General features: G+C 64.7%; 52 protein-coding genes, 4 tRNA genes and 1 pseudogene (1 of these 57 running past the window's edge). 21 read left to right on the forward strand and 36 right to left on the reverse strand.

The features are described 5' to 3' along the window. Positions 1-190 (reverse strand): annotated as a pseudogene (locus tag A3CW_RS46955) (IS256 family transposase); the annotation flags it as partial. Positions 191-415: 225 nt separating this feature from the next. Here A3CW_RS46955 and A3CW_RS0120045 point away from each other — a divergent pair. Next, the gene (locus tag A3CW_RS0120045) at positions 416-1,006 is read left to right on the forward strand and encodes a chorismate mutase (protein WP_028205163.1); all 591 of its coding nucleotides are present in this window, start codon (positions 416-418) and stop codon (positions 1,004-1,006) included. 9 nt (positions 1,007-1,015) lie between these two features. Here the strand turns inward: A3CW_RS0120045 and A3CW_RS0120050 are convergent, their stop codons facing one another. Next, complete coding sequence (locus A3CW_RS0120050; protein WP_028205164.1) at positions 1,016-2,182, reverse strand: exonuclease domain-containing protein; 1,167 nt, start codon at positions 2,180-2,182, stop codon at positions 1,016-1,018. A gap of 278 nt (positions 2,183-2,460) precedes the next feature. Then, a complete protein-coding gene (locus A3CW_RS0120055; protein WP_028205165.1) occupies positions 2,461-2,664 on the reverse strand; it encodes a cold-shock protein in 204 nt (67 codons plus the stop codon). Positions 2,665-3,076: 412 nt separating this feature from the next. Here A3CW_RS0120055 and A3CW_RS53890 point away from each other — a divergent pair, with 412 nt between their 5' ends. Then, entirely contained in the window at positions 3,077-3,277 is a 201-nt protein-coding gene (locus A3CW_RS53890) for a hypothetical protein (protein ID WP_081771740.1), read from the forward strand. 564 nt (positions 3,278-3,841) lie between these two features. Continuing rightward, a complete protein-coding gene (locus tag A3CW_RS0120060; protein ID WP_028205166.1) occupies positions 3,842-4,993 on the forward strand; it encodes a porin in 1,152 nt (383 codons plus the stop codon). An 89-nt stretch (positions 4,994-5,082) separates the two neighbouring features. On the opposite strand, the gene greB is transcribed toward A3CW_RS0120060, so the two are convergent. Continuing rightward, the gene (gene greB / locus A3CW_RS0120065; RefSeq protein WP_028205167.1) at positions 5,083-5,643 is read right to left on the reverse strand and encodes a transcription elongation factor GreB; all 561 of its coding nucleotides are present in this window, start codon (positions 5,641-5,643) and stop codon (positions 5,083-5,085) included. Between the two features lie 128 nt (positions 5,644-5,771). On the opposite strand from greB, the gene A3CW_RS0120070 reads away from it, so the two are divergent. Continuing rightward, positions 5,772-5,848, forward strand: a tRNA-Arg gene (locus tag A3CW_RS0120070). A gap of 81 nt (positions 5,849-5,929) precedes the next feature. Next, a tRNA-Arg gene (locus A3CW_RS0120075) sits at positions 5,930-6,006 on the forward strand. Positions 6,007-6,095: 89 nt separating this feature from the next. On the opposite strand, the gene A3CW_RS0120080 is transcribed toward A3CW_RS0120075, so the two are convergent. The 5 genes from A3CW_RS0120080 to A3CW_RS0120100 all read right to left on the reverse strand — a co-directional run bounded on the left by A3CW_RS0120080 (position 6,096) and on the right by A3CW_RS0120100 (position 11,099). Then, positions 6,096-6,578 (reverse strand): phage protein NinX family protein, encoded by a 483-nt coding sequence (locus tag A3CW_RS0120080; protein WP_028205168.1) that lies wholly within the window; start codon positions 6,576-6,578, stop codon positions 6,096-6,098. Positions 6,579-6,729: 151 nt separating this feature from the next. Further along, positions 6,730-9,096, reverse strand: a complete 2,367-nt coding sequence (locus A3CW_RS0120085; RefSeq protein WP_028205169.1) for a RelA/SpoT family protein — start codon at positions 9,094-9,096, stop codon at positions 6,730-6,732. Positions 9,097-9,188: 92 nt separating this feature from the next. Beyond that, on the reverse strand, positions 9,189-9,392 hold the full coding sequence (rpoZ, locus tag A3CW_RS0120090; protein ID WP_006400783.1) for a DNA-directed RNA polymerase subunit omega: 204 nt from the start codon (positions 9,390-9,392) through the stop codon (positions 9,189-9,191). A gap of 40 nt (positions 9,393-9,432) precedes the next feature. After that, the gene (gene gmk / locus A3CW_RS0120095; protein WP_028205170.1) at positions 9,433-10,146 is read right to left on the reverse strand and encodes a guanylate kinase; all 714 of its coding nucleotides are present in this window, start codon (positions 10,144-10,146) and stop codon (positions 9,433-9,435) included. 14 nt (positions 10,147-10,160) lie between these two features. After that, positions 10,161-11,099: a YicC family protein gene (locus A3CW_RS0120100; RefSeq protein WP_028205171.1), complete on the reverse strand. Its 939-nt coding sequence runs from the start codon at positions 11,097-11,099 to the stop codon at positions 10,161-10,163. Positions 11,100-11,402: 303 nt separating this feature from the next. On the opposite strand from A3CW_RS0120100, the gene rph reads away from it, so the two are divergent. From rph to A3CW_RS0120140, 8 genes are all read left to right on the forward strand, one after another. Next, complete coding sequence (gene rph, locus A3CW_RS0120105; RefSeq protein ID WP_028205172.1) at positions 11,403-12,143, forward strand: ribonuclease PH; 741 nt, start codon at positions 11,403-11,405, stop codon at positions 12,141-12,143. Further along, positions 12,136-12,783 carry an RdgB/HAM1 family non-canonical purine NTP pyrophosphatase gene (rdgB, locus tag A3CW_RS0120110; protein WP_028205173.1) on the forward strand — a complete coding sequence of 216 codons (648 nt, stop codon included), beginning with the start codon at positions 12,136-12,138 and terminating at the stop codon, positions 12,781-12,783. The genes rph and rdgB overlap by 8 nt, the downstream gene beginning before the upstream one ends. 44 nt (positions 12,784-12,827) lie before the next feature. Beyond that, positions 12,828-13,997: a radical SAM family heme chaperone HemW gene (gene hemW, locus A3CW_RS0120115; RefSeq protein WP_245623705.1), complete on the forward strand. Its 1,170-nt coding sequence runs from the start codon at positions 12,828-12,830 to the stop codon at positions 13,995-13,997. 65 nt (positions 13,998-14,062) lie between these two features. Then, positions 14,063-14,152, forward strand: a tRNA-Ser gene (locus A3CW_RS0120120). 307 nt (positions 14,153-14,459) lie between these two features. Further along, complete coding sequence (locus tag A3CW_RS0120125; protein WP_028205175.1) at positions 14,460-14,672, forward strand: hypothetical protein; 213 nt, start codon at positions 14,460-14,462, stop codon at positions 14,670-14,672. A gap of 206 nt (positions 14,673-14,878) precedes the next feature. Further along, complete coding sequence (locus A3CW_RS46960; RefSeq protein ID WP_245623706.1) at positions 14,879-15,313, forward strand: TonB family protein; 435 nt, start codon at positions 14,879-14,881, stop codon at positions 15,311-15,313. A gap of 387 nt (positions 15,314-15,700) precedes the next feature. After that, positions 15,701-17,017, forward strand: coding sequence for an MFS transporter (locus A3CW_RS0120135; protein WP_028205176.1), 1,317 nt, complete (start codon positions 15,701-15,703; stop codon positions 17,015-17,017). A gap of 143 nt (positions 17,018-17,160) precedes the next feature. After that, entirely contained in the window at positions 17,161-17,340 is a 180-nt protein-coding gene (locus A3CW_RS0120140) for a hypothetical protein (protein ID WP_028205177.1), read from the forward strand. A 48-nt stretch (positions 17,341-17,388) separates the two neighbouring features. Here A3CW_RS0120140 and A3CW_RS54325 read toward each other — a convergent pair whose 3' ends face one another. From A3CW_RS54325 to map, 8 genes are all read right to left on the reverse strand, one after another. Then, a complete protein-coding gene (locus A3CW_RS54325) occupies positions 17,389-17,514 on the reverse strand; it encodes a hypothetical protein (RefSeq protein WP_256094537.1) in 126 nt (41 codons plus the stop codon). A gap of 260 nt (positions 17,515-17,774) precedes the next feature. Next, positions 17,775-18,782 carry a lipopolysaccharide heptosyltransferase I gene (gene waaC, locus A3CW_RS46965; RefSeq protein ID WP_051481600.1) on the reverse strand — a complete coding sequence of 336 codons (1,008 nt, stop codon included), beginning with the start codon at positions 18,780-18,782 and terminating at the stop codon, positions 17,775-17,777. A gap of 380 nt (positions 18,783-19,162) precedes the next feature. After that, complete coding sequence (locus A3CW_RS0120160) at positions 19,163-19,480, reverse strand: YXWGXW repeat-containing protein (RefSeq protein ID WP_028205179.1); 318 nt, start codon at positions 19,478-19,480, stop codon at positions 19,163-19,165. Positions 19,481-19,711: 231 nt separating this feature from the next. Beyond that, positions 19,712-19,966 (reverse strand): cell division topological specificity factor MinE, encoded by a 255-nt coding sequence (gene minE, locus A3CW_RS0120165; RefSeq protein ID WP_028205180.1) that lies wholly within the window; start codon positions 19,964-19,966, stop codon positions 19,712-19,714. Positions 19,967-19,980: 14 nt separating this feature from the next. Beyond that, positions 19,981-20,796 (reverse strand): septum site-determining protein MinD, encoded by an 816-nt coding sequence (gene minD, locus A3CW_RS0120170; RefSeq protein WP_028205181.1) that lies wholly within the window; start codon positions 20,794-20,796, stop codon positions 19,981-19,983. A gap of 92 nt (positions 20,797-20,888) precedes the next feature. Beyond that, entirely contained in the window at positions 20,889-21,767 is an 879-nt protein-coding gene (gene minC, locus A3CW_RS0120175) for a septum site-determining protein MinC (RefSeq protein ID WP_028205182.1), read from the reverse strand. Between the two features lie 236 nt (positions 21,768-22,003). Continuing rightward, on the reverse strand, positions 22,004-22,540 hold the full coding sequence (locus tag A3CW_RS0120180; protein WP_028205183.1) for a GNAT family N-acetyltransferase: 537 nt from the start codon (positions 22,538-22,540) through the stop codon (positions 22,004-22,006). Positions 22,541-22,682: 142 nt separating this feature from the next. Further along, positions 22,683-23,468, reverse strand: coding sequence for a type I methionyl aminopeptidase (gene map, locus A3CW_RS0120185; RefSeq protein ID WP_028205184.1), 786 nt, complete (start codon positions 23,466-23,468; stop codon positions 22,683-22,685). A 220-nt stretch (positions 23,469-23,688) separates the two neighbouring features. On the opposite strand from map, the gene A3CW_RS0120190 reads away from it, so the two are divergent. Beyond that, a complete protein-coding gene (locus tag A3CW_RS0120190) occupies positions 23,689-24,486 on the forward strand; it encodes a glycosyltransferase family 2 protein (protein WP_028205185.1) in 798 nt (265 codons plus the stop codon). An 85-nt stretch (positions 24,487-24,571) separates the two neighbouring features. Here the strand turns inward: A3CW_RS0120190 and A3CW_RS0120195 are convergent. From A3CW_RS0120195 to A3CW_RS0120205, 3 genes are all read right to left on the reverse strand, one after another. Further along, positions 24,572-24,662 (reverse strand) — tRNA-Ser (locus A3CW_RS0120195). A gap of 146 nt (positions 24,663-24,808) precedes the next feature. After that, positions 24,809-26,101 (reverse strand): serine--tRNA ligase, encoded by a 1,293-nt coding sequence (gene serS / locus A3CW_RS0120200; RefSeq protein WP_028205186.1) that lies wholly within the window; start codon positions 26,099-26,101, stop codon positions 24,809-24,811. A gap of 97 nt (positions 26,102-26,198) precedes the next feature. Continuing rightward, positions 26,199-27,530: a replication-associated recombination protein A gene (locus tag A3CW_RS0120205; protein WP_028205187.1), complete on the reverse strand. Its 1,332-nt coding sequence runs from the start codon at positions 27,528-27,530 to the stop codon at positions 26,199-26,201. Positions 27,531-27,744: 214 nt separating this feature from the next. Here A3CW_RS0120205 and cytX point away from each other — a divergent pair, with 214 nt between their 5' ends. Further along, on the forward strand, positions 27,745-29,061 hold the full coding sequence (gene cytX, locus A3CW_RS0120210; RefSeq protein ID WP_028205188.1) for a putative hydroxymethylpyrimidine transporter CytX: 1,317 nt from the start codon (positions 27,745-27,747) through the stop codon (positions 29,059-29,061). A gap of 79 nt (positions 29,062-29,140) precedes the next feature. On the opposite strand, the gene bioB is transcribed toward cytX, so the two are convergent. The 10 genes from bioB to A3CW_RS0120260 form a co-directional block, all read right to left on the reverse strand. After that, positions 29,141-30,226, reverse strand: a complete 1,086-nt coding sequence (gene bioB / locus A3CW_RS46970) for a biotin synthase BioB (protein ID WP_051481601.1) — start codon at positions 30,224-30,226, stop codon at positions 29,141-29,143. Between the two features lie 52 nt (positions 30,227-30,278). Beyond that, positions 30,279-30,989, reverse strand: a complete 711-nt coding sequence (gene bioD, locus A3CW_RS0120220) for a dethiobiotin synthase (RefSeq protein ID WP_028205189.1) — start codon at positions 30,987-30,989, stop codon at positions 30,279-30,281. Next, complete coding sequence (bioF, locus tag A3CW_RS0120225; RefSeq protein WP_028205190.1) at positions 30,986-32,182, reverse strand: 8-amino-7-oxononanoate synthase; 1,197 nt, start codon at positions 32,180-32,182, stop codon at positions 30,986-30,988. The genes bioD and bioF overlap by 4 nt, the downstream gene beginning before the upstream one ends. A 1-nt stretch (position 32,183) precedes the next feature. After that, positions 32,184-33,542, reverse strand: a complete 1,359-nt coding sequence (gene bioA / locus A3CW_RS0120230; protein ID WP_028205191.1) for an adenosylmethionine--8-amino-7-oxononanoate transaminase — start codon at positions 33,540-33,542, stop codon at positions 32,184-32,186. Positions 33,543-34,032: 490 nt separating this feature from the next. Beyond that, positions 34,033-35,427 carry a dienelactone hydrolase family protein gene (locus A3CW_RS46975; RefSeq protein WP_051481602.1) on the reverse strand — a complete coding sequence of 465 codons (1,395 nt, stop codon included), beginning with the start codon at positions 35,425-35,427 and terminating at the stop codon, positions 34,033-34,035. Positions 35,428-35,991: 564 nt separating this feature from the next. Further along, positions 35,992-36,444 carry a YchJ family protein gene (locus tag A3CW_RS0120240; protein WP_028205192.1) on the reverse strand — a complete coding sequence of 151 codons (453 nt, stop codon included), beginning with the start codon at positions 36,442-36,444 and terminating at the stop codon, positions 35,992-35,994. 52 nt (positions 36,445-36,496) lie between these two features. Next, positions 36,497-37,174: an SDR family oxidoreductase gene (locus A3CW_RS0120245; RefSeq protein ID WP_028205193.1), complete on the reverse strand. Its 678-nt coding sequence runs from the start codon at positions 37,172-37,174 to the stop codon at positions 36,497-36,499. A gap of 88 nt (positions 37,175-37,262) precedes the next feature. Next, entirely contained in the window at positions 37,263-38,459 is a 1,197-nt protein-coding gene (locus tag A3CW_RS0120250; protein WP_028205194.1) for an acetyl-CoA C-acetyltransferase, read from the reverse strand. Between the two features lie 85 nt (positions 38,460-38,544). Continuing rightward, entirely contained in the window at positions 38,545-40,347 is a 1,803-nt protein-coding gene (gene aceK / locus A3CW_RS0120255; protein ID WP_028205195.1) for a bifunctional isocitrate dehydrogenase kinase/phosphatase, read from the reverse strand. Between the two features lie 25 nt (positions 40,348-40,372). Continuing rightward, a complete protein-coding gene (locus A3CW_RS0120260; protein WP_028205196.1) occupies positions 40,373-40,816 on the reverse strand; it encodes a MerR family transcriptional regulator in 444 nt (147 codons plus the stop codon). A gap of 238 nt (positions 40,817-41,054) precedes the next feature. On the opposite strand from A3CW_RS0120260, the gene A3CW_RS0120265 reads away from it, so the two are divergent. After that, complete coding sequence (locus A3CW_RS0120265) at positions 41,055-42,125, forward strand: MBL fold metallo-hydrolase (protein ID WP_028205197.1); 1,071 nt, start codon at positions 41,055-41,057, stop codon at positions 42,123-42,125. A gap of 78 nt (positions 42,126-42,203) precedes the next feature. Here A3CW_RS0120265 and lolA read toward each other — a convergent pair whose 3' ends face one another. Next, positions 42,204-42,911 carry an outer membrane lipoprotein chaperone LolA gene (gene lolA, locus A3CW_RS0120270; RefSeq protein WP_028205198.1) on the reverse strand — a complete coding sequence of 236 codons (708 nt, stop codon included), beginning with the start codon at positions 42,909-42,911 and terminating at the stop codon, positions 42,204-42,206. A gap of 77 nt (positions 42,912-42,988) precedes the next feature. Then, positions 42,989-45,310: a DNA translocase FtsK gene (locus A3CW_RS0120275; protein WP_028205199.1), complete on the reverse strand. Its 2,322-nt coding sequence runs from the start codon at positions 45,308-45,310 to the stop codon at positions 42,989-42,991. Between the two features lie 423 nt (positions 45,311-45,733). Between A3CW_RS0120275 and trxB the strand changes: the two genes are divergently transcribed. Continuing rightward, a complete protein-coding gene (trxB, locus tag A3CW_RS0120280; RefSeq protein ID WP_028205200.1) occupies positions 45,734-46,729 on the forward strand; it encodes a thioredoxin-disulfide reductase in 996 nt (331 codons plus the stop codon). A 35-nt stretch (positions 46,730-46,764) separates the two neighbouring features. Continuing rightward, on the forward strand, positions 46,765-47,541 hold the full coding sequence (locus A3CW_RS46980; RefSeq protein ID WP_051481603.1) for a Smr/MutS family protein: 777 nt from the start codon (positions 46,765-46,767) through the stop codon (positions 47,539-47,541). Positions 47,542-47,644: 103 nt separating this feature from the next. Here A3CW_RS46980 and A3CW_RS0120290 read toward each other — a convergent pair whose 3' ends face one another. From A3CW_RS0120290 to A3CW_RS0120305, 4 genes are all read right to left on the reverse strand, one after another. Beyond that, positions 47,645-48,763, reverse strand: coding sequence for an ABC transporter ATP-binding protein (locus A3CW_RS0120290; protein ID WP_028205201.1), 1,119 nt, complete (start codon positions 48,761-48,763; stop codon positions 47,645-47,647). 32 nt (positions 48,764-48,795) lie between these two features. After that, positions 48,796-49,653, reverse strand: coding sequence for a carbohydrate ABC transporter permease (locus A3CW_RS0120295; protein ID WP_028205202.1), 858 nt, complete (start codon positions 49,651-49,653; stop codon positions 48,796-48,798). Continuing rightward, a complete protein-coding gene (locus A3CW_RS0120300; protein WP_028205203.1) occupies positions 49,643-50,584 on the reverse strand; it encodes a carbohydrate ABC transporter permease in 942 nt (313 codons plus the stop codon). The genes A3CW_RS0120295 and A3CW_RS0120300 overlap by 11 nt, the downstream gene beginning before the upstream one ends. Positions 50,585-50,708: 124 nt before the next feature. Next, entirely contained in the window at positions 50,709-51,956 is a 1,248-nt protein-coding gene (locus A3CW_RS0120305) for an ABC transporter substrate-binding protein (RefSeq protein WP_028205204.1), read from the reverse strand. Between the two features lie 577 nt (positions 51,957-52,533). On the opposite strand from A3CW_RS0120305, the gene zwf reads away from it, so the two are divergent. The 3 genes from zwf to A3CW_RS0120320 form a co-directional block, all read left to right on the forward strand. Continuing rightward, on the forward strand, positions 52,534-54,003 hold the full coding sequence (gene zwf, locus A3CW_RS0120310; protein ID WP_028205205.1) for a glucose-6-phosphate dehydrogenase: 1,470 nt from the start codon (positions 52,534-52,536) through the stop codon (positions 54,001-54,003). Positions 54,004-54,096: 93 nt separating this feature from the next. Continuing rightward, positions 54,097-54,798, forward strand: coding sequence for a 6-phosphogluconolactonase (gene pgl, locus A3CW_RS0120315; protein WP_028205206.1), 702 nt, complete (start codon positions 54,097-54,099; stop codon positions 54,796-54,798). Then, positions 54,779-56,438 carry the 5' portion of a bifunctional transcriptional regulator/glucokinase gene (locus tag A3CW_RS0120320; RefSeq protein WP_028205207.1) on the forward strand. Its footprint extends 257 nt past the window's final position, so the window shows 1,660 of its 1,917 coding nt (coding positions 1-1,660); it begins with the start codon at positions 54,779-54,781; the stop codon falls past the right edge of the window. The genes pgl and A3CW_RS0120320 overlap by 20 nt, the downstream gene beginning before the upstream one ends.

Raw genomic sequence — 56,438 nt, forward strand, 5'->3', positions numbered from 1 at the left:
TGCCATGGCCCAGATGCTCGGACATCTCCGTCTCGAGCGCCCGCTCCACCAGCATCTTGGTCAGTTGCTTGAGCAGGCCATTCTCGCCGATCAGGTCCTCTGGCTTCTGGTAGTTCGTTAGTAGGCTGTCTGCCAGCTTGACGAGTTCAGGATCGGGCTTCTCTCTTTTATTGCGTTTCGCTACGGTCATCTATGCTCCTATTGATGGCAGTCTCCCGCCAAATGACCGTTTACACAAAACTTTTTACACCCTCTGCTGCGCGCGCAGTTTTGCGCCGTAGCGGCTAGCACTCGCGCGCTCGATCGCGGTCGCGCCTCGGTGCGACCATCTCGATTCGACCTCAGCGACATTAGACGCAAGCGCACCATAACCGGCTATGCTTCGGTTTTTATTGCCGGCGTCTTCCTTCCCTCGATGACATTGCTGACCCGCGCGAGCGCGCGTTGCGCTGCTGCACTGCTCTTCGCCCTGCCGATCGCATCCGTCCACGCCGACGGTGACGACACCGCCCTGACCAACCTCGTCGCGCTCGTTTCGCAGCGGCTGGCGCTCGCCAAACCAGTCGCGCACTGGAAATGGCAGCATCACAAGCCGATCACCGACACGCCCCGTGAAGACGCCCTGCTCGCCGACGTGCAGAAGCGCGCCACGACAGCCGGTGTCGATCCCGCGTTTGCGCGTGCGTTCTTCCGCGATCAGATCGATGCCAGCACACAAATGCAGAAGTCGCTATTCGACACGTGGCGTGCCTCCCAGGCGCCCAGCGACCCAGCACCGGATCTCGCCACGGCGACGCGGCCCCAACTCGACAGACTCACCGGACAACTGATCGGCGCGCTCGCACGCGTGCAACCGCTGCGCGGCGCACCGGATTGCCCGGCGCGCGTCGCAAGAACGGTTGCGAACTGGAAGGAACTCACGCGATACGACTCCGCGCGCACGAGTGCGATGAATCAGGCGCTGGAGCACGTGTGCGAATCGGGCGGCGTCGGCGGGGTCGCCTAAGCGCGGTTGTTATGCCGCGCTCGTAAGGCCGTCGGCCTCGGAAGGCTGCAGCACCTGCACGCGCAGGCCGCGCTCGAAGTGCGTCTGCAGAATGCGCCAGGTCGAGAGTTCGAACACGCGCTCGGCGCTGCTGTCCACCAGCACCACGGCCTCGGCCGTGGTGGGAAAGGCGCCCATATAGCACCAGCGATCGATCAGGTGATAAATCTCGGCGCCATTCGTCGAGTCCTGCTCGAGCACGACCACTGCGCCGCCGAACGGCCAGGGCGCCGTTCCAAGGTCGGCGGGGTCGCGCTTCGACACACGCGGCACGCGGTTGAACGAGGGCTTGAGCGTGGCGATCCACTGCGCTTCGACGAGGAGCGCGCCAAGCTCGCCGCCTGTCGCACGCCACTCCACGCGTCGGACCTGCTGCGCCATCCGTTGTTCGCGTGAAGAGCGCCTCTCACCCGAAAGATGCGCGCGCACGCGCTGGCGCACCCGCACGCTGCGCCCCACATAGAGCGGCACGTCGTTCTCGCCATAGAAAGCATAAACGCCGTGGCCTGCCGGCGCCGTGTCGATGAGTTCGTCGGTAATGTCGCCGGCCAGTACGTGACGGCGCGTCGTACGATCGATCTGCGACGCCAGCGCTTCCCCGGGCACCAGCGCCGGCAGGCGCTGCCAGAACTGCCAGAGGAGATCGGCGTCGGCTAGCGCGCGATGGCGATCCGACGGTACGAGCGCGTGGCGCTCGACCAGCGCGTCGAGCCCGTGGCGCTTCTCACCCGGAAAAAGCGCCCGTGACAGGCGCACGGTGCACAGGACGTCGGGATTGAAGGAATAACCGGCTCGCTCGAACTCCGCGCGCAGAAAGCCGCGGTCGAAAGCCGCGTTGTGCGCGACGAAGAGCTTGCCGGCGAGTCGCCCATGGAGTTCCGCGGCAATCTCGGCGAAGCGCGGAGCGCCGCGCACCATCTGGTCCGTAATACCGGTGAGCTGCTGGATAAAGGGCGGGATAGGTTGGCCGGGATCGACGAGGGTGCTCCATCGTGTCACCTGCCCTTGCGCCACCTCCACAACGCCAACTTCGGTAATGCGGTGCTCGCCTACCGAACCGCCGGTCGTCTCGAGGTCCACGAAGACGATGGGAAGGTCGCCGGCAGGCTGCGCGGCGCTCAAGGAGGATTCAAACATGGTGAAACGACGGGGGAAATGGAAAACGGCCCAAGTATGCACTGTTTGGACGCCACGCGCCGACGGTTCCGGCTGTTAAGTGTGACTTTTGGCTTTTAGTGAAAACCCGAATCGGGAAAGTCGCAGATTCCCAGGGTTTCCCCGATTAAATCCGTGAGTTAAAACCGTGGTTATTAATATTGACTAAAAATCAATATGTCAAAAATAAAAAAGCCCCGGGTTCGCCCGGGGCCTGGTGTCGCATGAGCGCTCGCGCAGCGAGCGCCCGCACGCTGTACTTACAGCGGCTGGATGTTCGCGGCCTGCTTGCCCTTCGGACCGACCTTGACGTCGAACGACACACGCTGGTTCTCCTTCAACGACTTGAAGCCGTCGGCGCGGATTTCCGAGAAGTGCGCGAACAGATCGTCGCCGCCGGCGTCAGACGTGATGAAGCCAAAGCCCTTCGCATCATTGAACCATTTGACGATACCGGTTTCCATGTTTCAGTTTCCCTCGAGATTTTAATGACGCGGGTAATAACCCTCACGCCGTATCCAGCCAATTCCCGCCGTCCCGCTTCAACGAATTCCACATTTTGAAATTGCAGCAGAACGAAAATCAGCTTTGCCGTTATACGGGGAACGTCAATCGCCAGTCAAGCGAATTTTTTATAACAGCATTCCCGATTCAACGATAAAAGCGGTACGCATCAAAAGGCGGCAACAAATCGTATGCGAACCGAATCGATATATAGCCCAGCGTCACTTTTACCCGATTATCTCGCTCACGTCATTTCTACCGGGAAGTTTTCCCGAAATGTAACAATTCGTGTCAAACGTAAGTGTTTCTCCCGGTTGTTCGAGTAATACATTCAATTCATGATCCATATTGTTAGCGGCATCGGAGGTCATCATGCTGACAGCTCTGCGGCGATGGATTCATTGGCTCGTACAAACGGACGGGATTGCGCCAACGGCTGAAGAAGCCGAAACCTATGGCGCATGGCACGGGGACCACTGGCACAACCTGCTGTGTTCCCCTATGGACGCAAGGCACTACGTAATGGAAGACTGGAGCCTGCAGCCTGAGCCGCCGCAAGCGGGCACCCAATAGGGGTACGCGTAGCGCGCGTGGCCTGAAGACGGGCAAAAAAAAGCGCGGCTGAAAAGGCCGCGCCGACAAAGGTTTGGAGATCTTTTTCGTCAACGAAAAAGTCTGCTTCGGAAAGCAGCGATTGAAGTATAGCCGGACCCACGTCTGACGATTAAGTAGACGGCGCACAATCATCTGTTACGCTGCGCGCAATAATCAGTTGAGACCGTTTTAAGCCGTTTTTCGCAATCGATTGTTGTAGCGATCGCACAACGCTCGATCGGTTGACAGTTTCATCCCCCTCCCGAGAAATCCGCTCAAAGCCTTTACCAGCAGGGCTTAAGACGAGCGAAATAATCATTTCCGATATCGCAATACTTTATTGCGGAATTCGGAATACCCCCTCTTCGAGCACCCTCTCTACACTCTGCCTGTCTGGAAACCGACACGGACGGATTGTCTCGGACGGATCGTCTCGCACGGATTAATTCGTACCACGCGAACTTGCCTCTCGCTGCGCTTCGCATGGACGGTTTCCCAAACGGGGTTCAACGAAACCCACCTCTGTTCTCGGAGTTTACAAAGATGAAAAAGACTCTCATGGTCGCCGCCCTGACGGGCGTTTTTGCAACGGCTGCACACGCGCAAAGCAGCGTTACGCTGTACGGCCTGATCGACGCAGGCATCACCTACGCAAACAACTCCGGCGGCCACAGCCTCTGGAAGGCATCGAGCGGCACGGTCAACGGCAGCCGTTGGGGCCTGCGCGGCGCTGAAGACCTCGGTGGCGGTCTGAAGGCCATCTTCACGTTGGAAAACGGCTTCAACATCATGAACGGTACGCTTGGCCAGTCGAGCCGCATGTTCGGCCGTCAAGCGTTCGTCGGTCTGGCAAGCGACCAGTACGGCGCGGTCACCCTCGGTCGCCAGTACGACTCCGTGGTCGACTACCTCGCACCGCTGTCGAACACCGGCACGCAATACGGCGGCACGATCGCAGCCCACCCGTATGACAACGACAATCTGAACAACTCGGTCCGTTTCAACAACACGGTCAAGTACTCGAGCGTCAACTACGCTGGCTTCAAGTTCGGCGGCACGTACTCGTTCTCGAACAGCACCCAGTTTGCGAACAACCGTGCGTACAGCTTCGGCGCGACGTATAACTACGCCGGCCTGAACGTTGCAGCTGCTTACCTGCACGCAAACAACGACATCAACAACCAGCAGTTCAACTCGTCTTCGTTCTCGGGCGCACAAGCAGGCGACTACACGTTCGGCGCAGGCCGCCAAAGCACGTTCGGCGGCGGCGTGAACTACACGTTCGGCCCGGCAACGGCTGGCTTCGTCTACACGCAGACGCAACTGGGCAACGCGGTTAACATTTCGCCCACGCAGTCGGGTACGAAGAACGGCATCTCGCTGGGCGGCAACAGCGCACGCTTCCAGAACTTCGAAGGCAACATCCGTTACGCTCTGACCCCGGCTCTGAGCCTGGCTGGCGCGTACACGTACACCCGTGCGAACTTCGGCGGCGGCGTGAACCCGAACTACAACACGGTCGCACTGCAGTCGGACTATGCACTGTCGAAGCGCACCGACGTCTACCTGCAAGGCGACTGGCAGCACGTGTCGTCGAACCAGGACGGTATCGGCGCGTACCTGAACGGTCTGGGTTCGGCATCGACCCGTCAAGACCAGATTGCTGTGACGGTTGGTATGCGTCACCGCTTCTAAGCAGCACGCTGCTGGCCGCCTCGGCCAGCACTGCAGCTGAAAAAGGCACCCTCGGGTGCCTTTTTCTATTTCTGCGACGAGGGATGCATTCAGGCGTGCGGCCGCGGATAGCGCACGTCCAGCACGTCGATCGGCTCCGGCCCTGCCGGCGTGTGCAGCGTGACCTGATCGCCGATCTTCGCCTTCAGGAGCGCCCGCGCGACGGGTGAAACCCAGCTCACGCGGCCGCGGTCGAGATCGACCTCGTCGATGCCGACGATCGTGATCGTATGCGCCTCGCCGTCCTCGGTGCCGTACTCGACGGTCGCACCGAAGAATACCTGGTCCACGCTCTCCTGCCGGCTGCTGTCCACGACTTCGGCCAGATCCAGCCGCTTCGTGAGGAAGCGGATACGCCGGTCGATTTCGCGCAGCCTGCGCTTGCCGTAGATGTAGTCGCCGTTTTCGGAACGGTCGCCATTCGAGGCGGCCCACGAGACGAGCTTGACCACTTCGGGCCGCGCTTCGTCTATCAGGTGCAGCAACTCGCTGCGCATGCGCTCATAGCCGGCGGGCGTGATGTAGTTCTTCGTGCCGGCGGGAATCTCCGGCAGACCGGCTTCGAGATCGTCGTCGTCGTCGGTCGATTCTTTGACAAAGGCCTTGTTCATGATGGGATCACTGCGTTATGTGTACTGATGCACTCACTACTGCCAGCGTACACGAACCTCGCCCCAAGACAAATCACGATAAGGGCCTTCCCTTTTTTCGAAGCCCTGCTATAATCTCTTTTCTGCGTGCGGCTGTAGCTCAGTTGGATAGAGTACTTGGCTACGAACCAAGGGGTCGTGGGTTCGAATCCTGCCAGCCGCACCATTTATTCGAAGCGTTTCCCGTCGGTTTGATCCGGGAAGGGTTTCAAGCAGTATAGCGTTGTAAGTAGTATCGTCTTAGCGTGCGGCTGTAGCTCAGTTGGATAGAGTACTTGGCTACGAACCAAGGGGTCGTGGGTTCGAATCCTGCCAGCCGCGCCACCAAATAAAGGGCCTTTCCGTACGGAAAGGCCCTTTGTCTTTTCAGCTGCAGAATTGGGTGTGCCTGGCGTCTCGCGAGAAGCGAAACCCTAGCGCGGCGGCGTGCCGATGTCGCCGATCTGGGCATCGGGACGCGGCAGGTCCTCCACGTCGCCAATCGCGCTGGGCTCGCCCACAGGCTCCATGCCCATGCCCAGCAACGCCTGCGGCTGCCTAAGCATCTCCCCTACCGTCTTACCGAAGCGGCTCGCGACGAATGCCCGCAGCAGCGCCTCACGCGTAGTTTCTCCGTAGGCCTCCAGGACTGCCCCCGACTCCCCCTCGAACTCGGCCACACAGGAAGCCGGCTCGCCTCCGCGCAGCTCGACGCGTCTCGCGCGGTCGAGCACCACGCCGGCCGCCTCCCACGAATCGGTGGGCATGAAGCGGCCATCCCACGGACGCCCGCGGTCGTTGCCGCGCACGGCAACCGTCTCGCCACTGTCGGTGAAATAGATTTCACGCACGAAGTCCGGCAGGCTGCGCGCCACCCAGTAGTCGAGTGCGAGGCCGGTCAGTTCAGCTACGTTCATTGCGAGTCCCTCGTTTCGGTTCGAAGGAAGATGGGTACATGACCGGCAAGCGCGGTCAGGCTGCCGCAAAGGTGCGGCCGATGAGATAACGATAGATTACCGCGCGAGACGCGCTGTGGGAGCGGTCCGTGGCACGAACCGGTCGCCCAGATCAATAATCCGCGCGCTCGCGCTCGATGCGCATGCCGCCGTCGTGGCGATGGTGCCCGTCGTCGCTCGAACGCTCGCGCGCAATGCGCATCACGTCCGGATTCGTGCGCACGCGGCGCATGACGTTCGCGAGGTGCACGCGATCGCTCACCTGGATCACGAAGCGCAACATGTTCGATTCCTGTGCCAGATCGTCGTCCATCGCGATGTGGACGATGTTGGCGTCCGCCGACGTGATGTCGGCCGCCACGCGCGCGAACACGCCCTTGGTGTTCTTCACCAGCACCTTGACGGCGACGTCGAACAGCCGACCCGGCTGCGGCGCCCACGCCACGTCGATCCAGCGGCCAGGGTCGCGCCGGTGGATGCGCTGCGCCACGCGGCAGTCGGTCGTATGGATCGCCATGCCAAGGCCGATGCCGATATAGCCCATGATGCTGTCGCCGGGAATCGGGCGGCAGCAAGCCGAAAGCTGCACCGACATGCCCTCGGTGCCCGTGATGACGACAGGCGGCGCCGGCGGCGCATTCGGGTCGCGCGGCGGATGATGATGCTCGGCGTCGTCGGCGTCCTGGCCGCTCATCAGCACTTCGATGCGCTTGGCCATGACCGCCGCCACGCGCCGGCCAAGACCAATGTCGGCGAAAATTTCCTGGCGGTTCTTGTTGCCGGTCCACAGGACCAGCTTCTCCCACACTTCCGGCGTGACTTCCGAAAGCTGGTAGCCGTAGCCCTTGAGCGCCTGATCGACGAGCCGCTCGCCCAGTTGCACCGACTCCGTGAGACGCATCGTCTTCAGATAGTGCCGGATCGCCGAGCGCGCCTTGCCGGTACGCACGAAACCGAGCCACGCCGGATTCGGCTTGGAGTACGGCGCGGTGATCACCTCGACGATATCGCCGCTCTTCAATTCCGTACGCAGCGGCAGCAGTTCGTTGTTGATCTTCACGGCCACGCACTGGTTGCCGAGGTCGCTGTGGATCGAATAGGCAAAATCGAGCGCCGTGGCGCTGCGCGGCAGCGCCATGATCTTCGACTTCGGCGTGAAGACGTAGACGGCGTCCGGGAACAGGTCGATCTTGACGTGTTCAAGGAATTCGCTCGAGTCGCCGACTTCGCTCTGAATATCGAGCAGCGACTTGAGCCACTGGTGCGCGCGCTTTTGCACGTCGTTGAGATCCGCGCCGCCGTTCTTGTAGAGCCAGTGCGCCGCCACGCCGGCTTCGGCGATCTCGTGCATCTTGCGCGTGCGCACCTGGAATTCGATCGGCGCGCCGAACGGGCCCACGAGCGTGGTGTGCAGGGACTGATAGCCGTTCACCTTGGGAATGGCGATGTAGTCCTTGAACTTGCCCGGAACCGGCTTGTAGAGCGCATGGAGCGCGCCGATGCAGGTGTAGCACTCGAGCGCCGACTCGACCACGACGCGAAAACCGTACACGTCGAGCACCTGGGAGAACGACAACTGCTTGTCGCGCATCTTCTTGTAAATGCTGAAGATGGTTTTCTCGCGGCCGGTGACTTCGGCGTCGAGCTTCGCGTCGGCAATGCCGCGCTGCACCGCTTCCAGAATCTTGCTCACCACTTCGCGGCGATTGCCGCGGGCGGCCTTCACCGCCTTTTCGAGGGTGGCGTAGCGATTCGGATTGAAGTTCGCGAAGCTCAGGTCCTGCAGCTCGCGATAGGTGTTGTTCAGGCCAAGACGGTGCGCGATGGGCGCGTAGATGTCGATGGTCTCGCGCGCCACGCGGCGGCGCTTTTCGGGCGGCACCGCACCGAGCGTGCGCATGTTGTGCAGCCGGTCGGCGAGCTTCACCAGAATCACGCGCACGTCGCGCGCCATCGCGAGGAGCATCTTGCGGAAGTTCTCAGCCTGCGCTTCCTCGCGGTTGCGAAACTCCATCTTGTCGAGTTTCGACAGGCCATCGACCAGTTCCGCGACCTTCGCGCCGAAGCGCTCGGCGAGTTCCGCCTTGGTCACGCCCTGGTCTTCCATCACGTCGTGCAGGAGCGCAGCCATGATGGACTGCGCGTCGAGCTTCCAGCCGGCGCAGATTTCCGCGACGGCAACGGGATGGGTGATATAGGGTTCGCCGCTCTGGCGATATTGCCCAAGGTGGGCTTCATCGCTGAAGTGGAACGCCGCCTTGACCTCCTTGATTTCCTCGGGAGTGAGGTAACCGGAGAGCGCGGCGGTCAGATTGGCGATAGAGACGACCCCGTGCTTGCGGGGCTGCTCCGGCGTCGCGGTCGGACCGAACAGATGGCGAAACGACTGTTCGAGGACCGCGTCGATGTAATTGCGCGCAGGGCTCGCAGTCTCGGCTTCCTGGTCCACGTCGGTGGCCGGCGAGGGCGTGATGCTCATGTTCCCCTCCGTATCAGGTTTGGCGTTGACGGTTAAAGCGGCTGCGGCGGTACAAAACTACATGGCGATCGACAATGCCTCGGAACGCGCCCTTAGACGGGCACCTTCTTCAGCATTTCGAGGCCGACCTGGCCAGCCGCGATCTCGCGCAGCGCGACAACGGTTGGCTTGTCGCGGCTTTCGATCTTGGGCGTGTGACCTTGTGCGAGCTGGCGGGCGCGATACGTCGCGGCGAGCGCCAGTTCGAAGCGGTTCGGAATCTGTTTCAGACAATCTTCGACGGTGATGCGGGCCATGTCGGGTTCCTTCTCATTCTCAGCAGGTTCTTATTCTACCTTATGTGCCCGACGCGCCGGGCTGCGGGTGGTGGATACCGAGCTGCACGAAGAGCTCGGTATGCCGCGCGTATTGCGAAGCGAAGCGCAGGCGCGTGGCGCTCACGATGTTGCGCAGCTCCTGCAACGCGCGATCGAAGTTCTCGTTGATCACGACATACTCCGATTCGCTCGCATGCGCGATCTCGCTGCCCGCTGCAAGCAGGCGTCGCGTGATGACGTTCGGCTCGTCTTCGCCGCGCTTTTTCAGGCGGTCGGCGAGCGCTTCGAGCGACGGCGGCAGGATGAAGATTTCCACCGAATTGCGGAACTGCTTCTTCACTTGCTGCGCGCCTTGCCAGTCGATTTCGAGCAGGACGTCATGGCCGATTTTCATCTGGTCTTCGATCCACACGCGCGACGTGGCGTAGTAGTTGCCATGCACTTCCGCGCTCTCGAGAAACTCGCCAGCGGCGTGGCGCGTGAGGAAGTCGTCGACGGTCGTGAAGTGATAGTGCTCGCCGTCGCGCTCCTTCGAACGCGGCACGCGCGTCGTGTACGAAACCGACAGGCGGATCGCGCTGTCTTCGGCGAGCAGCGCGTTCACGAGCGTCGACTTGCCCGCCCCCGACGGCGCCACCACCATGAAGAGGTTGCCGGGGTACATGCCCGCGTACGGATTGCGCTTCTTGTCCTGCTTCGCGTCCGCTTTGGGGGCGCTGCTTTGGTCGGTCATGTTCGTTGCTTCCTTCATTCGAGATTCTGGACCTGCTCGCGCATCTGCTCGATGAGCAGCTTGAGCGTCATCGAGGCGTCCGCGAGTTCCTTCGCCGCCGCCTTCGAGCCGAGCGTGTTCGCTTCGCGGTTGAGCTCCTGCATCATGAAGTCGAGACGCTTGCCGACGCGGCCGCCCTTCTCGATCACGTGACGCGTTTCGTTCAGGTGCGCCGTGAGACGCGAGAGCTCTTCGGCGATGTCGATGCGAATGCCATACATCGTCACTTCCTGGCGGATGCGCTCGGCGATTTCTTCGCGCGAGATGTTGCCGATGCTGCCGCCGTTGCCATTGCTGTCCGGCGCGGCGATGCCGAGCGCTTCCTGCAGACGCTCGACGATCTTCTGCTGGTGCTTCGCGATCAGCTCCGGCACGAGCGGCGTGATGCGCGCGACGATCGCCTCCATTTCGGTCACGTTCGCAAGCAGCATGTTGGCGAGCTGCGCGCCTTCGCGAGCGCGCACTTCGATCAGATCGGCGATGGCCTGCTTGCCGCAGCCGAGCACGGCGTCGCGCAGCACCTCGGCCGCCACGCCGCTTTCCGCCAGCACGCCGGGCCAGCGCAGGATCTCGCCCGTGCGCAGACGGCCCGACTCGGGAAACGCTTCGAGCACGGCGCGCTCGAGCCCGGCGAGCTGATCGAGCGCGTCGCGGTTGACCGTGCCCGCGCTGGCGCCCTGCTCGCTCTTCTGGATGTTGATGCGGATGTCGACCTTGCCGCGCGAGAGCTTCGTCATCAGCATTTCGCGCAGCGTGGGCTCGCACACGCGCACGTCTTCGGGCATGCGGAAGTTCAGGTCGAGAAAGCGCGAATTCACCGTGCGCAATTCGACGGAGACACTCGCGCCGCCCGTGCCCGAAGCCGCAGCAAGCTCGCGCGTGGCGCTGGCATAGCCGGTCATGCTGTAAATCATGGTTCGTCTCGCGAAGAAAGCCGTGGCGTCGTGCGCTGCGCGCGCGGGTCACGGCGAGGAAATCGAGGCGCCCGGCGTGTTGTCGCGAATGGACGAAAAGCGCGGGGCGGAGAAACCGCATTATCCCATTTTTGAGGGCGCGCCTTCGCAAGCGCGGGCTGCATGCCGCTTCCGGACGGGGCGGCCCGCTTTCCACCCTCCCGTCGCCGTCCCGCCGCCTTCCGGCCGCGCCCGTCGCGAGGCGCGCGGAGGCGGTAAAATCACAGTTTTCCCTTCCCTCTCGCGCCCTCGCGCCCCTTCACGATGACCCAATCCATCCAGCGCCCCTCCGGCCGCGCCGCCGACCAGCTTCGCGAAGTCCGCATCACCCGCAACTACACGAAGTACGCCGAAGGATCGGTCCTCGTCGAGTTCGGCGACACCAAGGTGCTGTGCACCGCGAGCGTGTCCGAAAGCGTGCCGCCGTTCCTGCGCGACAAGGGCCAGGGCTGGCTCACCGCCGAATACGGCATGCTGCCGCGCGCCACGCACACGCGCAGCGACCGCGAAGCCGCGCGCGGCAAGCAAACGGGCCGCACGCAGGAAATCCAGCGCCTGATCGGCCGCGCGATGCGCGCCGTGTTCGACCTCGAGGCGCTCGGTGCGCGCACCATCAACCTCGATTGCGACGTGCTGCAAGCCGATGGCGGCACGCGCACGGCGAGCATCACGGGCGCGTTCGTGGCGGCTCACGACGCCGTCTCGAAGCTGCTGGCCACGGGCCGCATCGAGCGCTCGCCGATCACCGACTACGTGGCGGCGATTTCGGTTGGCGTGTACGAAGGCGTGCCGGTACTCGACCTCGACTACGACGAAGACTCGCAGTGCGACACCGACATGAACGTCGTCATGACGGGCTCGGGCGGCATGGTCGAAGTGCAGGGCACGGCAGAAGGCGCGCCGTTCTCGCGTGAAGAACTGAATGCGCTGCTCGATCTGGCGCAAAGCGGCATCCGCTCGCTGATCGAGAAGCAGAAGGCCGCGCTGGAGATCTCGCATGGCTGATTTGCAGCCGGATTTAGCGGCTAAAACCGCGGCTCGCGCGCTCTCGCGCGTCGTGCTCGCCTCGAACAACGCGGGCAAGCTGCGCGAGTTCGCGGCGCTGCTCGGCGCGGCCGGCATCGAGCTCGTGCCGCAAGGCGCGCTCAACGTGCCGGAGGCCGAGGAGCCGCATCCCACCTTCGTGGAGAACGCGCTCGCCAAGGCACGCCATGCGGCGAAGCTCACGGGCCTGCCCGCGCTCGCCGACGACTCGGGCCTGTGCGTGCGCGCGCTGCGCGGCGCGCCGGGCGTGTATTCGGCGCGTTACGCGCAGCTCGCGGGCGGCGAGAAGAGCGACGCGGCGAACAACGCGCTGCTCGTCGCGAACCTGAAAGATCACGCGGATCGCCGCGGCTACTACTACTGCGTGCTCGCGCTCGTGCGCCATGCCGACGACCCCGAGCCGCTCATCGCCGAGGGCCGCTGGCACGGCGTGGTGCTCGACGCGCCGCGCGGCGACAACGGCTTCGGCTACGACCCTTACTTCTACGTTCCCGAGCTCGAAGCCACGGCCGCCGAGCTCGATCCGGCGCTCAAGAACGCGTCGAGCCATCGCGCAATTGCCCTGCGCCAACTGCTCGCGCGACTCCAGGAGGAAGCGTGAGCCAGCAGCATCGAATTGGCATCGAGGTCGTCCAGTCGTTCACGATGCCTGGCAGCATTCGCCTCACTTCGCTGCCACCGCTCGCGCTCTACGTGCATTTTCCGTGGTGCGTGCGCAAGTGCCCGTATTGCGATTTCAACTCGCATGAATGGAAGGGCGAGCGCTTCCCCGAAGACGATTACCTCGACGCGCTGCGCGCCGATCTCGAGCAGGCGCTGCCGCTCGTCTGGGGTCGCCAGGTGCATACGGTGTTCATCGGCGGGGGCACGCCCAGCCTGCTTTCCGCAGCGGGTCTCGATCGACTGCTTTCGGACGTGCGCGCCCTGCTGCCGCTCGACGCGGACGCCGAGATCACGCTCGAAGCGAATCCAGGCACCTTCGAAGCCGCGAAGTTCGCGCAGTTTCGCGCGAGCGGCGTGAACCGGCTTTCGGTGGGCATCCAGAGCTTCAACGAGGCGCATCTGAAAGCGCTCGGACGCATTCACGACGCGGCGCAGGCACACCATGCGGTCGAAGTCGCGGCGAAGACTTTCGACAACTTCAACCTCGACCTGATGTTTGCGCTGCCGCAGCAGACGCTCGCCGAATGCGAGGCCGACATCGAGACGGCGCTCTCGTTCAAGCCGCCGCATCTGTCGCTGTATCACCTGACGCTCGAACCGAACACGCTGTTCGCCAAGTTTCCGCCTGCCCTGCCCGACGACGACCAGTCCGCCGACATGCAGGACTGGATTCACGAGCGCACGTCGGGCGCGGGATACGGGCGCTACGAGGTTTCGGCTTACGCACAGCCGGATCGCCAATGCCGGCACAACCTCAACTACTGGCGCTTCGGCGACTATCTCGGGATCGGCGCCGGCGCGCATACGAAGCTCTCGTTTCCGAACCGCATCGTGCGCCAGGCGCGCTACAAGCATCCGGCGACCTTTATCGAGCAGGCGCGGGCGGGCACGCCGGTCCAGGAAGAGCACGAAGTGGGCGCGCGCGATTTGCCGTTCGAGTTCATGCTCAACGCGCTGCGGCTCGTGGAAGGATTTCCGGTGCATCGCTTCATCGAACGCACGGGCCTGCCGATCACGACGATCGAACCGGCGCTGCAGGAAGCCGAGCGGCGCGGGCTCATCACGCGCGATTATGAAAAGATCGCGCCGACCGAATTGGGGCAGCGCTTCCTGAACGACTTGCAGGCGCTGTTCCTCAAGGACCCGCACTGAGGTCGACCTGGATCGACTGGGCGACTGCCGTCGCGTGTGCGTTTCGGGTTACAATGCGCGGCTCCGGAGGTGTGGCAGAGTGGTTGAATGCACCGGTCTTGAAAACCGGCGAAGGGGTAACCCTTCCGTGAGTTCGAATCTCACCGCCTCCGCCAATTCGTGAAACCTGGCGCGTCCCAGCGCCAGCGTGTCGTCAAAGTGCCGGCCGTCAGGCCGAAACGCCGCTACTCAAAAGATGCCGTCCCTGTGCCACGCGAGAATGCGTGGTCAATATCGCGCCACAAATAATCAGGACTGCGAGTTATTTTGCGCTGGCAGATCATGCCCGCGCAGAGCGCGGCGACACGCCGATCACATTTAAAGGGTCGAACCCAAAAATCGCTTCAGCAAATCGCGCTCAATTCACTAGGTGAAAACCCTAATCATGAGGTAAAATCGCACCCACTGATGGGAAAGATCGCCATGCCGCACCAATACCAACTGCTCGAAAAGTTCGCGTTTTCGCTTGTCGTCCTGTTCGCCGTGATGTGCTCCAGCTACATCGCGTGGGAAAGCTCGCCCAATCTGCGTGACAACTTCCAGGTCGGCAAGGAGCTGTTCCTGAAGAGCGGCGAGTATTCGTACGCCTGCGCGACGACCGCTGCCGATCCCTGCGCGCAGTTCCCGGTCGAATAAGCAGCCTCGAGCACCCTCGCCGTTTCGCACGTCCCGTGAACTACGCGGGACAGTTCTGATTGCTTCCCGCTGCGTATCGTCTAAGCTCGATTCAGGTTCCGCTTCCGAGCTTGTTCGACATGCTCATCCGCGTCCAGTGGTCTTGCGGTTCATCCGCACCTCGCGCCTCCCTCGCACGGCGCCTCGGTCTGGTTTTGCTGCTCGCGATGCTCGGCTGCCTCGGCGCCTGCACGATCACGCCGCCGCCCAGGCCGCTCCTCGTCATTCCCCCCGCGGCGATCAACAGCGCCACCCTCGACGACTACCGCACCACGGTCGCGAAACACATCGTCGAGCACAACCCGTCCTACGTTCTGCACGGCGCGCCACAGGCCATGCTGCGCTCGCTCGTGGTCGTGTCGTTCACGGTCAATCGCAATGGCCAGATCGTGAAGTCATCGGTTTACCGGACCAACGGCGACGACGAAGCCGAAGCCACCGCCCTCGCAACTTTGCGCCGCGCCGCGCCGCTGCCGCCGCCGCCCGGCGGCCTGCTCAATTCCGCTGGCCAGCTCGACATGTTCGAGGACTGGCTCTTCAACGACAACGGCAAGTTCCAGCTGCGCACGCTCGCTTCGCCGCAGGCGCAGAACTACCAGTGACCCACGCGCTTCGCGCCGATGCCTGACGCGCGCGGGGCCTGCTTACGCCCGCCTTGCTGCGCGGCGCGCACGGTCGTTATAATTTTTCGCTATCCCCAGCCGGCGCCCGCCGGCCATGCCTCTTGCCACGCGCCATCCGCGCGGCCGCGCGAGGCTTCGACCGCGCTCCCGCTCCTTCGTGCCTATCGGCGCGTGCTATGGCCGGTCAGGAATCAACGCGCACGGCTCGCGCCGTGCGATGCATACTGGCGAAGCGTCGCCGCCTGACGCTGCCGGAGCGTCGAGCGCCGACCACGCGCCACGCTACGCTTCGAGCCCGAACAAAGACGCCCGCGCAAGCCTCGCAAGACTCAGGCTCAAGCGCGTCACAACGACTGGAGACCCTGGATGTCCACCTCACCCATTTCGCCCGCGCGCGCCGATCAGGCAAACGCAGCGAAGCAGCAAAGCACCGCGCGCGTGATCTTTGCGAGCTTTATCGGTACCGCAATCGAGTTCTACGACTTCTATGTGTACGCAACGGCCGCTGCGCTCGTGATCGGCCCCGTGTTCTTCCCGCACGGTTCGGCCACGGCCCAGGCGCTCTCGGCGTTCGTCACCTTCGGCATCGCGTTCGTCGCGCGGCCGATCGGCTCGTTCATCTTCGGCCACTTCGGTGACCGCATCGGCCGTAAATCGACGCTGGTGGCGTCGCTGCTCGTCATGGGCCTCTCCACCACGCTGATCGGCTTCCTGCCCGGCTATGACGCGATTGGCAGCCTCGCGCCGATCCTGCTGTGCATCCTGCGCTTCGGCCAGGGCATCGGCCTGGGCGGCGAATGGGGCGGCGCCGCGCTCCTCGCGACGGAATACGCGCCGCAAGGCAAGCGCGGCTGGTTCGGCATGTTCCCGCAGCTCGGGCCGTCGGTGGGCTTCCTCGCCTCGAACGGCCTCTTCTTCGGCCTCGCCTCCACGCTCTCCGACCAGCAGTTCCGCGACTGGGGCTGGCGCGTGCCGTTCATCGTCTCGGCGGTGCTCGTCGCGCTCGGTCTGTACGTGCGCATGAAGATCGCCGAAACGCCCGCCTTCAAGGCCGCCATCGAGCGCGAGGAGCGCGTCAAGGTGCCGGTCGCTACACTGCTCTCGCAGTACTGGTGGCCGACGCTGCTCGGCGCGCTCGCCATGGTCGTGTGCTACACGCTCTTCTATAACGCCACGGTGTTCTCGCTCTCGCACGGCGTAACGGCGCTGCACATTCCGCGCCCGACCTTCCTCGGCATGCTGTGCATCGCGGTGGTGTTCATGGGCATCGCCACGCCGATCTCGGCCTGGCTGTCCGACCGCTTCGGCCGCAAGCCCGTGCTGATCGTCGGCTGCATTCTGGCGATTCTCTCGGGCTTCACGATGGAGCCGCTGCTCGGTAGCGGTGCGACGCCGCTCGTGCTGCTCTTCCTCGTGATCCAGCTGTTCCTGATGGGCGCCACGTTCGCGCCGATGGGCGCGCTGTTGCCCGAGCTGTTCCCGACCAGCGTGCGCTACACGGGCGCGGGCGTCGCTTACAACCTGGGCGGCATTCTCGGCGCATCGGTTGCACCGTATATCGCGCAGGTGCTGGCCGCGCGCGGCGGTCTCTCGTGGGTCGGCGCGTATGTGTCGATCGCCGCCTGCGTGAGCCTGTTCGGTGTCCTGTGCATGCGCGAGACGCGCCATACGTCGCTCTCGTAGCGCATCGCCGCATCAATTAAAAAGCGGAGGCCGCCAGGCGGTCTCCGCTTTTTTTTATGCCTTTTTTAATCGCTTTGGGTACGCGCGATGCGTGTCTATACTCGAATCAACAAGCGGGGAGCGATCTCCCGGGGGAGCCGACGATGAACCTGCATCTGAGCAACGCCGACATTGTTCTGTTCATCGCCCTCGCCCTGGGCATTTCGCTCCTGCTGGCGTTTCGCCTGCGCACCGCGAGCTGGCGTGCGGTCCTGCTCGAAGCGCTGGCGGCGAACGCCGCGGCAATTGCCGCGGTTATCGCGCTTGAAATGCTGCTTGCCTGAAGGCCGCCGTGCCGCGGGTACCGCCTGGGCGGCACCGTTCGGCAGCGATCAGCGATAGTAATAGCCGTGATGGTAGCCGCCGCCGTAGTAGCCGCCGGCCGGCACCACGACGCAGCCGCCCAGCGAAGCCGCGAGCAAGGCGCCGGCGATGAGGGTAAGCGTCAATCGTTTCACAGTGTTCTCCCTTCAAGTCAGTGTCTGTGTCCGGCCATGCGATGTCGGGCTGGACGGTTACGATTGAACACGACGGCGAAGGCGTGAGGCGTTGCAATTTGTAAGCAGCGGTGTGGCCCGTGTAACAGCATGGGCGCCCAAAGCCTTTTGCATGCGCTGTCAGGCGCGCCCCTGCAATACAAGCGCGACACTTTTAACAAGCTCGTAATGGGAAACGGCGGGGAAAGCACGCCGCAACGCGCGTGCCGACCCGCGAAAACTCAAGCGGCGTGAACGCGCGATGACGGCGTAGACGCGCCGCCGTCGCGCGCCGGGTAGATGCGATCGACGGCATCGATCGCCACCTGCACGGGCGGCACGTGATGGCCGTCGCCGATCGAGATCGAGCGATTGGGCGCACGCACGCCGCTGTGCTCGGCGTCGGTCGAAACGAAGACCATCACGGTCGGCTTGATGAGCGCGTGCGAGAGATGCACGAAGCCCGTGTCGGTGCCGACCACGAGCGCACAATCCTCGATGCGCTGTGCGACCTGGGCAACCGTGAGGCGCGGCAGCACCGTCGCGCCCGGGATCAGCGCCGCGATCTCGCGCGCCGTGGCGTGCTCGCTATCGGAACCCCACGGCAGTTCGATGCGCAGGCCACGCGCGATCAACGCATTGCCAAGCTCCCCCCAATGCGCGACCGGCCACTTCTTCTCGTCTTTCGAAGTCGCGTGAAAGAGCAGCGCCGTGGGCGCGTCAGGCGCGGGCAGCGCGGTGCCGTCGCGCGGAACGCGCATCTGGAATTCGGGCGGCGTATCGACCGTGTAGCCGAGCGCCTCGCCCGCGCTGATGCGCATGCCGTGCCACGCATCGCACTTCGGACGCGGCCCGAAGCGGCCGTTGTACGCGAAGGCCGCGCCGCGCTCGCCGAGGTCCTGCGAGAGATAGCCGAAGCGGCGCCGCCCGCGCGCAAGAAACGCGATGATCGCGCTCTTGTACACGCCGTGAATGTCGACGATGGCGTCATAGCGGTAGGCGCGCAGTTCCGAAATCGACGCCCAGATCGCCTTGAAGTCGCTCCAGCGGCGCGCCTTCTTGAAGCGGCGCAGCGGCGCGCAGAGCACGCGGTCGACGCCGGCGTTCCAGCGCACGATATCGGCAAAGGCCTCGTCCGCGGCCCAATCGACCTTGACGCCCGGGAAGGCGCGCTGCACGTCGGCCACGACCGGAAGCGCCTCGACGATGTCGCCGAGCGAAGTCACTTTGACAATCAAAACTCGTTTCATTGTGCTGCGGACCGCAGGGCCCGATATTCCAGTCTTCAAGGGATTTCCGGAGATTTTAACGGACTAACCTTGCGCCAACCTGCGAATGGGTGATCCAGGATGAGCGAAATCTGTCCCTTTCTCATTGATCCCTCGTGTGGCATCGACAATGGACGCTCTAAAACGCGCCGGGCCCGACACGCCAATGCGCGCCAGGCCCGGAATGGACGATCCGTCGAGGGATCGAAATAAACGGTCAATGGCTAGTAGACGACGACCGGTGCAGGTCTCACGTACATGGGCCGCGCCGGCACGACGATGCAGCCCGCCAGCGTAATCGCGAGCGCGGCCGCCGCGAGCAGTTTTTTACTCATGATAGGGCTCCCCTTGGGCTCGAAAGATCAGGCGGCCCAATGGCCTTCGACCCAGCGCCAGTTCGGCCCATGCGCGATCCAGTGACCCGGCACCCAGTGATAGCCCACACGCTCAGCCTGCCAGTGGCCCCTCACCCATACGTACTGGCCGTGGTCCCAGCGCCAGTGGCCCTTGTCCCATGCATAGCCCACGCGCGGCGCCGGCACGACTTCCACGCGTTCGGCAGGCGGCGGCGCGCTCGGCTCGACCACGACGATTTCAGCAAATGCGGGAGCCGCGACAGCGCAGGTGCCAGCGGCGACGATCGCGGCCTTGGCGATGAAGACGCGAATAGAGTTGTTCATGTTGACCACCCTTGATTGTTTGACGCCTTGATTGGCGTTACCCGATCAATGCGCGAGCACGGCGTTGCGCTGACAGCGGTGGTGTAACGGCGCAGGGTGAAGTGAAACGGAATATTTCGGTAAGGCCGGCGGCCGCGCCAAAGCGCAGCGCGCGAGAAGAAAGGCGCGGAGGGAAAAGCGTGGCGATACGACGAACGACGCGCGCAGCGCAGCGGCTGCGCGCGTTGAAACTCAAGCCTGCGGAATCTCGATCTTGACCTCGAGCACTTCGAGATCGTCCTGACGTTCGAGGCTCACGCGAATGTCTTCATCGGAGATCTTCACGTACTTCGAGATCACCGCGACCAGTTCGCGTTGCAGGGCCGGCAGATAGTCGGCGGGCGGATGGCCGCCTGCGCGCTCGTGAGCAATGATGAGCTGCAGGCGTTCCTTCGCTACCGAGGCGGACTTCTTCTTCTCGCCGAGAAAAAACGTAAGAAACGACATGACGTTCGCCTCCCTTACTTGCTACCGAAGAGGCGCTGCAAGAGGCCCGGCTTCTGGTAATCGGTGAAGCGAAGCGACTTGTCCTCGCCAAGAAAGCGCGACACGACGTCCTTGTACGACTCGGCGACGTCGGTGCCGTCCAGATGCACTGCCGGCAGACCCTGGTTCGACGCGTGCAGCACCGCTTCCGATTCGGGAATCACGCCGATCAGTTCGATGCGCAGAATCTCCTGAATGTCGTTCAGCGAGAGCATCTCGCCTTCGCTCACGCGCTTCGGGTTGTAGCGGGTGATGAGCAGGTGCTCCTTGATCGGGTCCTTGCCGTCGATCGCGCGCTTCGTCTTCGACGACAGCATGCCGAGGATACGGTCCGAGTCGCGCACGGAAGACACTTCCGGGTTCGTCACGATGAGCGCTTCGTCGGCGAAGTGCATCGCGAGCAGTGCGCCCGACTCGATGCCCGCGGGCGAATCGCACACGATGTACTCGAAATCCATCTTGCGCAGGTCCTCGATCACCTTCTCCACGCCCTCTTTCGTGAGCGCGTCTTTATCGCGCGTTTGCGAGGCCGGCAGGATGAAGAGGTTTTCGCACTTCTTGTCCTTGATGAGCGCCTGATTGAGGTTCGCCTCGCCCTGGATCACGTTGATCAGGTCGTACACGACGCGGCGCTCGCAACCCATGATGAGGTCGAGATTGCGCAGGCCCACGTCGAAGTCGATGACCGCGGTCTTGTGGCCGCGCAACGCGAGGCCCGATGCGAAACTCGCGCTCGTGGTCGTTTTACCGACACCACCTTTGCCCGAAGTCACCACAATGATTTTTGCCATTCCCTTACCTTGCGTTCGTCAGTTTCTCAGTTTGGTCTCATCGCGTGCCGCTCATGCCCCTGCTCGCCTGCGCACGACGCTCGAGCTGCGACTCAGGTGAGCCTCAACGGTTCGATCAACAGCTTTTCTTCCTCGAGCCGGATTTGAGCCGGCTTGCCCCGCACGTCGTCGGCGAGTGGAACTTCAGTGGTACGGTAGATGCCCGCAATCGAAATCAGTTCCGCCTCGAGGCTCGTGCAGAAAATGCGTGCGTCGTGGTTGCCGTGCACGCCCGCTAGCGCGCGGCCGCGCAACGGCGCGTAAATGTGGATATTGCCCTCGGCGATCACTTCCGCGCCATTGGACACGAGGCCGAGCACGACCACGTCGCCCTTCGCGTAGATGCGCTGGCCCGAGCGCAACGGCCGGTCGATCACGAGCGTGGGTTCCGCGCGCGCGCCGGATGCGCCGGCGTCGAGCATCGCCGCAGCGTTCACCGTTGCCGCTGCGCTCGCTTCGGCGGCGGCCGGGTCCGTGTCGGTGGTAAAGAGTTCGGGCTGCGCAGCGGTGGCTTGCGGCGCGGCCGAAGCGGTGGCAGATGCGGTGGCCGAAGCATTCGCTGCCTCGCCGTCGCTTGCGCCTTCTTCGGCGGCCGGCTTCCCGCCCGCGCCGCGGCGGTCGCGTGCCTCGAGGAACGGCAGGCCTGCCGCAGCGGCCCAGCCGTGCTGTTCAGGATGCGCAACCACGCCCACCGGGCGCATGCGCACGCTTTCGAGCAGACGCGCGATGTCGCCGAGCGCGACCTGCTCGCCGTCGGCGAGACGCCGCACGTCGATCGCAACGGTGTCGTTTGCGAAGAATTCGGGCGTCGCCTCGAAGCGCCGCGTGAGCTCGGCGCGCATGGCATCGAGCTCGGTCGTCTTGACCACGAACAGAAGCGTATCGACTGAACCGCTCTTCAGTTCAAAATATGGCGATTTCCTGGGCGACATGGCGTTCGGCTAAAAATTTTGCGTATTTTACAGGCGCGGGCGCACACGGCCATTATTTTTAATGGGGTATTCGGCCAAAATCGCTGCCAGATACGCACAAACAAAAATGGCGCAAAAAAAGCGCGCGAAGCGCAAACGCGCCGAGCCGCGCGTGCAGAAACGATTCTGGTTCGGTGTGTCGTACGCAGGGAAGCGAAACGCGGGCGCCGCCGCGCGCAGCGGCGCGAACGCCAGCGTTACGGCGAGGAAGCGGACTTCGTGTGCTCGCCGAGCGCACGCATGAGCAGCGTTTCCCACTGCTCGGGCTGCTGCTGGCTGCGCGCGTGGTCGCCGGTGGCCACGAAGCCGAGGCGCTCGTAGAAGCGCATGGCCGTGGTGTTCGCGTCGGTGATCCAGGCGTACACCTGCGTGGCGCCTTCGCTCACGAGCCAGTCGATGGCGCTGTTCAGCAGCAATTCGCCGCCGCTCAGATGACGCACCGCGGGCGCGACCCACAGCGCCGAGACGAACGCGCGGCGCGCCGGCGCGCTTTCGAAGCTCGCGCCGATCAGACCGGCCGGATGGCCCTCGGTGTAGAGAATGAACGACGTGCCCGTGTGCGAAACCGCATGCCGGGCCGCCGCGGCGTCGAAAACGGCGGCATCGGCGGATAGCGCGTCTTCGAGCGTGTCGCCGAATGCATAAGGCGCGTCGCGCAGCGAAGCTGTTCGAAGCTCGCGGAGCACGGCACCCTGATCGGCGGCGATACGGCGAACGGTCAGTGACGGACTCATGCAGTCGTAAACCCCAATAAAGCGCTAACGCGTAGCTTTAACCGAACTGGCTTGAGAGTCAAATCCTTATTTGACAATTGCCGGCACGCGACGCCCTGCGCGCGAGCCTTGACAGACGGCCCCAGAAGCCGCACAGCCACGCTCACGGGGCCTCGTAGGCGCCCGTGCCGTCCGGCCAGGGCGTGAGGAGTTCGTAGCCGTCGTCGGTGACCGCGACCATGTGTTCCCACTGGGCCGAGAGCGAGCGGTCCTTCGTGACGACCGTCCAGCCGTCGCGCTGCACCGACGTGCCGGCGCGGCCCGCGTTGACCATCGGCTCGATCGTGAAGACCATGCCCGGCTTCAGGCGCATGCCCTGCCCCGGCTGGCCGTAGTGCAGCACCTGCGGTTCCTCGTGGTAGACCTTGCCGATGCCGTGGCCGCAATACTCGCGCACGATCGAGAAGCCGTCCGCCTGGGCGCGCTTCTGGATGGCGTTGCCGACGTCGCCGAGCGTCGCCCCCGGCTTCACCTGGCGCATGCCCGCGAGCATCGCCTCGTAGGTCGTGTCGATCAGCTGGCGGCCCACCGTGCTCGGCGTGCCGACGCAGTACATGCGGCTCGTGTCCCCGAAATAGCCATCCTTGATCACGGCCACGTCGATGTTGATGATGTCGCCGTCCTTGAGCACCTCGCCGCGATTCGGAATGCCGTGGCAGACCACGGAATTGACGGACGTGCAGATCGTCTTCGGAAAGCCGAGGTAGCCGACATTGGCCGGCACGGCCTTGAGCGTATTGACGATGTAGTCGTTGCAGAGGGCGTCGAGGTCGTCGGTGGAGACGCCCGGCTTCACGTGCTCGCCGATCATCGCGAGCACGTCGGCGGCGAGCCGGCCTGAAATGCGCAGGCGGGCGAGATCGTCGGCAGACTTGTAGGTGATAGGCATCGATGGACCGAAGTGGGCGCGGCGGTGGTGGAGAACCCTGCGCCGCAAATTCAAAGGAGCGATTGTACCGGCGCTGCGGCGTCGCTAGCGCAGCAACCCGCAGCAACGCGTGTCATCCCGATGACGCCGGACGCGGAATTTTCAGAGATCTCCGATTGTTCGAGCACAAGCCGCCGTCAAGAATGAGAAATATCTTACATCGCGAGCAGGCAGTCCGATCATGACCCCAAGTAATCCCGCCCCCACCTCCTCCACGCCCAACGCGGCGCCCAACATCCTGATCGCGCTGCCCACATACGACAACTCCGTGCATTTCGACTTCGCCATGGCCCTCGCGCGCCTCATGGAGGCGCTCAAGGAACGCGGCATCCGCTACGAGTACATCCACACGGCCTCGTCGCACATCATCCGCGCGCGCAATTTCTTTGCGAATTATTTTTTGAGCCATCGCGAGTTCAGCCATCTCCTCTTTCTCGATACGGACATGGACTTCTCGCGCGAAGCGGTTCTGCGCCTGATCGCCGGCGACAAGCCCGTGGCCGGCATTGCCTGCCCGTACCGCTTTTTCGACAGGGAAAAGCAGATCACGAGCGCCGACGTGGGGCTCACGCTGCGCGAATGGCAGGAAAAGACCGTGGACTACAACACGGCGATCCTCGCGGATGAAGCGGGCAGCAGTGTCGTGTCCGACGGCTGGGCCGAAGTGAGTCATGTCGGCACCGGCATCTTCCTCGTGCGGCGCGACGCGCTGGAGGCGATCGCCGCGCATACCGCGCTTTACCGGCCGCCCGCGCAGTACGCGGGCTACCTGCCGGACGGCAAGTTCCATGCGTTCTTCGACACGGTCGGCGAGAAAGGCGTGTACCTCTCGGAAGATTTATCGTTTTGCCGGCGGGTGCGCGCGGCGGGCAAGTCGGTATGGGCGCTCGTCGACGAGAAGATCGTGCATCACGGAGGATCGTCGATCTCAGGCACCTATCTGCGGGCGCTGGAAATGCGCGGCCACATGCGCAAGTGAAAGTGCGCTCCGGCATGCACGCCGGAACTCGCGCAGAAAAGCGAAAACCCCTGCAGCGGTTAAGCATGCAGGGGTTTTCTGAATCTGGCGGAGAGGGTGGGATTCGAACCCACGGTACGGGGAAACCGTACGCCTGATTTCGAGTCAGGTACATTCGACCACTCTGCCACCTCTCCGGGGCACTGCTGTTTTACTGCTTCCCCGGCATTGGTCGGCAACCGGAGAAGCGAAGATTATAGAACATGTTTTGAATTTTGCAAGCCTTCACTGAAAAAAGTTTCGAAGGCAAGGAAGTCACATGTTCTGCACGCGAGGCAGTGCCTCAGGCGCCTGCTTCGAGGCGCGCCACGCCGCCCATATACGGCCGCAGCACTTCCGGCACCGTGACCGAGCCGTCGGCTTCCTGATAGTTCTCCAGCACGGCAACCAGCGTGCGGCCCACGGCAAGGCCCGAACCGTTGAGCGTGTGCACGAGTTCCGGCTTGCCCTGCGCGTTGCGGTAGCGCGCCTGCATGCGGCGCGCCTGGAACGCTTCCGTGTTCGAGCAGCTCGAAATCTCGCGATACGTGTTCTGCGCGGGCAGCCACACTTCGAGGTCATAAGTCTTGGTGGCCGAGAAGCCCATGTCGCCCGTGCACAGCGTGATGACGCGATATGGCAGGCCGAGCTTCTGCAGGATGGTCTCCGCGTGGACGACCATCTGCTCGAGCGCGTCGTACGACGTTTCGGGCGCAACGATCTGCACCATTTCAACCTTGTCGAACTGGTGCTGACGGATCATGCCGCGCGTGTCGCGGCCATACGAACCGGCTTCCGAGCGGAAGCACGGCGAGTGCGCGGTGAGCTTGATCGGCAGCGCGCTGCCTTCCACGATGCTCTCGCGCACCGTGTTCGTGAGCGAGATTTCCGAAGTCGAAATGAGGTACTGCGTGACCGTGTTCTCGCCGCCGCCCTTCTCCACGCGGAACATGTCGTCGGCGAACTTGGGCAGTTGACCCGTGCCGTACAGGATTTCCGGGTTGACGATGTAGGGCGTGTACGTTTCCGTGTAGCCGTGGTGGAGCGTGTGCGTGTCGATCATGAACTGCGCGAGCGCGCGGTGCAGGCGCGCGATCTGGCCGCGCAGCATCGTGAAGCGTGCGCCCGAGAGCTTCGCGCCCGTCTCGAAGTCCAGACCCAGCGGCGTGCCGACGTCCACGTGATCCTTCACCTCGAAGTTGAACGCGCGCGGCGTGCCCCAGCGGCGCACTTCCACGTTGTCGGCCTCGTCCTTGCCCGCGGGCACGCTCTCGTGCGGCAGATTCGGCACGCCGAGCAGCAGGTCCGAGAGCTTCGACTGGATCTCGTCGAGCTTGGCGGCCGACGTCTTCATCTCGTCGCCGATCCCGCCCACTTCGGCCATGACCGCCGAGGTGTCCTCGCCGCGGCCTTTCATCGCGCCGATCTGCTTCGACAGGCTATTGCGGCGTGCCTGGAACTCTTCGGTGCGGGTCTGGATGGCGCGGCGTTCCGCTTCGAGCGCGGAGAAGGCCGCGACGTCGAGGGTGTAGCCGCGGTCGGCGAGGCGCTTCGCGACGCCGTCGAGGTCTTTGCGCAGCAGCTGGATGTCGAGCATGGGATTGTGAGACGCAGTTTCGTTGTGTGAAGGGACGATTTTAGCGCACCGGCCGGAGCAGCCCGGCGCGGCGCGCATCGCCGTTGTTCATGGCGATTCAGCCCTTGCGCTTCCTCTCGCGGAGTTCATCGCGGTGTTCTTCGCGCCATTGCGCGTCGAGGTCGGCCAGGCGCGCGAGCTTTTCGCCGATCTTGCCTTCGAGCCCGCGCGGCGTGGGCTGATACCAGCGCGGCTCGCGCATGCCGTCGGGCAGATAGGTCTCGCCGGCCGCGTAGGCGTCGGGTTCGTCGTGCGCGTAGCGGTATTCGTGGCCGTAGCCCAGCTCCTTCATCAGCTTGGTGGGCGCGTTGCGCAGATGGATGGGCACCGCGCGCGACTGGTCCTTGCTCACGAAGCGCCGCGCCTCGTTATAGGCGTTGTAGCCCGCGTTCGACTTCGGCGCGACGGCCAGATAGATCACGGCCTGCGCGAGCGCGAGTTCGCCTTCGGGCGAACCGAGGCGCTCGTAGGTCTCGGCGGCGTCGAGCGTGATGCGCCCGGCGCGCGGATCGGCGAGGCCGATGTCCTCCCACGCCATGCGCACGATGCGCCGCGCGAGATAACGCGGGTCCGCACCGCCGTCGAGCATGCGGCAGAACCAGTAGAGCGCGCCGTCCGGGTTGCTGCCGCGCACCGACTTGTGCAGCGCGCTGATCTGGTCGTAGAACGCGTCGCCGCCCTTGTCGAAGCGGCGCAGGTTTTCCGCCAGCGCGCTGCCGAGCAGTTCGCCGTCGATCCCGGTCTTCTTCTGCTGGGCGGCCGCGCGCGCGACGATTTCGAGGTTGTTCAGGAGCTTGCGCCCGTCGCCGTCGGCGGAACCAATCAACGCCTTTTTCGCTTCGTCCGTGAAGGTCAGGCCGCCCAGTTCCGCGCTCGCGCGCTCGAGCAGTTCGCCCTGCTCTTCCTCGTCGAGGCTCCTGAGCACATACACGGCGGCGCGAGAAAGCAATGCGCTGTTGACCTCGAACGACGGGTTTTCCGTCGTCGCGCCGACGAACACGAAAAGGCCCGACTCCACATGCGGCAGGAAGGCGTCTTGCTGGCTCTTGTTGAAGCGATGGACCTCGTCGACGAACACGAGCGTCTGGTGGCCATGCGCGCGATGCAGCTGCGCCTGCTCCACGGCCTCGCGGATGTCCTTCACACCTGAGAGCACCGCCGAGAGCGCGATGAATTCGGCGTGAAAGGCATCGGCCATGAGGCGCGCGAGCGTGGTCTTGCCCACGCCCGGCGGCCCCCAGAGGATCATCGAATGCGCTTCGCCGGATTCGAACGCGACGCGCAGCGGCTTGTTGGGCCCGAGCAGATGCTTCTGGCCGATGACCTCGTCGATGGAGCGCGGGCGCAGCCGTTCGGCGAGCGGGACGTTGGCACGGGTTTCTTCAAACATGACGTTTTCGCGATAATGACGGCTTTCCGGCTGGCCGCAGGTTGGCGGCAGATTCGGGGACACAACGCCCGACACCGCAAAACGGCCCGCCGCACCGGATGCAGTCGTGCATTATGACAGCGTGCGCCGCGGCGCGAAGCGCGGGCAGAGCCGCTCGAGCTGACGCGCCCGGACAAAACAGACAAAACAGACGATACAGAGGAAAGCGTTCCACATGACTCAAGATTCGCACGCCGGCGACGCCGGCTCCACCTACGCACCGAACGTGCCTGTGCCGGATGCGCGCCGTCAGTTCCGCACCGGCGACGCCTTCGCGCTGTGGTTTTCGCTCGGCATCGGCCTGCTCGTTGCGCAGGCGGGCGCGCTGCTCGTGCCGGGCCTCTCGCTGCCTCATGCGCTTATGGCCATCGTCATCGGCAGCGTGATCGGCGTCTTGCTGCTCGCGCTCGCGGGCGTGATCGGCACGGACACGGGCCTCGCTGCGATGTCGTCGCTGCGCCCGACGCTCGGCGTTCGCGGCGTGTCGGTGCCGGCCGTCATCAACATGGTGCAGCTCGTGGGCTGGGGCTCGTTCGAGATCATCGTGATGCGCGATTCCGCCGATGCGCTCGCCAGGCAAGCCTTCGGCCTGTCGATGCCGCTCGTCTGGACCGTGATCTTCGGCGTGCTCGCCACGCTGCTGGCCGTGAGCGGCCCGCTCTCGTTCGTGCGGCGCTTCCTGCGCACGTGGGGCATCTGGCTGCTGCTCGCCGGCGCGGCCTGGCTCACGTGGAGCCTGCTCGTGAAGCAGGACCTGGGCGCGCTGATGCGCCGCCCCGGCACGGGCGAAATGCCGTTTGGCAGCGCCATCGACCTCGTGGTGGCGATGCCGCTCTCGTGGCTGCCGCTCATCGCCGACTACACGCGTTTTGGCCGCAAAGCGGGCGAAACCTTCCGCGGCACGCTGTTCGGCTATGGCATCGCGAACCTGTGGTTCTATGCGCTCGGCGCCATCTACGGCCTCGCCGCGGGCGGCGGCGACGCGCTCCTCACCACGGCGCTCGCGCAAGCCGGCGGCGGCTTCGCGCTGCTGCTCGTGCTGATCGACGAGATCGACAACGCCTTCGCCGATATCCACTCGGCCGCGGTCTCGACCGGCACGTTCTGGACGCGCGCCACCGTGCCCTGGCTCTCGGCAGCGTTCGGCGCGCTGTGCACGCTGATCGGCCTCGTCGTGCCGATGGCGAAGTACGAGAACTTCCTGCTCTTCATCGGCTCCGTGTTCGCCCCGCTCTTTGGCGTGGTGCTCGCCGATCACTTCATCGTGCGCCGCCGCCGTATCGACACGCAGGCGCTCGCCGATCTGAACGGTGTCTACGGCTATTCGGGTGGCTGGCACGTGAGCGCGTTCGTCGCGTGGTTGGTCGGTTTCGGCGCATATCAGGCGCTCAACCAGTGGCTGCCGAACCTCGGCGCGACGCTGCCTTCGCTCGTGATCGGCGCGCTGTGCTATCTCGTGCTTGCCGGGCGCCGGCGCGCGGCTTACGCGTAACGCGCCGTCCTTCCGTTGGACAATAAAAAACGCCAGGCTTCGCAGCCTGGCGTTTTTGCTTCTGGCGACGTGCGAAACGTCACTCGCAGTGGCCGCAGCCGCCGTGCGAATGACCGTGATGTGCGTGATGCGCGTGGTCGTCGGCGGGCAGATGCTGCGCGGCCTGCGCCGTGATGCCCAGACGCTGCAGCAGCTTGCGGTCGGCTTCCGCCTGCGGGTTGCTCGTGGTGAGCAGCTGGTCGCCGTAGAAAATCGAGTTCGCTCCCGCCATGAAGCACAGTGCCTGGAGCGCGTCGTCCATCTGCTCGCGGCCCGCCGAAAGGCGCACCATCGCCTTGGGCATCGTGATGCGCGCCACGGCGATCGTACGCACGAATTCGAACGGGTCGATCGGTTCGGTGCCTTCGAGCGGCGTGCCCGTGACCTGCACGAGATTGTTGATGGGCACCGACTCCGGATACGGCTCCATGTTCGCGAGCTGGGCGATCAGTCCCGCGCGCTCGCGGCGCGATTCGCCCATGCCGACGATGCCGCCGCAGCACACGTTGATGCCCGCGTCGCGCACGCGTTCGAGCGTCTCGAGGCGATCCTCATAGGTGCGCGTCGAAATGATCTTGCCGTAGAACTCCGGCGACGTATCGAGGTTATGGTTGTAGTAGTCGAGGCCCGCGTCGGCCAGCGCCTTCGCCTGGTGATCTTCGAGCATGCCGAGCGTCACGCAGGTTTCCAGACCCATCGCCTTGACGCCGCGGATCATGTCCTTGATCGGCTCGAGGTGGCGATCCTTCGGACTGCGCCACGCCGCGCCCATGCAAAAGCGCGTCGCGCCGTTGGCCTTGGCCGCGCGCGCCGCGTCCAGCACGGCGTCGACTTCCATCAGCTTGCCGGCTTCCAGTTCCGTGTCGTGATGCGCCGATTGCGGGCAGTACGCGCAGTCTTCCTCGCAGCCGCCGGTCTTGATCGAGAGGAGCGTGGAAAGCTGCACGGCGTTCGCGTCGAAATGCTCGCGATGCACCTGCTGCGCGCGGAACAGCAGGTCGTTGAACGGCAACTCGTAGAGCGCGGCGACGTCGGCGACTTTCCAGCGCGCGGCGGCTTCGGCGGCGGCATGGGCGCTCGGCGCGGTGGCCTTCAGCGAGGTAAGGTCGATATGGGTTTGCGTCATGGTGTCGTGGTCCTTCTTTACGTGACTGTGCTTGACTGTGCTTGAGTGTGCATTAAGCGTCGGCGCGCAGGCGCGCGAGCAACGCGTCGATGTTTAGATGTCCGGCTGCGTCGTCGGCGCTCGCACCGCGCATGTGCGGCACGACGCCGACGAGCGGCGCACCGTACTGGGCGGCGAGGCGCTCGCGCAGCGCGGCGATGTTTTCTTCGGGGAACGTCATGGCCGGGTCGATACGGTTCGCGACCCAGCCCGCGAGCTTCAATCCGCGCGCGGCAATCGCTTCGGCCGTGAGCAGCGCGTGGCTGATGCAGCCGAGGCGCATTCCCACCACGAGCACGACGGGCAGACCGAGCGCGACGGCGAGATCGGCGGTGTCTTCGGTCGCCGTGAGGGGCACGCGAAAACCGCCCACGCCTTCCACGACGATGGCATCCGCGCGCTCGCAGGCCGCCTCGTAGCAATCGACGATGCGCGCCATATCGAGCGTCACGCCTTCGAGCGCGGCGGCAATGTGCGGCGCGGCGGGCTCCTTGAGCAGAAACGGCGTGCGGATCTCGGGCGGCAGCAGCACGCTCGCGGCGGCGTCGAGCTGATCGGCGTCCTCGTTGTGCCAGACGCCGTCGCGCTCGTAAGCGCCCGCCGCGATCGGCTTGAGCGCCGTGGCGCGCAGCCCCGCGTGGGCGAAGCCGCGCAGGAGCGCCGCGCTCACGAAGGTCTTGCCGATCTCGGTGTCGGTGCCGGTGACGAAAAGCGAAACCGTCATTGCGCCAACTCCTGCGCTTCGTGGCTCGCGCGCTGCAGCGATGCGTTCAGCCGGTCGAGGTCGGCGTCCGAATGCGCAGCGGAAAGCGAAATGCGCAGGCGCGACGTGCCCTCGGGCACGGTGGGCGGACGAATGGCGGGCACCCACAGCCCGTCGCGCTCCAACGCCGCCTGCAACGCGAGCGTCGCCTCGTTCGCGCCGATGACGAGCGGCTGCACGGCGGTATGCGAATCGACGGGCTGCCAGCAGGTCTCATTGAGCAGCGCACGCGTGCGCGCGATCAGATGCTTGAGATGTGCGCGGCGCGCATCGCCCTCCTCGCCTTCGATCAAACGCAGGCTCGCGGACACGGCATGCGCAACCGCCGGCGACGAAGCCGTAGTGAAGATGTACGGGCGCGCACGCTGCACGAGCCATTCGATCACGGTGCCATGCGCGCAAATGAACGCGCCCGACACACCCGCCGCCTTCCCGAGCGTGCCGACCATCACGAGATGTTCCGAGCGCAGCGCGGCTTGCGCGAGCGCGCCGCGGCCCTGCGGGCCAAGGACGCCGAAGCCGTGCGCGTCGTCGACCACGAGCCAGGCGCCATGCTGTTCCGCGAGTTCGACGAGACGCGCGAGCGGCGCGACATCGCCGTCCATGCTGAACACCGTGTCGCTCACGATCAGTTTTGCGCTCGCGTCGGAGGCTTCGAGCATCGCGGCGAGCGCCGCCATGTCGGCATGCGGATAGATCTGGATGTCGGCGCGCGAGAGCCGCGCGCCATCGATCAGCGAGGCGTGGTTGAGCGAATCGGAAAAGATCGTCGTGCCGCGCCCCGCGAGCGCCGTCAGCACGGCCAGGTTCGCCATGTAGCCGGTGCTGAAGTACAGCGCGCGCGGCGCATCGACGAAGGTGCCCGCAAATGCCGCGAGATCGTCTTCGAGCTGGGCGTGCGCGCGCGAGTGGCCACCGAGCAGATGTGAGCCGCCGCTGCCCGCGCCGTAACGCTGCGCGCCCTCGGCGATGGCCGCGACCAGTTGCGGGTGCGCGGCGAGACCGAGATAGTCGTTGCTGGCGAAACCGATGGTCGCGCGGCCGTCCACCTGCATATGGGCGCTGCAAGGCGTGTCGGCCGTGCGGCGGCGGCGGCGCAGGCCGCGCGCGTCGATGTCGCGCAAGCCCTGTTCGAGGGTATCGAGCAATGCCATATCAGAGGTCCTCCGCGACCGTGGCGTCGAAAGTCTCGCGCGTGCGGGTGGCGAGGAACGCCTGCATTTCGTTGTCCAGAATATACGGCGGCATGACGTAGACCGTCGTGCCGATCGGGCGCAGCAGCAGTTCGCGCTGCAGTGCGTTTTCGAAGAAGCGGCGCGAAAACGTCGCCGCGCGCTGCGAGTCTTCGAGCGCGACGTCGAACGCGAGAATCGTGCCGCACTGGCGCAGGTTGCGCACGAGCGGATGCGCGGCGAACGGATCGAACCATTCGCGCAGTTGCGCCGATTTGCGCGCGTTCGCAACCAGCACGTCATCGCGCTCGAACAAGTCGAGCGTGGCGAGCGCCGCGCGGCACGCGAGCGGATTGCCCGTGTACGAATGCGAGTGAAGGAAACCGCGCGTCGTGTCGTCGTCGTAGAACGACCCGTAGATCGCGTCGCGCGACAGCACGATCGAAAGCGGCAGATAACCGCCGCTAATGCCCTTCGAAAGCGTGAGCAGATCGGGCCAGATGCCCGCCTGCTCGCACGCGAAGAACGTGCCGGTGCGCCCGCAGCCCACGGCGATTTCATCGGCGATCAGGTGAACGCGATGGCGGTCGCACAGCGCGCGCAGGCCCTTGAGATACGCGGGATCGTGCATCGCCATGCCGGCGGCGCACTGCACGAGCGGCTCGACGATCAGCGCGGCGATGTGCCCTTCGCGCTCGATGAAAAGACGCTCGACATCGGCCAGCGCGCGGGCCGCGACATCCGCCGCCGTTTCGCCGGGTTGCGCCGCGCGCGCGTCGGGCGAAGCGACCACATGCGCGTGATGCAGCAGCGGATCGTAAGCATCCCTGAAGAGCTTCACATCGGTCACGCCGAGCGCGCCGATGGTCTCGCCGTGATAGCTGTTCGCCACGCAGACGAATTCGCGCTTGCCGCTCTCGCCGCGGTTGCGCCACGCATGAAAGCTCATCTTGAGCGCGATTTCGACGGCCGACGCGCCGTCGGAAGCGAAGAACGCGTGGCCGAGCACGCCGCCCGTGCGCGCCGACAGCCGCTCGGCAAGCTCCACGGCGGGCTCGTGCGTACAGCCCGCGAGCATGACGTGCTCGAGCGTGTCGAGCTGCGCCTTGAGCGCGGCATTGATCGAGGCATTGGCGTGGCCGAAGAGGTTCACCCACCACGAACTGATCGCGTCGAGATAGCGGCGGCCCTCGCGGTCGTGTAGCCACGGGCCTTCTCCGCGTGCGACGGCCACGAGCGGCACGCGCTCGTGATGTTTCATCTGGGTGCAGGGGTGCCACACGGCGCGCAGGCTGCGAGCGACCCAGTCGGTCGCGGCGCGATCTTCGCGGGCAAGGTGCACTGGGTGCCCAGGGTGCGATAGCGAATTCAAATACGACTCCCGATACGACAGCGGGACCGAGATTAACGTGTTAGCTGCCGCAATGCACTACCCTGAAAATCGTCCCCAAACGCATGGCTGCGCGGCGTTTCGAGCCGTTCAGTACAACTCCGGACCGATGGAAAAGAAAGACCGGAAATGCGCGGAGATGACGACGGCAAAGTGAACCCGCCTTATGCAAAAAAATCTGCGCGCCGATGCGAAATTGCAGAACGCGAGACGGCGCGGCGGATATTTTTGGCGACGCGTGGTGAGCGCGCCGGCGCGCGAAAGTCAGACGATAGTTGCGGCACAACGGGTTGCGTGCGAGGTAACGGCCGGCGGGACCAGAAAACAAGCGGCCCGCGCAAAAGCAAAGCGGCCCGTGCAAAACGCAAAGCGGCCCGCTTAGGGGCCGCAAGCTTCAGATCAGATGGAGAGTTTGAGCCAGGCAGTCGCCAGGCAACGCGCCTTACCGGCTCGCCAGCGGGTGGTCGCTCTCGTCGGTAGCGTTATCCGCCGTGGCGCGCGTCGTGTCGCTGTCGCCGGTCTGGGCGGTCTGCGTGCCGCCGTTGTTCCAGACCACCGTGTTGTTGACGGCATAGAGGCGGCATCGATCGGCGCTGTGCTTTTCACAGTTCGAGATCGCCACGGCCATCGGATTGTCGCCGCCTTCGGCCCACGACCATGCGCCGGAGTCGGACACCGCGAAGGCGCGGCTCGGATACTGCTTGAGGAAGTTGCGATAACCGTCACGGCCCGCCTGATCGACGAAAGGCACCGCGCCGACCGAGTCGATCTGCGCGAAGCCGGTGCCGTGAGGCGCGACCGACGTGGCCACGCGATACTGCACGGCCGTCGGCAGGCCGCGGTTGGCAAGGAACGCCTCGACCGTGGGCCACCAGATCTTCACGCCGTCGCGATCGCCCACGAGGCGATGCGCGTCGTTCTTGTACGCACCGAAGTCCACGAGTTTCGCCATTGCGGCCGGGCGATCCTCACCCGTTTGCGCTTCGCGGTAAGCGGCGAACATTTTCGTGACGAGATCGGGCGACCAGACCGAGTCGTTGTCGCCGTAGAGCCAGAGCGAGGCCACGCGGGCCTTGCCGCCGTAGTCGCCGAACGCCTGGGTCAGGTTGCTCTGCCAGCCCGTGCAGGCGTCCTGGCGCAGGCCGCCCGAGAAGTTGATGAGCGCGCGCACGCCGTTGGCCGCCTCGGTGCCATAAGCCATCGTGGCCAGGCCGCCATGCGAGGTGCCTGCAACGATGATCTGGGTCGCGTCGACATAGGGTTGCTTCGACATGTACGCGATGGTCGAAGCAACATCGGCCGCCTGGCCGAGGCCGTTGCTCGCGACATCGCAACCGTCCTGCTGATACGAGCCGCCTGAATCCGCGAAGCCCTGGCGGTTCGGCGCGACGACGACATAGCCGCGGCGCACAAATTCGCGCGCGAACGAGAGCGGGTCGCTGCGAGCCTGGAGGTGCGGGTCGCCGGGAATCTTGCCGTGGTTGAAGATCACCATCGGGAACGGGCCGGGGCCGTTCGGACGGTAAACCGTGGTTTCGAGCGTGACGTCGCCGGAGGCATCCACCGGAACGCGGATCACCTGCTCGTTCATGCTCGCGGGCACGACGGGCAGATACGCGTCGTCGAGCGCAATACGCGGGACGTTGGCGCTACCGAGGGGACCGCCTGCGAGGCTGGATTGGGGAGCGTTGGCGGAATGCGTGGCCGTGGCATTGGCGGCGAGTTGCGGGTTCGCGCTCGCACTTGCCGGATCGGAAAGCGACGCTGCGTGAGCAACCGAAAGCACACACGCGGTGCCGGCTACGACCCATCCGGTAAGGAGCTTCCTGAACGCCATGCGCTACACCCACCTGCAAAGACATGCTGCTGTGAACCTGACAACCGTCCGATCATTACCCGTGCTTCAGCCCTTTCAGGGCACAACGAGACACCGCTGCGCCTGGCCGCGAAGGCCGGAGCGAAGGTGTGACCCGTAACGGGGAATGACATCGATCGGAACACCTGCGCGGCGCAGTTCTATCGTCAATCAGACCCGCCGCCAGCACCCATTTGCAGTCGATACATGCACATGCGAAAAAGCTTTTTCACTATGCACTTACGTATCGTGCCGGGCACCGTGATTAAATACTCGCACGACAAATATTTGTTGTGCAATTCAGGGGTAACCCGGCATAAGGCATGCCAACGGCCCGCAGCCCCCATTTGGCGTGGCGCACGCACGGCGTTCGCTTCGCAGCGAACGTGCGAATTTTTAAAGAGGTCCGGGTGGGAAGCGTCGCGCGCGGGCAACAGCCGCGCGATTGTTCAGTAAGCGCTTGTTTGCAAAGGCGTTATTTCCGGCGCCATGACGGACCGGGGCGGGAATCCGCTGTGGCGATTTTCGGCGGTGGTCAGTGATTCATTAACCAGACGAAACGTCGCCGTCAACATAACGCCAGCGGCCGTCGTCGCCGCGCGTGAAGCGGCTCGTTTCGTGTAGCCGGAACGCGCGGCCGCCCGTTTTGTAGCGCGCGACGAATTCGACGATCGCGTGCGCGTCATCGCGTTGTTCGTGGCGCTTCACGGCAAGACCTAGCCAGCGCGGCGCGCCTTCGGCAGCGGGATCGACGTCGAGATCGGCGGGACAGGTTTCGGGCGCCCACGTCACGCGCAGATACGCCTCCTCGCCCAGCACGTAGGCCGTGTAGCGCGAGCGCATCAGTTCGAGCGCCGTGGCGGGCACCGCTGCGCCGTCGATGAAGCGGCCACAGCACTGCGCGTAACGCGGCGCCCTGGCGAGCGCTTTCTGGTTCGGCGCTACACCGCCGCAGGGGCAATCGGCAGGCCGTGCAGTGTGCGCGGTTTCAGCGTTCATGGGTCAGGCTCCGTTGCGAGAGGCCGCAAGCGTAGCGCAGACGGGCGGCGCTTTACCAGTCGAGTTCGGTGCCGTCGTACTGGAAGAAGCGGCCGTTGAAGACTTCACGCGCGGCGGCCGCCTCGGCCACCACCTCGCGCATGCCGGCGACGCTCGCCGCCGGGTCGATTGCCGCGTGTGCGCCGCCCATGTCGGTGCGCACCCAGCCCGGGTGCAGCGCGACGCAGGTGGCGCGGCGCGTTTGCAGCGAGGTGATCTTCAGCACGTCGTTGAGCGCGGCCTTGCTCGCGCGATAGAGCCAGCCCGTCGTGCCCGTGGTCTCCGCAATGCTGCCCATGCGGCTCGACAGCACACCGAGCACGCCGTGGGTGGCGTCGACGAGCGGCAACAGGATGGGGATCAGTTGCATCGGGCCGCGCACGTTGGTGTTCATCACGTATTCGAAGTCTTCGGCCGTGACGGTCTCCACGCCCTCGGTGCGCGGGCCGTAGACGCCGGAGACGACGAGCGCCACGTCGAGCCGCTCGCCGTCGAGCTTCCAGCCGAGCGCAGCAATCTCGTCCGGCCGCGCGATGTCGAGCTGGAAGGTCTGCGCGCCGATTGCGCGCAGCGCTTCGAGCGCTTCGGGCCCGCGCGCCGTGGCCAGCACGCGCCAGCCGGCCTTCGCATACTGCCGCGCGAACTCGAGACCCAGGCCCCGCGACGCGCCCACGATCAACGCTGTTTTCATCTCGTCACCTTGCTTGGCTGTGCATTGAAACCGCTGCAGCGCGCCGCCTCCCCGCCTTGCAAAGCGGCGCGCTTCTTCTGGCACTAGCCTACAGCAGTTCGACGCCCATCGCCGTGGCTTCTCCGCCGCCGATGCACAGCGTCGCCACGCCGCGTTTGCCGCCGCGTGCACGCAACGCGCCAATCAGCGTCACGAGAATGCGCGCGCCCGAAGCACCGATCGGGTGACCGAGCGCACACGCGCCGCCGTTCACGTTGACCTTCTCGTGCGGCAGATCGTGCTCCTTCATCGCGGCCATCGTGACCACGGCAAAGGCCTCGTTGATTTCGTAGAGATCGACATCGCTCGCCGTCCAGCCGGTCTTCTCGAACAGCTTGCGGATCGCGCCCACCGGCGCCGTCGTGAACTTCGCCGGTTGCTGCGCAAAGGTGGAATGGCCCGTCACGCGTGCGAGCGGCTTGAGGCCGAGCTGCTTCGCCGTCGATTCGCGCATCATCACGAGCGCCGCCGCGCCGTCCGAAATCGACGACGAATTCGCTGCCGTCACCGTGCCGGTTTTGCTGAACGCGGGCTTGAGCGTCGGGATCTTGTCGAGATTGGCCTTGAACGGCTGCTCGTCGCGCGCGATGGTCGTTTCGCCCGCGCGCGAGGCCACCTTCACCGGCGCGATCTCCCATGCGAACGAGCCATCCTCGTTGGCGCGCTTCGCACGCTTGAGCGACTCGATCGCGAACGCGTCCTGACGCTCGCGCGAGAAGTCGTACTCGCCCGCGCATTCTTCCGCGAACGTGCCCATCAGGCGGCCCTTGTCATAGGCGTCTTCGAGGCCGTCGAGGAACATGTGGTCGAGCACCTGGCCGTGGCCCATGCGCATGCCGGCGCGCGCCTTCGGCAGCAGATAAGGCGCGTTCGACATGCTCTCCATGCCGCCCGCGACGATCACGTCGGCGGAGCCCGCCAGCAGCATGTCGTGCGCGAACATGGCCGCGCGCATGCCGGAGCCGCACATCTTGTTGACGGTCGTGGCACCCGCTGCGAGCGGCAGCCCCGCGCCGAGCGCCGCCTGGCGCGCGGGCGCCTGGCCCTGCCCCGCGGGCAGCACGCAGCCCATCACGACCTCGTCGACCTGTTCGGGCTTCAACCCCGCGCGCTCGACGGCCGCCGCGATCGCAGCCGCGCCAAGCTGCGGCGCGGTGAGCGCCGCGAAATCACCCTGAAAACCCGCCACTGGCGTGCGCGCCGCCGCAACGATCACGATGGCGTCCTGCTTTTGCGTCTCACTCATGTTTGTGCTCCTTGATGAATCCGTTTGAACCCGTTTGAACCCGTTTGAATCCGCTTGATTCCGTTCCAACCTGTTGGCCGCGCGCTCAGGCAACGCGCACGGCCGGCGCGTCTTCACGCGCGAAACGTTCTGGGTAGCACACGCTAAAACGAATCGATGCGTCGTAGGGAAAGCAGTCCGGCACTTCGCCCGCGATGAGCCTCGCGCGGCTCTCCTGCCAGAGCCCGGGCTCGAAGAAGTCCGCGTGATGAGCGAGAAATGCGCGCTTCACGCGCGGATCGCCGAGCAGGAACGTGCCGTACGTCTCCGGAAAGATGTCGCGCGGGCCGACTGCGTACCATGGCTCGCCCGATAGTTCGTCTTCCTCATGACGCGGCGGCGGCACGGCACGCACGTTGCAGTCGGTGAGATATTCGATCTCGTCGTAGTCGTAGAACACCACGCGGCCGTTGCGCGTCACGCCGAAATTCTTGTAGAGCATGTCGCCCGGAAAGATGTTCGCGCGCAGCAGGTCCTTGATCGCGTTGCCGTATTCGCGGATGCCATGCTCGACTTCGGCGTCGCTGCCGTTCTGCAGATAGAGATTGAGCGGCACCATGCGCCGCTCGATGTAGACGTGACGGATCACGAGGTTATCGCCCTCGTACTCGAGCATCGAGGGCGCAAGCGTTTCCAGCTCGCGCACGAGCGCCTCGTCGAGCCTCGCGACGGGCAGCGCCACGCTCGAATATTCGAGCGTGTCGGCAAGGCGCCCAAGCCGGTCGTGGCGCTTCACGAGCTGATACTTCGCTTCGACCTGCTCGCGCGTGGTCTCTTTCGGCGCGGGGAAGCTGTCCTTGATGACCTTGAACACGTACGGATACGAAGGCAGCGTGAACACGATCATCACCATGCCGCGGATGCCCGGCGCGACGATAAACGGGTCGCTCGAATGCGAGAGGTGGTGCAGCAAGTCGCGATAGAACAGGTTCTTGCCCTGCTTCTGCAAGCCGAGCGACGTGTAGATTTCGCCCTTGGCCTTGCGCGGCATGATGGTACGCAGAAACTCCACATAGGCGGACGGCACTTCCATGTCCACCAGAAAATACGAGTGCGAGAAGCTGAAGAGGATGAGCAGCTGCTCCGTGCGCAGCAGCACCGTGTCCAGTGCCAGCTTGCCCGCCTCCACATGACGGATCGGCACGACGAACGGCGCGAGCAGATCGCCGTTGATGATGCGCCCGACGATATACGCGCCTTTATGCCGGAAAAACAGCGACGACAGCACGTGGATCTGGAAATTCGGCTTGGGCTCGACCACACCGAAGGTGTCGAGCATCGTCTGCATGATGCAGTCGACGTCGCGCCCGAGATCCTCGAACGGCGTCTCCAGCTGGAAGTTCGTGACGATGCGCTCGAGCGTCGCCGCGAGGCCGTCCTTGCCCGGATAGTACGCGCGGTAGGTAGGCTTCGCAGCCGGCTCGTCGTTCTCGATGTATTCGGTCGAGATGGCGGGCCGCACGAAGATGAAATCATTGTTGAAGTACGAGCGATGCAGGATCTTGCAGCACACGGAGTTGAAGAACGTCTCCGCGCATTCGGGCTGCCGGTGCGTCGTGAGCAGGCCGATGTAGTGCAGCTTGATCTGCTGCCAGACTTCGTCGTCGATGCTCTCGGCGCCGTATTCGTCTTCGAGCGCGACCACGCACTCCTTCACGCGATCGTCATAGGAGGCGATGCGCTCGCGCGCGAGCTGCTGCAGGGCGCGCCAGTCGGCTGCCTCGAAGAACGTCCGCGCCCTCGCCGCCGCGTCGCAGAAGTTGTGGTAGTGACGGTTGAAGCCGTCGAGCATGGTCTGCGCGACATCGAAGCCGATCTGCGAAGAGAGCAGTTTCGGGAAGTGTTTCATGGCGGCCATGCCCGTTGCACGAGCGTCAGGGTTTCGCGCGAGCGGCGGCGGGAGCGTCGCTTCCGTGCGCCGCGCTTTCGTGCGCCGCATTCCTGTCGAGCAGCGCGCGCGCCTGGGCTTCGTACTGCGCGAGGTCTTCGAGCGTCGCGTCGAGGTCCGCGCGCTGGCGCTCGAGTATGTCGCGGTGATGCACCACGGTGTCGAGGAACGCCTGAAGCTGCGGGAGCGTGTCGGTCGGCGACTCGTAGAGGTCGAGCAGCGTGCGGATCTCCGAGAGCGTGAAGCCGAGGCGCTTGCCGCGCAGCGTCAGCTTCAGCCGCGTGCGATCGCGCCCCGAAAAGACGCGCTTCAAGCCACCCGCGCCTTCCCGGCTCGGCGCGAGCAGGCCCTGGTCCTCGTAGAAGCGGATCGCGCGCGGCGTTACGTCGAATTCCCGGGCGAGTTCGGTAATCGTGTACTGGGTCGTCATGGTGTGCGAAAAGGCGGCTGGCCCGGCTGTTGTCTGCACGACAGCGCGAGGGACGATAGAATCGACGTTTACGTTATCGTCAAGTACGCGGTTACGCAACCGGCAGGAGCGACGCGCAAGACGCGCTTTGCATGGGGCCGGAGTAAGTGCTGAAGCACTAACTCCGGCCGACCGTTTTACGTGGGACCAGAGTAAGCGCTAAAGCGCTAACTCTGGTCGACAGGAGAAGACACCCCCAATGAACGCCCTCGAACACCAGCTCGACTATCCCTACGCCGACACCCTGCCGGAACCCGGCCTCGCCTTCGATGTCGCGCCCGGCGTGAAATGGCTGCGCATGCCGCTGCCGTTCGCGCTCGACCACATCAACCTCTGGCTGCTGCGCGACGAGATCGACGGCCAGCAAGGCTGGACCGTGGTGGACTGCGGCATCACCAACGACACCATCAAGGCCCGCTGGGAAGCCGTGTTCGAGAACCAGCTGGAAGGCCTGCCGGTGCTGCGCGTGCTCGTCACGCATTGCCACCCCGACCATATCGGCCTTGCACACTGGATTTGCGCGGGCGGGGACAAGGCGCGCTGGGACGTGCGCCTGTGGGCCACGCTCGGCGAATACATGCAGGCTCGCGTGATGGCGGCCGGCGACGGCTCGAACGCGGGCGGCGAAGGCGCCGCGCGCCATTTCGCGCGTCACGGGCTCACGGACGAAGCTTCGCTCGACAAGCTGCGCAACCGCCGCGGCTATTACGGCAGCCTCGTGCCCGCGCTGCCCACGCAGTACCGCCGCCTGCGCGAAGCCGATACGGTGGCGATCGGCGGGCGCGACTGGCGCGTCATCACGGGCTACGGCCACTCGCCCGAGCATTGCGCGCTGTTCTGCGAAGCAACCGGCGTGCTGATCTCCGGCGATATGGTGCTGCCGCGCATCTCGACCAACGTCTCCGTGTTCGACATGGAGCCGGAAGGCAATCCGCTCGGCCTCTACCTGGAATCGCTCGGCCGCTACGAAACGTTGCCCGAGAACACTCTTGTGCTGCCCTCGCACGGCAAGCCGTTTCGTGGCGTGCGCACGCGCATCGCGCAGCTGCGCGCGCACCATGACGCGCGTCTTGCCGAAGTCATCGAAGCGTGCGGGCGAGCGCCGCAAAGCGCCGCCGACATCGTGCCGATGATGTTCAAGCGCGAGCTCGACATCCATCAGATGACCTTCGCGATGGGCGAGGCGCTCGCGCACCTGAACCTGCTGTGGCTCGAAGGCAAGGTCACGCGCGCGACCGGCGCGGACGGCGTGATCCGCTTTACGGCCTGAGACGCCACTGCGCACAAAGAAAAACGGGCGGCCCGCAAGGAGCCGCCCGTTCTTACGCGGAGCGCGAGGTGAACGGCTTTAGTTCGAGCCGCCGGTGATCAGATCGGCGCCCTGCGGCCGCACGAACTTGAAGGTCGAAGCCGGCAGCGACGGGTTCTTCTCGATGTTGGAGAACGTGAGCAGCGTCACGTTGCCGAACACGTCGTGCAGTTCCATGGCTTCGAGGTTGCCGTCACGAAAGCCGATGCCCACGCTCTTGAACTGCGTGTCCTTCGACTTCGGAATCAGCTCCAGCCAGTCGATGCCGTTCTTCACGCCCGCGTCGGAGAGCGTGAAGTTCTTGTCGAGATCGTTGCTGCCGAACAGGATCGCTGCCGGGCTCGCGCCGAGCGCGCCGCCAAGCTTGCGCTCGGTCACCTGGTTCAGGTCCTTGTCGTAGACGTAGAGGTTGTCGCCGTCCGACTGCAGCAGTTGCTGATACGGCTTCTCATACGACCAGATGAACTTGCCGGGCCGCGCGAACACGAACGTGCCGCTCGAGGTCTTGGCGTTCAACGTGGCCGTGGCAATGGCGTCGCTGGCGTTCTTCGCGCCCGAGGGCGCCTTGAGTTCGCGCTGAACGAAGCTGCCGCGCGCGGAGTGCACCTGCGAGACGAACTGCTTCAGTTGATCGGTGCCGCTCGCATACGCCTGCGAGACCATCAGGACCGACGCGCCGAGCGCGACGAAGAGCGCGCGGCGCGCGGTGCGCGCAAAGCGGGTCGGAAGTCCAGCCGGATACTGCATCTATCGTTCTCCAAGAGGTATGTCTTTGGCCGTCGGGTTGCCGGAGCCGTTGCCAAAGCGCGGCGGCCTGGCGTGGCTTATTCGGCGTCGCCGCGATTAGGCACGAGGATCTCGCGGTTGCCGCTCGACGACATCGCCGAAACGAGCCCGGACTGCTCCATCTGTTCGAGCAGCCGCGCCGCGCGGTTGTAGCCGATGCGCAAGTGCCGCTGCACGAGCGAAATCGACGCGCGGCGATTCTTGATGACCACTTCGACGGCCTGGTCGTACAGCGGATCGGACTCGTCGCCGGTGCCACTGGTTCCCGCAGCCGTGCCCTCGTCGCCCTCGCCGCCCACCGCGCCTTCGAGAATACCCTCGATATAGTTCGGCTCGCCTTGCTCCTTGAGCTTTTCGACGACGCGGTGCACCTCGTCGTCGGCGACGAACGCGCCGTGCACGCGCACGGGCAGACCCGAGCCCGGCGGCAGGTAGAGCATGTCGCCCATGCCGAGCAGCGACTCGGCGCCCATCTGGTCGAGAATCGTGCGCGAGTCGATTTTCGAGGAGACCTGGAACGCCATACGCGTCGGCACGTTGGCCTTGATGAGGCCGGTGATGACATCCACCGAAGGCCGCTGCGTCGCGAGAATCAGGTGGATGCCGGCGGCGCGCGCCTTCTGGGCGATACGCGCGATCAGCTCTTCGACCTTCTTGCCGACCACCATCATGAGGTCGGCGAGTTCGTCGATCACGACCACGATATGCGGCAGCTTCTGGCACGGTTCCGGATCGTCCGGCGTGAGGCTGAACGGGTTCGGGATCTTCTCCTCGCGCTTGTTCGCCTCTTCTATCTTGTTGTTGTAGCCCGCGAGATTGCGCACGCCCAGCTTGCTCATGAGCTTGTAGCGGCGCTCCATCTCGGCCACGGTCCAGTTCAGCGCGTTGCCGGCCTGGCGCATGTCGGTCACGACCGGGCAAAGCAGATGCGGAATGCCCTCGTAGACGCTCATTTCGAGCATCTTCGGGTCGATCAGGATCATGCGGACCTGTTCGGCGCTCGCCTTGTAGAGCAGCGACAGGATCATCGCGTTGATCCCCACCGACTTGCCCGAGCCGGTCGTGCCGGCCACGAGCAGGTGGGGCATCTTCGCGAGATCGGCGCACACCGGCTTGCCGCCGATGTCCTTGCCAAGGCCCATGGTGAGCGCCGAAGGCGCATCGGCATAAACCGCCGAGCCGAGGATTTCCGAAAGACGCACGGTCTGGCGGCGCTGGTTCGGCAGCTCCAGCGCCATGAAATTCTTGCCCGGAATCGTTTCCACCACGCGGATCGAGACGAGCGAGAGCGAACGCGCGAGGTCCTTCGCGAGGTTCACGATCTGGCTGCCCTTCACGCCCGTGGCCGGCTCGATCTCGTAGCGCGTGACGACCGGGCCCGGATACGCGGCCACCACGGCCACGTCCACGCCGAAGTCCTTGAGCTTCTTCTCGATCAGGCGCGAGGTGAATTCGAGCGTGTCGTCGGAGATGGTTTCCTGGGTGGCCGACGCCGGGTCGAGCAGCGAGATCGCCGGCAGCGTGGAGTCGCCCGGCAGATCCTTGAAGAGCGGCACCTGGCGCTCTTTTTCCACGCGCTCGGAGCGCTGCGGTGTGACCACCGGCGGCACGATCGTGACCGGCTCGTGTTCCTCGATCTTCACGCGGCCGCGCTCGACCTTGCCTTCGCGCTTGACGGCCGCTGCCTCGCCGAGCTTGCGGTCGCGGCCCGCCTCGCGGCGCAGCCTCGCCATGGTGACGGCGTTGATGATGTATTCGCCGACCCGTTCGGCGACCGAGAGCCACGAGAAGCGGAAATAGAGCGAAAGACCGATCGCGAGCGCGAGCAGGAGCGCAAGCGTGCCGCCCGTGAAGCCGAGCGCGTGCGAAACGCCGCGCGCCACCGCGCCGCCCACCACGCCGCCGGGCGTCTGGGGCAGTTGCACCTTGAGCGACCACATGCGCAGCGCTTCGATGCCGCAGCTCGACAGCATGACGAGCACGAACGACAAGGCTTCGGCGACCCAGCTGATGTCGCGCGGCTTGTCGTCGTCATCGTCGGCGATCGCTTCGTGACGCGTAATGCGCTGATAGTTCGCCGAGATGAGGCGCCCGAGCAGCACGATCCACCAATAGGCGGACAGGCCGAACAGCAGCAGCAGGATGTCCGAGACGCGCGCGCCGACGCGCCCCGCCCAGTTCGAGATGTGGTCGACCTGGGCTGCGTGCGTCCAGCTAGGGTCGTGGCGGCTGTAGCTGATGAGCGCCATCAGCAGGAACACGCCTAGCGCGACCTGCAGGATCCAGCGAATTTCGGTGAAAAGGCGCGACATGCGGTGAGGCAATGCCTGCGCCTGCGCGGAAAAGGGAGCTTTGGCCATTGAATCCTGGGCTGATTCTTGATGCGTTTGCGGTCCGCCAGTCCTTCCGAATGCCCGAAACCCCGGGCAGACGGGCGCGGCCGCCGTCGTCCGATCCGGCCTATTGTAAACGCGTTGTTTCGGCCCCGGCGCCCCCTCGCTGTAAATGACGGTAACTGACAACGCTGCGCAAGCGCCACCGGGCGACATCCGGCCGCGCCGCGCCCGTCGAGCCCGCGCTGCAAGGGCCGCCCGCCAGGCCCAGGCTATCGCGCCGATGAGGAAGCTTCATCGAGCGGCGAGCGCCCCCCGCCTTTATAATTGCGCGCTGATGCCCAACTACATGCGTGAGCCCCGCCGCAACGCCGGGCGGCCCGACCGGGCACCCCCAAGGCGGGCGCCCGAATTTACGCGCCACGCAGCGTCTTTCTACGGAATTCGATCATGTCTGCAACCAAACACGCCAAAGTCCTGATTCTCGGTTCCGGCCCCGCCGGCTACACGGCCGCCGTCTATGCGGCGCGCGCGAACCTTTCGCCGCTGCTCGTCACGGGTCTCGCCCAGGGCGGCCAGCTCATGACGACGACCGACGTCGAAAACTGGCCTGCGGACCCGAACGGCGTGCAAGGCCCCGAACTGATGCAGCGTTTCCTCGAGCACGCCGAGCGCTTCAACACGGAAATCGTGTTCGATCACATCCATACGGCCAGGCTGAACGAAAAGCCCATCCGCCTGATCGGCGACTCGGGCGAGTACACCTGCGACTCGCTCGTCATCGCGACCGGCGCATCGGCGCAATACCTCGGCCTGCCGAGCGAAGAGCTGTACATGGGCCGCGGCGTCTCGGCCTGCGCGACCTGCGACGGCTTTTTCTACCGCAACCAGCACGTCGCCGTGGTCGGCGGCGGCAACACGGCCGTTGAAGAAGCGCTCTACCTCTCGGGCATCGCGAAGAAGGTCACGGTCATTCACCGCCGCGACAAGTTCCGCGCCGAACCGATCCTGATCGACCGCCTGCTGGAAAAGGAAAAGGAAGGCGTGGTCGAGATCAAGTGGGAGCACGTGCTCGACGAAGTGAAGGGCAACGAAGGCGGCGTGAACGGCCTGCGCATCAAGAACGTGAAGACGGGCGAGACCGCCGACCTCGATCTGCAGGGTCTGTTCGTCGCGATCGGCCACAAGCCGAACACGGACATCTTCGAAGGCCAGCTCGAGATGAAGAACGGCTACATCATCACGAACGGCGGCCTGAACGGCAACGCGACCGGCACGAGCGTGCCGGGCGTGTTCGCGGCCGGCGACGTGCAGGATCACGTCTATCGCCAGGCGATCACGAGCGCGGGCACGGGCTGTATGGCCGCACTCGACGCGCAACGCTACCTCGAGACCGTGAACGAGCTCGGCCAGGCGCGCGTGATGAGCGCCGAAGCCGACCGCTAAGCCGGTCGAGCGGGATTCACCCAGCGTCTTTCGTCATGCCCAAGAACGTGCCCCACCCGGGCGAACCCAGGCGCCCCGCCTCCGCTCGCCCGACTCCCGCGCCCACGCCTGCTCCCGCAGCGGACGAAGCCGCGTCCGGCAAGACGGCTGCTGGCTTCGCCGGCCTCGGCAGCCTGCGCGACGCGCTCAAGGTGCAAACCCGCCAGCGCGAGCGCGAACGCGTGGCCGCGCAGGCGACGCGCGTCGAAGCCGCCGCCGACAGCGACCTCTTTCGCCGCGAGATCGGCCAGGTCGCGCCGCTCAAGCAGCCTGCGCGCGCGCAGGCGCGTCGCGCAGCACCGGTGCCGCTGCCACTGCAAACGCAGCTCGACGAGCAGGCCGTGCTGCACGAAGCGATCTCCGACGAATTCGACCCGGAAGCGCTGCTCGACACCGACGACTCGCTCTACTACCACCGCCCCGGCGTGAGCGAGGAAGTCGTCAAGAAGCTGCGGCGCGGCACGTGGATCGTGCAAGCGCAACTCGACCTGCACGGCATGCGCCGCGAGGAAGCGCGCGAGGCGCTGCAGAACTTCGTCCGTGAAGCGGGCAAGCGCGGGCTGCGCTGCGTGCGCGTGATCCACGGCAAGGGCCTGGGTTCCGTCGGCAAGGAGCCGGTGCTCAAGGGCAAGGTGCGAGCATGGCTCGTGCAGAAGGAAGAAGTCATCGCGTTCTGCCAGGCGCGGCCGCACGACGGCGGCGCGGGCGCCGTGCTCGTGCTGTTGCAGCCGCACCCGGCCGGGCACGGGCAGCATCATCCTCACCTGCCCTGACCGAACCCGTTATCGGCGTGTCGTCGATATGAAAAAACCCCGTTCGCTGCTTGCGCAGCGAACGGGGTTTTTCTATCGCGCCGGGCAAACCGGCGCACGACGATCAGGCGAGGCGCTCTTCCGTCTTCGGATCGAACAGCACGGCCTTCGAAACGTCGAACAGCAGTTCCATGTTGTTGAGCGGCTGCGGGTTCGCACCCGGGTGCACGCGGCTCACGATGCGCTTGCCGTTGACCTGCGCGAACACGAGCGTGTCCGGACCGGTCGGCTCGATCACGTCGACCTTCACCGAGTGGCGCTGCAGTTCGTGGCCGTGGCCGTCGTGCGAGCTGCGCGCGTCGGTGATGCGCTCCGGGCGCAGACCCAGCACCACTTCCTGGCCGATCTGGGCGCGCAGCTTGTTCGCTTCGAACGGCAGGTTCAGCACGTTGCGCGCCACACCCGTGTCGAGTTCGATACCGATGCCCGAGCCCTGCTCCACCAGCTTGCCGTTGATGAAGTTCATCGGCGGCGCGCCGATGAAGCCCGCCACGAAGAGGTTCGACGGCGAGTCGTAGATCTCCTGCGGTGCGCCGAACTGCTGCACGATGCCGTCCTTCATGACCGCGATGCGGTCGCCGAGCGTCATCGCCTCGATCTGGTCGTGCGTCACGTACACGATGGTCGTGCCCACGCGCTGATGCAGCAGCTTGATTTCCGAGCGCATCTCGATACGCAGCTTCGCGTCGAGGTTCGAGAGCGGCTCGTCGAACAGGAACATGACCGGATCGCGTGCGAGCGCACGACCCATGGCCACGCGCTGGCGCTGGCCGCCCGACAGCTGGCCCGGCTTGCGGTCGAGCAGGTGTTCGATCTGCAGCAGCTTCGACACGCGGCCGACGATCTCCGTCTGCTGGTTCTTCGGCACCTTGCGGATGTTCAGGCCGAACGAGATGTTCTCGCGCACCGTCATCGACGGGTAAAGCGCGTACGACTGGAACACCATCGCGATGTCGCGATCCTTCGGCGAGAGGTTATTGACCGTCTTGCCGTCGATCTGGATCTCGCCCTTGGTCACGGTTTCGAGACCCGCGATCATGTTGAGCAGCGTCGACTTACCGCAACCCGAGCCGCCGACCAGAATCAGGAACTGGCCGTCTTCGATGTCGATGTTCACGCCCTTGAGGACGGGAACGCCGTTCGGGTAGGTCTTGTAGACGTCGCGAATGGAAAGGCTTGCCATGATGCTATGAATCCTTTTAATCGAATGCGGGTTTAACCCTTCACCGCGCCCGCCGTGAGACCGCGCACGAAGTAGCGGCCGGCGATCACGTAGACGAGCAGCGTGGGCAGCGCGGCGATGATCGCGCCGGCCATGTCGACGTTGTATTCCTTCACGCCCGTGGACGTGTTCACGAGATTGTTCAGCGCCACCGTAATCGGCATCGAATCGACGCCCGAGAACACGATACCGAACAGGAAGTCATTCCAGATCTGCGTGAATTGCCAGATCAGGCACACCATGAAGATGGGCAGCGAGATCGGCAGCATGATGCGCGTGAAGATCATGAAGAAACCGGCGCCGTCGATGCGCGCGGCCTTGACGAGTTCAGCGGGCACGCTCACGTAGAAGTTGCGGAAGAACATCGTGGTGAACGCAATGCCGTACACGACGTGCACCAGCACCAGACCGCCGATCGTGTTCGACAGGCCGAGGAAGCCTTCGAGACGCGCCATCGGCAGCAGGATGGCCTGGAACGGAATGAAGCAGCCCACCAGCAGCATCGTGAAGAGCGCGTCCGCGCCGCGAAAGCGCCAGTGTGTGAGCACGTAACCGTTGAACGCGCCGATGATCGACGAGATCAGCACGGCCGGAATCACCATCTTCACGGAGTTCATGAAGAACGGCTGCATGCCGTCACAGCGCACACCGGTACACGCCTGGCTCCACGCCTTGATCCACGGCGCGAAGGTCGGGCTCGTGGGCAGCGAGAGCATGGTGCCCGTGTGAATCTGGTCGAGCGACTTGAACGACGTCGACAGCATCACGTAGAGCGGGAACAGGAAGTACACCGCGAACAGGATCAGCGCCGCATAGATGACCACGCGGCTCACGTTCATCTTAGGCTGCATTGCGCGTGCTCCTCGATTCCAGATACATGAGCGGCACGAGCACGGCCACCACCGTCGCAAGCATCATCATCGACGAAGCTGCGCCGACGCCGAGTTGCCCGCGGTTGAACGAAAACGTGTACATGAAGATGGCCGGCAGCGACGACGACGTGCCCGGACCACCGGCCGTCAAAGCGACGACGAGGTCGAACGTCTTGATCGTGATGTGGCACAGGATCAGCAGCACGGAGAAGAACACCGGACGCATGCTCGGAATCACGATCTTGCGGTAGATCGTGGGCAGCGTCGCGCCGTCCACCTGGGCCGCCTTGAAGATCTCGCTATCGACACCGCGCAGGCCGGCGAGGAACAGCGCCATGCAAAAACCCGTCGACTGCCACACAGCGGCGACCACGATACAGAAAATGGCCTTGTCCGGGTCGTTGAGCCAGTCGATGTGGAAGCTCGTCCAGCCGATGCTGTGCATCACCTGCTGAATGCCGAGGTCCGGATTGAAAATCCACTGCCATGCGGTGCCCGTCACGATGTACGAGAGCGCCATCGGATAAAGGAACACCGCGCGCAGCGCGCCTTCCTGACGAATCTGCTGGTCGAGCAGGATCGCGAGGAACAGCCCGAGCGCCACGCAAATCGCGATGAACGGGATGCCGAACCATCCGAGGTTCTGCGCCGACGTCCACCAGACGTCGTTGGAGAACAGCTCGCGATAGCGGTCGAGACCCGCGAATTCATAGCGCGGCATCAGTCGCGAATTGGAGAGCGACAGATAACCGGTAACGAGAATGAAGCCGTAGACGAATACGAGGCTGATCAGAATGCTGGGCGAAAGCACCAGCTTCGGGATCCAGCGGTCTGCGAGCGCCGCCATGGGCGACGCGCGGCGGGTAGCAGGCGTGGCCGCCTTGCCGTTGCCGCTAAGAGAAGCAGTCACTGCGCAACTCCTGGTACGGTGCGAAAACAGCTTTCGCACGATGATGGGGTTCAGAGGGTGAACCGTCATGCCCGGGGCGCGCCACGTATGGCGCCCCCCGTCTTACAGCACTAACCTGCTACGCTCACTTCGTCTTCGCAGCCTTCGCGAGCGCTTCCACCGCGCTCTTCGAATCCTGGGTCGAGTTCATGAACTTCGTCACGACGTCGGTGATTGCACCGGCCGTGGCGTCCGGCTGAGCCATGCCGTGAGCGAGCGACGGCACATAGCCGCCGGCCTTGATCGCGGTCTGTTCATCCGCGTACGACTTCTTCGCGCATGCGTCGAACTTGCTCATGTCCACGCCGAGACGAACCGGAATCGAACCCTTGTACAGGCTGAACTGCTCCTGGAATTCCGGGCTCATGATCGTCTTCGCGAGCGCGAGCTGGCCAGGCGTTGCCGCCTTCTGGCCCTTCTGCTGGAAGAACACGAACGAGTCGACGTTAAAAGTGTAGGCCTTCGCCGTGCCCGGCACCGCTGCGCAAACATAGTCCGAATCCGGCTGCTTGTTCGCGTTCGCGAATTCGCCCTTGGCCCAGTCGCCCATGAACTGCATGCCGGCCTTGCCGTTGATGACCATGGCCGTGGCGAGGTTCCAGTCGCGGCCCGTACGGCCGTTATCCATGTACGACTCGATCTTGCGGACCGTGTCGAACACGCCGACCATCTGCTGCGACGTGAGGGTCTTCTGGTCGAGGTCGACGAGCGCCTTCTTGTAGAAGTCCGCGCCCTGCGAGAGGACCACGTCTTCCCACAGCGTCAGGTCCTGCCACGGCTGGCCACCGGCGGCGACCGGCTGGATGCCTGCGGCCTTCATCTTGTCGGCCAGCGCGAAGAATTCCGGCCACGTGGTCGGCGGCTTGCCGCCTACCTTGTCGAGCGCTGCCTTGTTGATCCACACCCAGTTCACGCGGTGCACCGAGAACGGCGCTGCAACGTAGTGTCCTTCGGCGTGCATGATCTTGTCGATCTGCGGCGGCAGGTTGGCCTTCCAGTCGCCGGCGACGGAGTCGACGTTCACCAGCACGCCCTGGTCAGCCCATTCCTGAATCAGCGGACCCTTGATCTGGGCGGCCGTCGGTGCGTTGCCCGAGATCACCTGGGTCTTCAGTGCGGTCATGGCCGCCGCGCCCGCGCCACCGGCGACCGCGAAGTCCTTCCACACATAGCCCTGCTTCGTCATGTCGTCCTTGAGCACGCCAACGGCCTTCGACTCGCCGCCCGAAGTCCACCAGTGCAGCACTTCAAGGGACTCGGCCGCTTGCGCCGTGGCGACGCCACCCAACAGACCTGCTGCGCACAGGGCGCCCATGATCGTGCGGAATTTCATTGCTTATCTCCTCCAGACACCTGAACAAAAAACGATTGGCCCCTGATCGCCAGGGTGCGGTGGTTGGTCAAACAGGCAAAACAGGCAAAACACTGGACGGACGGGCGCCGGAGTGCCGCGCGCGCGTGCTTTTCATTAGATGCGCGCGGGCCGCGGGCCGGTTACCGGCCGCAGGACGCTCAAGAGATGAGTGGTTCGGAATGCAACTTGACTGTCTCCTCTTTTGATTTTCACCGGCCACCTTGGCCGGCCGAGGCGCCGCTTGCGTCACGCGGCCTTGAAGCCTCCGCACGGCGGGGAACCGGGCGCACGGCTCACTGGCAAGCCGGGCTGAGTCCCGCGTTGTTCTCCGTTAACATGAGGGGGCATTCCGTCCGCTCGCGAAACCGCGCAAACCGCCTTGCTGGCTGCGTTTCACGCTTTTTTCATCGAATGAACGTTACCTCTTGATTTGGATTGTAGTTAAACTACAATTCAGTGTCAAAAAAAATTTTATCGGACTACGGCCGCCCGATCGCCCACACAGGCGGGCACCCGTTGTAACCTGCAGCGGCCCCCAGGACTCTGACTGAGACTCATGCAAACCCAGATCGATTCAGGTTTCACGTTCGTGCTCTTCGGCGCCACCGGCGACCTGTCGATGCGCAAGATCCTCCCCGCCCTGTATGAAGCGCACCGTTCAGGCATGCTCGCCCAGGCCGGCAAGATCGTGGGCGTCGCGCGCCACGAAGAAGATCGTGCAGCGTACATCCAGTGGGTCGACGAGCACGTCAAGCCGCATGTGAAGAAGAACGGCGGCTTCGACGACAATGCGTGGGCCAGCTTCCTCGAGCGCATCGTCTACGTGAAGCTCGACCTCTCGCGCGCCGAAGACTTCACGCATCTGCGCGACGGCATCGCGTCGCTGCCCGGCATTCGTGTGTTCTATCTGGCTACGGGCCCGTCGCTGTTCGTGCCGATCTGCCACGCGCTTGCCGCCGTCGGTCTGAACGAGAACTCACGCATCGTGCTGGAAAAGCCGCTCGGCTACGACCTCAAGTCGTCCAACGCCATCAACGACGCCGTGGGCGAGATCTTCGCCGAAGGCCAGATCTACCGGATCGATCACTATCTCGGCAAGGAGCCGGTGCAGAACCTGCTCGCGCTGCGTTTCGGCAATGCGCTCTTCGAGCCGCTGTGGCGCCGCGAATGGGTAGAGAGCATCCAGATCACGATTGCCGAAGAACTGGGCGTCGAAGCGCGCGGCGACTTTTATGACAACACGGGCGCGCTGCGCGACATGGTGCAAAATCACCTGTTGCAGTTGCTCTCGATCGTCGCCATGGAGCCGCCGCATTCGATGGATTCGGATTCGGTGCGCGACGAAAAGCTTCGCGTGCTGCGCGCGCTCAAGCCGATCAACCCGCTCGACATCAGCAAGGTCGCCGTGCGCGGGCAGTATCACGCGGGCGTGATCCGCGGCCAGGCGGTGCCGGGCTATGCGACCGAGCATGGCGTGAAGCCCGAGAGCCACACGGAAACCTTCGTCGCGCTGAAGGTGGAGATCGAGAACTGGCGCTGGGCGGGCGTGCCCTTCTTCCTGCGCACCGGCAAGCGTCTTGCCGACCGCGTGGCCGAGATCGTCGTGAACTTCCGTCCGGTGCCGCATTCGGCGCTCGGCGCGCCGGCGCTGCGCCCCGGCGCGAACCGCCTCGTGATCCGCCTGCAGCCGAACGAGAACATCCGCCTTTACTGCCTCGCGAAGCAGCCCGGCGAAGGCATGAATCTCGCGAGCGTGCATCTGGATCTCGCGTTCGACCAGTTCTTCCGCGAAGGCCAGATGGAGGCTTACCAGCGCCTGCTGCTCGACGTGATCAACGGGCGCCTCGCGCTGTTTGTGCGCCGCGACGAGCAGGAAGCGGCGTGGACGTGGGTCGAGCCGATCCTCAACGAGTGGGCGGCAACGCCGCGCGCGCCCAAGCCGTACGCGGCCGGCACATGGGGACCGGCGGCGGCGAGCGCGATGCTTGCACAGCACGACACCTGCTGGCTCGAAGAAGAGAATTGATGGGATTGCATGGCGGCGCGCACAGCGAGCGCGACGCCGGACCGGACAGATGAACTACCCCGTAGACCTACAAAAAAGCAGCATGGAGGAGAAGTGATCGAGCTTCACGTATTCGACGACCCGCGCGTCCAATCCGACGCGCTGGCGCGAGCCGTGGGCGACGCGCTACATGCGTCGCTCGCCGCTCAGCAAGCGGCGCCCGGTACTGCCGTGCGCCGTGCAACGCTTGCCGTCTCCGGCGGCACGAGCCCGCGCCCCTTCCTCGAGGCCCTTTCGACGCACCGTTTCGACTGGGCGCACATCGACGTCACGCTCGTCGACGACCGCTGGGTGCCGGACACCGACTCCGCGAGCAACGCGCGCCTCGCGCGCGAGACGCTGCTCACGCATGAAGCGGCCAGCGCGCACTTCCTGCCGCTGGTCGACGTGGCGCAGGATCTCGACGCGCATGTCGCCGCGCTCAATGCCGACCCGGCCCGCAAGCTGCCGAACGTCGCCGTGCTCGGCATGGGCGAGGACGGCCACACGGCCTCGATTTTCGCCGACGCCCCCGAATGGCACGAAGCCATCACCACGGCACGCCCGTTCGTGGCCGTGCATCCGCAGGCCGCGCCCCACGCGCGCGTCTCGTGGTCGATGCAGGCGCTGCGCCAGGTCGATCGCCTGTTCCTGCTGATTGCGGGACAGCGCAAGCTCGAAGTGCTGCAACAGGCCGCCGCGGCCGAACAAAACAACGCCATCTCGAAGCTGGCGAACGACAAGGGAGTGAGACTCGATGTCTACTGGTGCGCCTAATAAAAACGCCCCTGGCGCAGGCCAGCACGCCGACGGTCCGAGGCTGCTCGCCGACATCGGCGGAACCAACGCGCGCTTCGCGCTGGAAACGCGTCCGGGCGAAATCGGCCAGGTGCGCGTATATCCGTGCGCGCAGTATCCCGGCGTCGCGGAAGTGATCCAGCAATACCTGAAGGACAACAAGATCGGCCGCGTGAATCATGCGGCCATCGCCATTGCGAATCCGGTCGACGGCGACCAGGTGCGCATGACCAATCACGACTGGACCTTCTCGATCGAAGCCACGCGCCGCGCGCTCGGCTTCGACACGCTGCTGGTCGTCAACGATTTCACCGCGCTCGCCATGGCGCTGCCCGGCCTGACCGACTCGCAGCGCGTGCAGGTAGGCGGCGGCCAGCGCCGCCAGAACAGTGTGATCGGCCTGCTCGGGCCGGGCACGGGTCTCGGCGTCTCGGGCCTGATTCCCGCCGACGACCGCTGGATCGCACTGGGCAGCGAAGGCGGTCACGCAAGCTTCTCGCCGCAGGACGAGCGCGAAGACATCGTGCTGCAATTCGCGCGCAAGAAGTGGCCGCATGTGTCGTTCGAGCGCGTGTGCGCGGGGCCCGGCCTCGAACTGATCTATCGCGCGCTCGCCGCCCGCGACAAGAAGAAGCTGCCCGCCGATCTCGGCACGGCCGAAGTCGTGCAACGCGCGCATGACGGCGAGGCGCTCGCGCTCGAGACCGTCGAATGCTTCTGCGGAATTCTCGGCAGCTTCGCGGGCAACATCGCGATGACGCTCGGCTCGCTCGGCGGCATCTATATCGGCGGCGGCGTGGTGCCGCGCCTGGGCGATCTCTTCACGCGCTCGTCGTTCCGCCAGCGCTTCGAGGCGAAGGGCCGTTTCGACGCCTATCTCGCGAACGTGCCCACCTACGTGATCACGGCCGAGTATCCGGCGTTCCTCGGCGTTTCGGCCATTCTCGCGGAGCAGTTGTCGAATCGCGCGGGTGGCGGCTCGTCGGCCGTGTTCGAACGCATTCGCCAGATGCGCGACGCGCTCACGCCCGCCGAACGCCGCGTGGCCGACCTCGCGCTCAACCATCCGCGCTCGATCATCAACGATCCGATCGTCGATATCGCGCGCAAGGCCGACGTGAGCCAGCCCACGGTCATCCGCTTCTGCCGCTCGCTTGGCTGCCAGGGCCTCTCGGACTTCAAGCTCAAGCTCGCCACGGGCCTCACGGGCACGATTCCGGTGAGCCACAGCCAGGTGCATCTGGGCGACACCGCCACCGACTTCGGCGCGAAGGTGCTCGACAACACCGTCTCGGCCATCCTGCAACTGCGCGAGCACCTGAACTTCGAGCAGGTCGAGAATGCGATCACGCTGCTCAACGGCGCGCGCCGCATCGAGTTCTATGGGCTCGGCAACTCGCACATCGTCGCGCAGGACGCGCACTACAAGTTCTTCCGCTTCGGCATCCCGACCATCGCCTATGGCGACCTGTACATGCAGGCCGCTTCCGCCGCGCTGCTCGGCAAGGGCGACGTGATCGTGGCCGTGTCGAAGTCGGGCCGCGCGCCGGAACTGCTGCGTGTGCTCGACGTCGCCATGCAGGCGGGCGCGAAGGTGATCGCCATCACGTCGAGCAACA

The organism is Paraburkholderia nodosa DSM 21604, assembly GCF_000519185.1.
GTDB classification, from domain to species: Bacteria; Pseudomonadota; Gammaproteobacteria; order Burkholderiales; family Burkholderiaceae; genus Paraburkholderia; species Paraburkholderia nodosa.

Coding starts and splice junctions, on each gene's coding strand:
- A3CW_RS0120045 (WP_028205163.1), top strand. CDS start 416: ATGACATTGCTGACCCGCGCGAGCGCGCGTTGCGCTGCTGCACTGCTC.
- A3CW_RS0120050 (WP_028205164.1), bottom strand. CDS start 2,182: ATGTTTGAATCCTCCTTGAGCGCCGCGCAGCCTGCCGGCGACCTTCCC.
- A3CW_RS0120055 (WP_028205165.1), bottom strand. CDS start 2,664: ATGGAAACCGGTATCGTCAAATGGTTCAATGATGCGAAGGGCTTTGGC.
- A3CW_RS53890 (WP_081771740.1), top strand. CDS start 3,077: ATGCTGACAGCTCTGCGGCGATGGATTCATTGGCTCGTACAAACGGAC.
- A3CW_RS0120060 (WP_028205166.1), top strand. CDS start 3,842: ATGAAAAAGACTCTCATGGTCGCCGCCCTGACGGGCGTTTTTGCAACG.
- greB (WP_028205167.1), bottom strand. CDS start 5,643: ATGAACAAGGCCTTTGTCAAAGAATCGACCGACGACGACGACGATCTC.
- A3CW_RS0120080 (WP_028205168.1), bottom strand. CDS start 6,578: ATGAACGTAGCTGAACTGACCGGCCTCGCACTCGACTACTGGGTGGCG.
- A3CW_RS0120085 (WP_028205169.1), bottom strand. CDS start 9,096: ATGAGCATCACGCCCTCGCCGGCCACCGACGTGGACCAGGAAGCCGAG.
- rpoZ (WP_006400783.1), bottom strand. CDS start 9,392: ATGGCCCGCATCACCGTCGAAGATTGTCTGAAACAGATTCCGAACCGC.
- gmk (WP_028205170.1), bottom strand. CDS start 10,146: ATGACCGACCAAAGCAGCGCCCCCAAAGCGGACGCGAAGCAGGACAAG.
- A3CW_RS0120100 (WP_028205171.1), bottom strand. CDS start 11,099: ATGATTTACAGCATGACCGGCTATGCCAGCGCCACGCGCGAGCTTGCT.
- rph (WP_028205172.1), top strand. CDS start 11,403: ATGACCCAATCCATCCAGCGCCCCTCCGGCCGCGCCGCCGACCAGCTT.
- rdgB (WP_028205173.1), top strand. CDS start 12,136: ATGGCTGATTTGCAGCCGGATTTAGCGGCTAAAACCGCGGCTCGCGCG.
- hemW (WP_245623705.1), top strand. CDS start 12,828: ATGCCTGGCAGCATTCGCCTCACTTCGCTGCCACCGCTCGCGCTCTAC.
- A3CW_RS0120125 (WP_028205175.1), top strand. CDS start 14,460: ATGCCGCACCAATACCAACTGCTCGAAAAGTTCGCGTTTTCGCTTGTC.
- A3CW_RS46960 (WP_245623706.1), top strand. CDS start 14,879: ATGCTCGGCTGCCTCGGCGCCTGCACGATCACGCCGCCGCCCAGGCCG.
- A3CW_RS0120135 (WP_028205176.1), top strand. CDS start 15,701: ATGTCCACCTCACCCATTTCGCCCGCGCGCGCCGATCAGGCAAACGCA.
- A3CW_RS0120140 (WP_028205177.1), top strand. CDS start 17,161: ATGAACCTGCATCTGAGCAACGCCGACATTGTTCTGTTCATCGCCCTC.
- waaC (WP_051481600.1), bottom strand. CDS start 18,782: ATGAAACGAGTTTTGATTGTCAAAGTGACTTCGCTCGGCGACATCGTC.
- A3CW_RS0120160 (WP_028205179.1), bottom strand. CDS start 19,480: ATGAACAACTCTATTCGCGTCTTCATCGCCAAGGCCGCGATCGTCGCC.
- minE (WP_028205180.1), bottom strand. CDS start 19,966: ATGTCGTTTCTTACGTTTTTTCTCGGCGAGAAGAAGAAGTCCGCCTCG.
- minD (WP_028205181.1), bottom strand. CDS start 20,796: ATGGCAAAAATCATTGTGGTGACTTCGGGCAAAGGTGGTGTCGGTAAA.
- minC (WP_028205182.1), bottom strand. CDS start 21,767: ATGTCGCCCAGGAAATCGCCATATTTTGAACTGAAGAGCGGTTCAGTC.
- A3CW_RS0120180 (WP_028205183.1), bottom strand. CDS start 22,540: ATGAGTCCGTCACTGACCGTTCGCCGTATCGCCGCCGATCAGGGTGCC.
- map (WP_028205184.1), bottom strand. CDS start 23,468: ATGCCTATCACCTACAAGTCTGCCGACGATCTCGCCCGCCTGCGCATT.
- A3CW_RS0120190 (WP_028205185.1), top strand. CDS start 23,689: ATGACCCCAAGTAATCCCGCCCCCACCTCCTCCACGCCCAACGCGGCG.
- serS (WP_028205186.1), bottom strand. CDS start 26,101: ATGCTCGACATCCAGCTGCTGCGCAAAGACCTCGACGGCGTCGCGAAG.
- A3CW_RS0120205 (WP_028205187.1), bottom strand. CDS start 27,530: ATGTTTGAAGAAACCCGTGCCAACGTCCCGCTCGCCGAACGGCTGCGC.
- cytX (WP_028205188.1), top strand. CDS start 27,745: ATGACTCAAGATTCGCACGCCGGCGACGCCGGCTCCACCTACGCACCG.
- bioB (WP_051481601.1), bottom strand. CDS start 30,226: ATGACGCAAACCCATATCGACCTTACCTCGCTGAAGGCCACCGCGCCG.
- bioD (WP_028205189.1), bottom strand. CDS start 30,989: ATGACGGTTTCGCTTTTCGTCACCGGCACCGACACCGAGATCGGCAAG.
- bioF (WP_028205190.1), bottom strand. CDS start 32,182: ATGGCATTGCTCGATACCCTCGAACAGGGCTTGCGCGACATCGACGCG.
- A3CW_RS46975 (WP_051481602.1), bottom strand. CDS start 35,427: ATGGCGTTCAGGAAGCTCCTTACCGGATGGGTCGTAGCCGGCACCGCG.
- A3CW_RS0120240 (WP_028205192.1), bottom strand. CDS start 36,444: ATGAACGCTGAAACCGCGCACACTGCACGGCCTGCCGATTGCCCCTGC.
- A3CW_RS0120245 (WP_028205193.1), bottom strand. CDS start 37,174: ATGAAAACAGCGTTGATCGTGGGCGCGTCGCGGGGCCTGGGTCTCGAG.
- A3CW_RS0120250 (WP_028205194.1), bottom strand. CDS start 38,459: ATGAGTGAGACGCAAAAGCAGGACGCCATCGTGATCGTTGCGGCGGCG.
- aceK (WP_028205195.1), bottom strand. CDS start 40,347: ATGAAACACTTCCCGAAACTGCTCTCTTCGCAGATCGGCTTCGATGTC.
- A3CW_RS0120260 (WP_028205196.1), bottom strand. CDS start 40,816: ATGACGACCCAGTACACGATTACCGAACTCGCCCGGGAATTCGACGTA.
- A3CW_RS0120265 (WP_028205197.1), top strand. CDS start 41,055: ATGAACGCCCTCGAACACCAGCTCGACTATCCCTACGCCGACACCCTG.
- lolA (WP_028205198.1), bottom strand. CDS start 42,911: ATGCAGTATCCGGCTGGACTTCCGACCCGCTTTGCGCGCACCGCGCGC.
- A3CW_RS0120275 (WP_028205199.1), bottom strand. CDS start 45,310: ATGGCCAAAGCTCCCTTTTCCGCGCAGGCGCAGGCATTGCCTCACCGC.
- trxB (WP_028205200.1), top strand. CDS start 45,734: ATGTCTGCAACCAAACACGCCAAAGTCCTGATTCTCGGTTCCGGCCCC.
- A3CW_RS46980 (WP_051481603.1), top strand. CDS start 46,765: ATGCCCAAGAACGTGCCCCACCCGGGCGAACCCAGGCGCCCCGCCTCC.
- A3CW_RS0120290 (WP_028205201.1), bottom strand. CDS start 48,763: ATGGCAAGCCTTTCCATTCGCGACGTCTACAAGACCTACCCGAACGGC.
- A3CW_RS0120295 (WP_028205202.1), bottom strand. CDS start 49,653: ATGCAGCCTAAGATGAACGTGAGCCGCGTGGTCATCTATGCGGCGCTG.
- A3CW_RS0120305 (WP_028205204.1), bottom strand. CDS start 51,956: ATGAAATTCCGCACGATCATGGGCGCCCTGTGCGCAGCAGGTCTGTTG.
- zwf (WP_028205205.1), top strand. CDS start 52,534: ATGCAAACCCAGATCGATTCAGGTTTCACGTTCGTGCTCTTCGGCGCC.